The sequence below is a fragment of the Saccharothrix tamanrassetensis genome, assembly GCF_014203665.1.
GTDB lineage: Bacteria > Actinomycetota > Actinomycetes > Mycobacteriales > Pseudonocardiaceae > Actinosynnema > Actinosynnema tamanrassetense.
Map to the genome: position 1 here is coordinate 472,087 of NZ_JACHJN010000007.1, position 43,892 is coordinate 515,978.

Genomic DNA, 43,892 nt, shown 5'->3' on the forward strand with positions numbered 1-43,892 from the left:
GGCCGAACAGCGCGCCCTGCCGCCACTGCTCGGTGAGGAACGCGGTGATGTTGCGCCGGATGCTGGACCACAGCCGGTCGTCGTTGGGCTCGAAGACGACCCACTGGGTGCCGATGAGGATCGACTCCTCCAGGAAGTTGAACAGCCGGCGCACGTTGAGGTAGCGCCAGGCCGGGTCGGAGGACAGCGTGCGGGCCCCCCAGATCCGGATGCCGCGGCCGGAGAACGCGCGCACGCAGTTCACGCCGATCGGGTTGAGCAGGTCCTGCTCGCTCTTGCTCAGCGAGGTCTCCAGGTCGACCGCGCCCCGGATCACCTCGTTGGCGGGTGCCTTGTGCACGCCGCGCTCGACGTCGTTGCGCGCCCACACCCCCGCGATGTGACCGGAGGGCGGCACCATGATGTTGCGCCCGCCCGTCGGGTCGAACACCTTGATCCACGGGTAGTACAGGGCGGCGTAGCGGGAGTCGTAGCCCGCCTCGTCCATCCGCCACGCGCGGACGCGCTGCGCGTTCAGGCCGGGAGGGGTGTCCAGCACGGCGACCCGGTCGCCCATCTGCTCGCAGTGCGAGATCATCGCCAGCTGCACGGTCTTGACGCCTTCGAGGTCGATCATGCCGCGCTGGTAGGCCGCCATCAGGTCGGGCGTGGCGACCATGGTGATCTCGTCGATGTTCTCCAGGCCGCCGAAGCCGGTGCGGGCCTCCGGGTCGCCGAGGTACTCCTGCGCGTCGACCACGGCGGGCAGCGCCGCGCCGTCGGAACCGGCGGCGGGCAGCGACACCGTCTGCTTGTCCGGGCGGGTCAGCGCGCCGCTGGGCTGCTCGGTGATGCCGATCAGCTTGGAGCGCTCGGAGACCTGGGTCACCACGTAGTTCTTGACGTTCTTGCGGGTGGACACGTCGTAGCTCTCGACCACCTTGCCGCTCTGGCGGACCACGAGCTTGAACCGGTCTTCGGCCGGGTTCTCGCCGTCGGCGTCGGCCACCTCGACGGTGAGGTCGCCGTCCGCGCCGGGGAGCGCGGCGATCCGCAGCCCGCCCAGCTGCACGGGGTTCGGCCTGGGCGCCTGGGGTTCCGTGCCCGCCTGCGCACCGCCGACGCGCACCACGTACGCCGCGCCGCCGCCGTTGGCGAAGTAGCCGTAGACCGCGTGCGGCAGGTACGCGCCCTCGGTGAAACCACCGAAGTTCTGCACGTACTGGTTCCAGTTCGCGACCAGGGTCGCCTGGTGGAAGGGTCCGAGCTCGGTGAAGCCCACGAAGGCGGCCACGGCGGTGCCGACGCCCTCGATCGGCCGTGCCCCGGACTGGACCTCCTCCACGTACACGCCCGGTGAGAGGTACTGCGGCATGGTCGCTCCTGTCTGGTGTGCGCTTGTCCGCTTCGGTAGCAACAGCTTCCCGTGCGCGGGCGGCACGTCGGGAGGTCCGACGCCCCTCGGTCGGGGGCAGTCCGATGCCCTTAAGGGCAACCGACACCGGTCCACAGAGGACAGAGAAGGGAGCGGCTCCCACCACGCCGATCGGTGGCGACCGGCGAAACGCACGGGTGCCCGTCGTCACCGCGCCGGCGGGCGGTCACGACGGGCACCGATCAAGTGCGCACCCGGAACCCGTGGGCGTTCGCCGTCACGCCAAGGCCGTGAGCCACGGGCCGAACTCGTTCTCCAACAGCAGCCTGCCGAGCTTGCGGTACTCCTGGTGGATGGCGGCGACGACGTCGGCCATCGCCAGCGGGCGGTCCGCGGCGGCGGCCAGGTAGGCGGCGGTCACCGCGCACGCCCGGATCGACCCGCCCGCCAGCTCGAAGCGCTCGGCGCAGAACTCCAGGTCCAGGTCCCCGCCCCGGGGCAGGGCGGTGCCCAGGCACCGGTCCCACAGCGCACGCCGCTGCTCCGCGTCCGGCACCGGGAAGTCCGCGATCACGTCGATCCGGCGGGTGAACGCCTCGTCCACGTTGGACCGCAGGTTCGTGGTCAGCACGGCGATGCCGTCGAAGGACTCCATGCGCTGCAACAGGTACGCCGACTCCACGTTGGCGTGCCGGTCGTGCGCGTCCTTGACCTCCGACCGCTTGCCGAACACCGCGTCCGCCTCGTCGAACAGCAGCACCCCGTGCACACCGGCCGCCTCGGTGAAGATCCGCTCCAGGTTCTTCTCCGTCTCGCCGACGTACTTGTCGACCACCGTCGACAGGTCGACCACGTACAGGTCCATGCCGATCTCGGCCGCCACGACCTCGGCGGACATCGTCTTGCCGGTACCCGACTCACCGGCGAACAGCGCCACCACCCCGCGGCCACGTCCCCCACCGGGGCGCATCCGCCACTGGCCGAGCACCCGTTCCCGGTGCCGGGCCCGCAGCACGAGCTCGGTGAGCTGCCGCCGGGTCGGCCCGGACAGCACCAGGTCGTCCCAGCCGACGGACGGCGTGATTCGGCGGGCCAGCCGGTCCAGCCCGGCCCCGTTCTGCGCCCGCACGCCGGCCCGCACGTGCTCCGGCCCGACCGGACGGCCGTCCAGCACCGCCAGCCGGGTCGCGACGGACACCGCCCGCTCCACCTCGTCCACGCCGAGCCGGTAGCCGCCGAGCGACGTCAGCAGCGCGGGTGTCGGCGGTGCGCCGGTCGCCTCGGTCAGCGCTCGCGCCCACCGGTCCGACCGGCTGTCGGTGTCCAGCGGCGGCACCGGGACCGAGACGGCGGGTCGGCCGGCCCAGTGCGGATCCCAGTGCTGCCTGCCGTGCAGAATCAGCGGCAGGTCGCCCGCCAGCGCCACCACCTCGCGCAGCAGCCGGACCTGTTCGGGCACCAGCCGCTCGACCGGCCCCAGCACGAGGCCCGCGCCGCGCAGTCGCGCCTCCCGCACGGCCGCGCCGAGCGCGGGCCGGTCCCGGTCGGCCAGCGCCGCCACGTCCAGCACCACCGCGTCCCGGCCGGCGGCGGCCAGCGCGCCCGCCGCGGCCCGTCCGCCGTCGCCGTCGGTGTCGCGCAGGTGGACCAGGCCGACCCCGGAGCGCAGCGCGGCACCCACCCGGCGGGCGAACTCGTCCTCGGCGTCCCCGGTCACGACCCGGGCCAGGTCGGTCACCTCCCGGTCGGGCTCGTCGTCGCCGAGCAGGTGGGCGGCCACCCGGTCGGGCACGCGCAGCACCCGGGACAGCGCGGGCGAATCCGGTTCCCGCACCTCGACCAGGCCGCCCGCGACCAGTCGGGAGCCGGCGGCGAACCGGAAGCGGCCCTCGCCCGCCGGGGGCAGCCCGCACAACTCCAGTGCCAGCCCCACGGTCGCGCGGCGGCGGGTGACGTCGTCGTTGAGGTAGCCGAAGAGGCGCTCGAACCGGGTGTCGACGTCCGGCGCCAGGGCGACCAGCAGGAACTCCAGGTCCAGCCGGTCGAGGTGGAAGTTGTGGGCCAGCTCCAGCAGCCGGGGACCGGGCGCGGGCACGGCGGCGGCGAGCGCGTCGAGGTCGGGGTCGTCGGGCAGCGGGACGCGCGGCGGATGGGAGGCGTCCAACAGCCGCCGCACCGCCTCCGGCGTCAGGTACAGACCCCGGAACGGGTCCTCGGGCTCCGGATCGGTGGCCAGCCGCGCCTCCACCGCCTCCCGCACCCGCTGCTCGACCGCGCCCAGCCTGCGCCACAGGTAGACCAGGTCCGCGTTCCCGGCGTCGACCATCGGTGGTGACTGTCCTGCCAGGGCGGATGGATCCCCGCCGGCGGGACCGGCGTCGGCCTTCGGCGGTGACTGTCCTGAAAGGACGGACGGCGCCGCGGCCACGTCGGCGGCCGGACCGGTTGTCACGGACACGTACGTGGTCGGACCACCGGCTCCGGACGTGCGCGCGGTCGGGGCACCCCGACCGTCGACCATGTCGGCGGTCATCGGATCGGCTCGCCGCGACGGCGCCGGCCCGAGGGCAGCGGGCGGGGCCTGGGCACCGCGAACCCCTCGCCCTCGGCGGTGGTGGGGCCCTCGTAGCGCAACCTGCGGGCGTCCGGCGACGGGCCGGCTTCCACCCCGTCCACGGCCCGCAGCACCAGCCCCTCGGTCACCGGCAGGCCGGCCGGCGTCCACTCGCCCGCCAGCGGCGCGGTGACCTTGAGGGTGATGGCCGGCTTGAGCTCGCCGCCGAGCGCGGACCACACGTCGGGCGCCGAACGGCCCTCCGGCGTCGGTCCGGCGACCTGCATCCCCACCGCCAGGCCCAGTTCCGCCAGCGACCCGGTCAGCCACTCCGGCGCGAGCCGTTCGCCGCGCACCAGGCACGCCAGCGCCTCCGACAGCAGCCGGTGCTCGTCCTGCGGCCGGTTCGTCCAAGCGGTGATCAGGTACGACAGTTCGTACCAGCGCGCCGCGCCACGCCAGCCCAGCAGCACTCCGTCGTCGTCGTGCACCTCGGTCGCCCCGGCGTTGCGCCGGGTCAGGTCCTCCCGTAGGTCGTACAGGAACACGTTGACGGCGGGCGCGTTGCGCCGCGCCGTCCAGTCCTTGGTGGGCGCCTCGAACGCCAGGTCGCCCCGGTCGCCGGGCACGCCGCCGGCCACCAGCAGCCGGCGGATCCCCTCGTCCACCTCGTGGATCACGGATGCCTCCTCGTCGTCGTGGTCACCTGCGCCGCACCATGTCGGGCGGTCCGATGGAGCCGACGACGACGAGGAACGGCGTGGTGGCGGGGCGGAACCCGGGCCCGGTGGCGGTGATGGTGCGCGGCCCGGTCTGGTCCTTGGCCAGGATCAGCAACTGCGCGGTGAAACCGCCGTCCGGGCGCGGGATCGTCGGGACCGCGGTGGCGGTGATGCCGGGCGACCAGGTGAGCCGCACCGGCGCACCGGGCGGGAAGTCCACGCCCCGCACCGAGGTCACGAAGCCGGGTTCACCGATCGGCGGCACGGCGACGATGCGCGGCAGGAGCACCCGCATCGGCGCGTTCGCGGTGTTGTCGCCGGGGTCGGCGTCCGTGCCGGTGGTCCGCAGCACACCGCCCACCGTGGTCTCCAGCGGCGCGTCGGGCGCGAACACGACCTGCACCACCAGTGCCGCGCCGGGTGCCAGGTCGGGCAGCGCGCAGCCGGCCGCCGAGCACCCCGGTGGCAGCGCCGCCACCGGAACCCCTCGGGGTGGCGCGAAGTCCAGCCGCAGACCGGTGGCCAGGGCACCGCCCCCGTTGCGCACCGTGTAGGTGGCGGTGGCGCGTCCGCCCACATAGGACGGATTGGGCTGCACCACGACCGCCAGTCCCGGGCCGGCGTCGGGGGCGGGCGCCGGCGGGGGTGGTGGCGGCGGTGGTGGCGGCGGAGACGAGGAAGAGGACGGCGTGGGAGGCGTCGGCGGGACGGTCGTCCGGTCGCGCACCGGGATCTCGGTCCGCGCCGAGTTGTCCGCCGGCCGCACGTCCAGCACCTCGCCCGCCACCGACCACGTCAGCTGCCGGCGGCCGGGCACCAGCCCCACCAGGTCCACCGAGATCCGCACGCTCGTCCCGTCCTCCAGGGCGCCCAGGTCGCAGCGCAACGCGGAAGCGTCGCAGGAACCCCGGTCCGGGCGCAGCACGTCCACCCGCACCCCCTCGGGCACGGCGACGGTCAGGGCGGTGCCCGGCGAGGTCGCCGGTCCCCGGTTGGTCACGGTCACGGTCGCCGTCGTCGTCGTTCCGGTGTCCGCCTCCGGCACGGCGGGCGGGGCCTGCACCGCCAGGTCCACCGAGGGCTGCCAGGTCGGTTCCTTCTGCCGGCCGGGCAGGTCGCGGGTGATCCGGTCGAGCGCCCCGGAACCGTCGAGCACCGCCAGTTCCTCCGGGGACGCGGCGTCGCCCTGCCGCCGGGTGGTCAGCACCAGCCGCTCGCCGTCCGGTGCGTACGCGGCGTCGCGGGGCTGGAACGGTCCGGTGGGCGGCGCGGTCAGCGGGGTCGAGCACGGGCGCTGCCCCTGCGGCAGCAGGACCCGGCACCCGTTGCCCGGCAGCGAGACCTCCACCAACCCGTCGAACTCCCGGTTGAACACCAGGGTCCGGCCGTCCGGGCGGAACGCGGCGCTGTCGTCGGTCACCTCGCAGTCGAACCCGCACACCGCCGCCGACACGTCGGCCTGCCGGTCCAGGGTGCGGGCACGGGCGGTCCACACGTGGTTGTCGCGGACCTCCACGCCGTCCGGTCCGTTGAAAACCACGCCCCTGGTGAACGCGAGGGTGGTGCCGTCCGGCGACCACGCGGGCTGGGTGTCCTCCTGGCCGGGGACCTCGGTGGGCGGGCGCAGGTTGCCGACCACCGCGCCGGTCGCCACCTCCACGACCACCACCCGGCTCAGCCCGCCCGCGTCGGGGCGCACCCCTCCGGGCGAGCGCCGGGCGAAGGCGACGAACCGGCCGTCCGGCGACCACACCGGGTCGAACTCCCAGTCCGCCGGCTGCCGGTCGGCCACCGGCAGCCGGCGCGGGTCGCCGCCGTCGGCGTCCACCAGCCACAGCCGCTGCGCCCGCCCGCCGTCGACGTCCTCGAACCTGGTCACCACGATCCGCCGCCCGTCCGGTGAGTAGCTCTGCCGCTGGGTCCAGGGGTCGAACCCCTCGCCGGGGTGGAACAGCCGGTTCGGGTCCTCGGCGATGCGCGGGTCCTCCCGCAGCACCGCCAGGCCGAGGTCGCGCGGGTCGGCGCCGTCCGGCCGGACGTCCTGGAGGGTGGCGGTGTTGCGGGTGGCGGCGGTCGTCCGCGACACCAGCAGCCTCGGCGGTCCGGCCACCGACCACGCGGGCGAGGACACCCGGCGGTCCTCGGCCAGCAGCAGGCCGGGCGCGGCCGTCACCGGCAGCCCCGTCCCGGTGTCGACCTGGTAGACCTTCTCCACGTTCGGGTCGGCCGGGCAGGAGCACGTCTGGTCGAAGCTGAGGAACAGCAGCCCGGTCCCGTCCGGTTTCCACACGGGCCAGTGGCCGCGCCACCCGGCCTGGTCGCCGCCCAGCACCGGGGCGCCGACGCCGTCGCCGTCGCCGTCGAGCAGCCGGAGCCGCGGCTCCCCGCGCACGGTCAGGGTGTAGGCGATCCGGCCGTCCCGCGGGTTCCAGGCGGGTTCCCCGGCCGCGCCCTCGGGTTCGTCGGTCACCCGCACCGCCGCGCCGCCCGCCACCGGCTGCCGGTAGACCTCCGGCTCGCCGTCGCGGTCGGCGGAGAACGCGACCTGCGTGCCGTCCGGTGAGAACGTCGGCCACGTCTCGTTCCGGGGGCTGTCGGTGAGCCGCCGCACGCCGGTGCCGTCGACGCCCACGACCCACAGGTCGCGCTGCCCGCCCTCGGCCGCGTCGAACACCACCGACCGCAGGTCGGGCGAGAGCTGCGGGTGCCCGGCGTCGCGGCCGGTGGTCAGCTTGCGCACCGAACCGTTCGGGGCCCGCACGTACACCTGCGGCCGGCGCTCGTCGCGCAGGCTGGTGAACACCACCAGGTTCCCGCGCGCCGACACGTGGTCCTCGAAGTGCGCGGGGCCCTCCGCCTGCGGCTCGCTCACCGCGGGTCGGTCGGGGACCGGGTCGGTCACCACGCCGATGCTGCGGTGGCCGGTGCCGGCGAACGCGATGCGGCCGGTGGCCCTCGGGTCGTCCTGCTGCGCCGCCGCCGGGGTGGTCGTGGTGGCGGCACGCACCACCACGACCGCTCCGCACAACGCGACCACGGCCGCGATCGCGGCGACGGCTCGGTTCTTCGCCCTGGTGGACAACTTCACAACACCTCCGGTGGCCTCGCGGGAATCGTCGCGGTGGCCGACGCGGCGGGACGAGGCCCGCACGGGCAGGATCGGGGCAGGGAGCGGGTGGGTTCGGGCAATCCGTGGGCGGGATCCGGAGCGATCCGGGTTCGGGCGATCCGAGAGTCCGGAGCGGTCCGGGATCAGGCGCGGTCCGGGATCAGGCGCAGTCGGGAATCCGGGGCGGTCGGGGAGCTTGCGGGCCGCGCGATCCGAAAGCCGGCAGCGATCCGGGATCCGGGGTCCGCAGCGGTCCGGGGTCAGATCAGGCCGTGCCGCATCACGTAACCCACGGCGTGGGCGCGGTTGCGCAGGTTCAGCCGGGTGTTCACCTCGTGCAGGACGTTCTTGACCGTCCGCTCCGAAAAGGACATCTTCGTGGCGATCTCGGCGGTGTCGAGCCCCTCCGCGATCAGCCGCAGCATGTCCGCCTCGCGCGGCGTCAGCGTGGACAGCGTGGGCGCGTTGGGGTCCAGCACGCTGCGCTGCAACCGGCCGACGTGGTCCAGCAGCCTGCCCACCAAGTCGCCGGGCAGCACCGCCTCGCCCTTCGCCAGCGCCAGCACCGTCGCCACCAGGCGGTCCTGGTCGGCCTCCGCGCGCCGCACCACCGCCGACACCCCGCAGTCCACGGTGACCTGCAGCGAATCGTGGTCGAACCGGCTCACCACCACACCGGTGCGGGTGGTGGACGAGCGCTTGAGGCTGCGCAGCAGCCGGGCCGCCGAGTCGTCCACCTCGTCCACCACCACGAGCGCCACCAGCGCCGGTGATCCGTCCCCGGCGGCGAGGACCTCCACCTCGGGTCGCGGGCGGAGCTGGTGGGTGACTCCGGTGCGCAGGACCGGGTCCTCGGCGTAGACCGCGACCGGGATTCTCGTCGTCATGCGGTGCCCCCTTCGCAACAGCCGGGCCGCGCCGGCCCTGGTAGGACCATCGTGGTCCGCCGCGGTGCGCCGGGGCAGCCGCCGCGGGTCGTCGGTGCACTGGTTTGCCCGCACAGTGCCCTTTTCTCCCTGCCGGACCGCCGCCCACCGTCCCTACCGTTGCGTGCCGTGACCGCAACGACGGAATTCGGTCTCCCCACGGTGGTCGTGACGCCCGGCCAGGAGACCAGCACGACGATGACGGTGCGCAACGACAGCGACATCGTCGAGGCGTACGAGTTCGAGGTGGTCGGCGAGTGCGCGCCGTGGACCGGCGTCGAGCCGGAGCGGCTGTCGCTGTACCCCGGGACGTCCGGGGAGGTGACCGTGCGGCTGCGGCCGCCGCGCTCCCCGGCGGTGCGCGCCGGCGAGGTGCCGCTCGGTGTGCGGGTGCTGCCCACCGAACGGCCCGAGTCGGTGGCGGTGACCGAGACGACGGTGGTCGTCGAGCCGTTCGCCGAGCAGCGCGCCGAACTGGTCCCGGAACGCCGCCGCGCCTGGCGCAGCGCCCGCTACCACGTGGAGCTGCTCAACGCGGGCAACACCCCGGTGGCCGTGACGCTGAGCGCGCCGGAGGTCGACGACCGGCTGACCTGCACCGTGCCGCAGCAGCCCGTCACGGTGGAACCCGGTGACCGCGCGGAGCTGGAACTGCGGGTGCGGGTCGGCAAGCTGCTGTGGTTCGGCAAGGCCGAGCACTGGCCGCTGCGGCTGGACGCCGCCGCCGTCGCGGGCGGGGACACCACCCGGCACGAGCCGGAGGGCGAGCTGATCCAGCTGCCGGTGCTGCCCCGGTGGCTGCTGGCCCTGCTCGCCGCACTGCTGGCGCTGCTGCTGGCGTGGCTGCTGCTGGTCCGCCCCGCCGTGCGCAGCGCCGCGCGGGAGGCGGCCGACGACCGGGCGCAGGAGATCGCCCAGGCCGAACGCGAGCAGCCGAACGTCGAGCAGCCCGCCGGGCAGGACGGCCGGCAGCCCCGCCAGGGCGGACAGGGCCAGGGGCAGGGGCAGGGCCAAGGGCAGGGACAGGAGCCGGGTCAGGAGCGGCCGGGCTCCGGGATCGGCGGTGGGCGGCAGAGTTCCAGGACCATCGAGGTGCACACGGCCGCCGGGCAGCAGGGCGCCGGCACGTACACCGTGCCCGACGGCAAGGTCTTCCGGATCACCGACATCGTGCTGGGCAACCACCAGGGCGACGAGGGTGTGCTCACCATCGCGTTCGGCGACCAGACGATCACGCCGATCGCGCTGGAGACGTTCCGCAACCAGGACTACCACTGGGTGACGCCGATCGACATCCCGCAGGGCGCGGCCGTCACCGCGACGGTGTCCTGCGGCAGGCCCGGCACGCCCGCGAGCGGGCAGCAGGCAGCGGACTGCTTCCAGGTGGTCAACGTCAGCGGCGAGCTGGGGGACATGCCGGACGACAACTGAGCACGCGCGGCGGACGTGCTCGCGCGGTGGGCGCAACGGCAGCCGGGCACCGACCGGGAAGTACCCGGCCGGTGCCCGCAACCGTGTCCGCGACCGTGCCCGACAGCGGGTCAGCCGGCGGGTCGGTCGGCCGGAACCGCGTTGCGCGCCACCACCTCGGCGAAGAACCGGGCGCTGTCCTTGACCGTCCGCCGCTGCGTGTCGAAGTCGACGTGGATCAGCCCGAACCGCTGCGTGTAGCCGAAGGACCACTCGAAGTTGTCCAGCAGCGACCAGGCGAGGTACCCGCGCACGTCCGCCCCGCGGGCGATCGCCGCGTGCACGGCGCGCAGGTGCTCGGCCAGGTAGCGCGTCCGCCGCGCGTCCCGCACCCGCCCGTCGGGGTCCACCACGTCGTTGAAAGCCGCCCCGTTCTCCGACACCACCAGCGGCACGTCGCCGCAGTACTCCCCCAGCCACACCAGCAGCTCCGTCAGCGACTCCGGGTGCTGCTCCCAGCCGATCGAGGTCAGCGGCCCCTGCGGCGGCAGGACGTCCAAGCCGCGCAGGCCCGGCAGCGAGCAGTTGCTGGGGATGTCGGGATCGGACAGCGGCACCACCCGGGTCGGGGCGTAGTAGTTGACCCCGATCCAGTCCACCGGCGCGGCGAGGGTCGCCAGGTCGCCGTCGCGGATCGCCGGTTCCAGCGCGCCCACGTGCGCCACGTCGGCGAGCACGTCGTCCGGGTAACCCCGGCCCAGCACCGGATCCAGGAAGAACCGGTTGTGCAGCCCGTTGAACCGGCGGGTCGCGTCGCGGTGCGCGTCGTCGTCCGCGTCGGCCAGCGCGGGCGAGAAGTTCAGCACGATCGACAGCCGCTGGTCCGGCCCGCCCAGTTCCCGCAGCGCGCGGGTGGCCGTCCCGTGCGCCAGCAGGTGGTGGTGCGCGGCGACCAGCGCCGAGCCGTCGTCACGCAGGCCGGGTGCGTGCACACCGCTGCCGTAGCCCAGGAACGCGGAGCAGAACGGCTCGTTGAGCGTCGTCCAGTCCACCACCCGGTCGCCCAGCCGCTCGTGGACCGCGCGGACGTAGTCGGTGAAGCGCTCGGCGATGTCCCGTTCGCGCCACCCGCCCACGTCCTGCAACGCCTGCGGCAGGTCCCAGTGGTAGAGCGTGACCAGCGGCCGGATGCCCCGGTCGAGCAGGTCGTCCACCAGCCGGTCGTAGAACGCCAGCCCGCGCGGCTCCACGGTCCGCCCGTCCGGCATCACGCGCGGCCACGCCGTGGAGAACCGGTAGGCGGGCAGCCCCAGTTCGCCCAGCAGCGCCACGTCCTCGCGGTGCCGGCGGTAGTGGTCGCACGCGGGATCGCCGCCGGCGCCACCGAGCACCGCACCCGGCACCGCCGCGAAGGTGTCCCAGATGGACGGTCCACGGCCGTCCGCGCACAGCGAGCCCTCTATCTGGTAGGCCGCCGTGGCGGCACCCCACAGGAAGTCCGACGGGAAGACTTGTTCCACCAGCCACCTCACGGATTGACCCGACCCCCCGGGAGGCCGGTGACCAATTTTCTTGCCAGGAGTGCGAACAGCACGACGACCGGCAGCGTGCCGAGCACGGCGCCGGTCAGCACGAGGGGGTAGTCGGTGTAGTAGCCGCCTGCCAGGTGGGCCAGCGCGACCTGCACCGTGGGCGACTCGACCGGGTCGAGCACCACCAGCGGCCAGAAGAAGTCGTTCCAGGAGGCCAGGAACGTGAGCATCGCCAGCACCAGGGCGTGCGGGCGCAGGGCGGGGAGCACCACGTGCCAGTAGGTCCGCACCAGCGAGCAGCCGTCCACCCGCGCCGCGTCGACCAGCTCGCGGGGCACCGCCTCCCGGCACGCCTGGCGCATCCAGAACACGCCGAACGCGCTGACCAGGCCCGGCACCACCACCGCCTCCAGCCGGCCGTACCAGCCCAGCTCCCCCACCAGCTCGAACAGCGGCACCACGCCGAGTTGGGCGGGCACCATCACCGACCCGAGGACGAGCCCGAACAGCACCCGGCGGCCGCGGAAGCGCAGGTGGGCGAACGCGAAACCGGCCAGGGTGGACAGCAGGACGTTCGACGCGGTCACCGTGACCGCCACGATCGCCGAATTGCCCAGCGCGGCCTGGAAGTCGACCGCCTCGAACACGTCGTGCACGTTGCGCCACAGCTCGCCGCCGGGCAGCAGCGGCGGCACGCGGGCGGACATGGCGGCATTGTCGTGGGAGGCCACGACGACCGACCAGTAGAGCGGGAACAGCGAGCCGAGGAGGACCAGCAGCAGTGCCGCACTGGCGAGCACACCGGGGGCGCGGCGCACGCCTCACCCCCGCCCGACGAGTCGGCGCACCAGCACTGCGTTGACCGACGCCAACACCGCGCACAGCGCGAACAGCACCCACGAGATCGTCGCGGCGTAGCCGGCGTCGAAGCGCTCGAACCCGTTCTCGTACAGGTACATCACCAGGGTCTGGAACTGCCGGTCGTTGCCGCCGGCGCTGCCGGCGGTGCTGCCGCCGCCGAACAGGCGGGGCTCGGCGAACAGCTGCAGGCCGCCGATCGCCGACACGACCACCGTGAACAGCAGGGTGGGCCGGATGCCCGGCAGGGTCACCGAGCGGAACGCCCGCAGCCGCGACGCGCCGTCGAGCGCGGCGGCCTCGTGCAGCTCCCTCGGCACGGACTGCATGGCGGCCAGGTAGAGCAGCGCGTTGTAGCCGGTCCACCGCCAGTTCACCATGATCGCCACGCCGAGGTGCGCCGACCACGCGTGCGCCTGCCAGTCGACCGGGTCCGCACCGAACCACGACAGCACCCACGCCGCGAACCCCTGGTCACGCCCGAACAACTGGGTGAACACCAGGGCGACCGCCACCACGGGCACCACGTTGGGCAGCAGCACGACGGCGTGCCACGCGGTGCGCCCGCGCAGGGGCCGGTCCAGCAGCGCCGCGATGCCCAGCGCCGCCGCCAGCTGCGGCACGGTCGCCACCACGAAGATGCTCGCCGTGTTGGCCAGCGCGTTGTAGAAGTGCGGGTCGGTGAGCAGGTCGGCGTAGTTGGCCAGGCCGGTGAACCGGACCGGGCCGGCGAGCAGGTCCCAGCGGTGCAGCGACATCCAGCCGGTGCGCAGCAGCGGGTACAGGCCGAAGACGGCGAACAGCACGAAGAACGGCGACACGAACAGGTAGGGCGTGATCCTGCGGTCCCACTGAACGGACACAGCGGCTACCGGAGGACGTCACGGGCTTCGCGGACCGCCTGCTCCCACGCCTGCCCGACGTCCTGCGCGCCGTCCTCGACGCGGCCGAGGGCCCGGCCGAACACCGGTCGCACGTCGGCGTCGCGGACACCCCGGTAGTTGGGCCGCACGGTGTCGGACGAGGCGGCGAACAGCCGGCCCACGGGCGCGTCGCCGAAGTAGGGGTCCTTGTGCTGCAACACGACCGGGTCCCGGTAGACCTCGGGCTCGCTGGGCAGGATGCCGTCGTCGACGAACAGCCTCTTCTGCTGCTCGGGCGCGGTGAGCCACTCGGCCAACCGGTACGCCTCGCGCTGGTGCTCGCCCTGCGCGGGCACCGCCAGGTAGGACCCGCCCCAGTTGCCGCCGCCGCCCGGTATCGCGGTGATGTCCCACTTGCCCGCGCCGGCGGGGCCACCCGCCTCCTTGATCTGGGTGAGCATCCACGCCGGGCAGGTGATGGTGGCGAAGCTGCCCTGGTTGATGGCGACGTTCCACGGCTGCGTGAACGTGGCGACCTTCGCCGTGTGCCCCTTGGCGCCGAGTGCGCCCGCGATGTCGAACGCCCGCTTCACGTTGGGGTTGGTGGCGCCGATGAACGAGTCGTCGGCCTTGGCGAAGTAGTTCTCCTCCGCCTGGTTGAGCACCGCCGTGTAGACCGTGTTCACCGAGTCGGTGAACCGCGCGTCGGTGACGCGCCCGGCGAAGCGTTCCGCGACCTCGGCGTAGCCCTCCCACGTCGGCCAGAGGGCGGCGACCTGGTCCCGGTCGGTGGGCAGGCCGGCGCGTTCGAACAGGTCTCGCCGGTAGCACATGGCCAGCCCGCCCATGTCGGTGCCGAGCCCGAGCACGACCTTCCCGTCGGCGGCGACGCCCTGCGCCCACTTCCACGGTGCCCACCGGTCGCGCAGCCCGTCCGCGCCGAACCGGGCCAGGTCGGCGAACCGGTCGGCCGACTGCCGCAGCCGGGGCATGTACTGCTCCTCGATGGCGACCACGTCGGCGGCGCCGTTCCCGGCGGCCAGCGCGGTGATCAGGCCCTTGTGGTGGGAGTCGAAGTCGGCGACCCGGCCGACCACGTCCACCTCCGGGTGCGCGCGCTCGTACTCCTCGAACAGCGGGTCGTAGCCGAACTCGCCGAACGTGGCCACGGTCAGCCGCAACCGGCCGTCACCGCTCGCACCGCCCCCGCACCCGGCGACGACCATCACCAGAGCCGCGACCAGCCACGGTGTTCGATACGCCCGCTGCATCTGGACCCCTCCGCCGCACCCGTCAGGTGGGCCACATCGTGCTACGGCCGGCGGTGCCCGCGGAGGTGCCGACGGGGACACCTGCCCTTGTTCGCCGAATGGCTGCCCGAAAGGGCACTTCAGCCGACGAGCGCGCGGCGGTTCCACTCGTCGAGCAGCGTGTCGATCCACGCGGCCAGCAGCCCGGCGGTGACCGTGTCGCCGCACGCCAGGGCCAGGCACCGCTCGGCGCGGGCGGTGGCCAACTCGCCGACGAGGTCGAGCACCCGCAACTCCTGCCTGCTCACCGGCGTCCCGACGCGATCCGGAACGCCTCGATGTACTTGGGCAGCTCGACCAGCGCCCGCTGCCAGGTGTCGGCGGCGATCTGCCCCGCGAACACCGCGTCCACCGCGACCCGGTCCACGTCGGGCTCGATGTCGTCGCCGGCGACGTCGAGCAGCCGCCGGGACAGCTGCGCCCGGCGCACCAGGGAGCGGACCACGTCCAGCGTGTGCTCCAGTTCCGCCACGACGTCGTCGGCCTGTTCCGGCGACACCACCAGCCAACCCTCCCTGGCCAGCCTGAGCAGCAGGTCCCCGGCGAACTTCTCGCCGGTCGTACCGCGCGGTTCGTGGGCCGCGTTCCCATCGGATCGCATATCCACCGCACCTCCGCACGGGAACGTGGACGTGCCGAGCCCACCACGCCAACGCCGCGAGGCCAAGATTTGTTGAGTCGATTTGCCCGTCCGTACCCATTTCCTGCCTGCTCCACCGGGAATCGTCCGCGCCGGACGTGCCGTCGGCGGGCGGTTTCCAGCCTTCCTGCCTGCGCTACCGGGATTTCGATGCTCCGGAGGGGTGGTCGTCGCGCCGCTTCGGGCCGATCCGCGGGTCACGGCGCGTTGAGTAATCTGCGGGCGGGATTTCGGGGGTGCTGGTGTCGACCACTTCTGCCGACGAGCTGCGGGTGAGCGTGCTGGGACCGGTGCGCGCCTGGTCCGGCGAGGACGAGCTGGCGCTGGGGCACGCCCGGCAGCGCGCGGTGTTCGCGGTGCTGGCGGCCAGGGCGAACCAGGTGGTGTCCCGGCACGAGCTGGTCGACGCGGTGTGGGGCGCCGAGCCGCCCGCGAGCGTCGTCGGCAGCCTGCACACCTACGTGTCCGGGCTGCGCCGCGCGCTCGGGGCGCACCGGGAGGCGCTCGGGTCGCGGTCCACCGGGTACTCGCTGCGGCTGGCGGAGGGCGCGGTGGACACCGAGCTGTTCGACCGGGCGCGCGAGGAGGGCGGCCGGCTGCTGGCGGCGGGGCGCTGGACCGAGGCCCGGGAGGCGCTCGGCGCCGCGCTGGGGCTGTGGCACGGCGCCGCGTACGCCGGGGTGCCCGGTCCGTTCGCCGAGCTGGAGCGGCAGCGGCTGGCCGAGCTGCGGCTGGGGGTGGCGGAGCTGCACGCCCGCGCGCGGCTGGAGCTGGGCGAGCACGCCGAGGTGGTCGCGGACCTGACCGGGCTGATCGCCGAGCACCCGTGGCACGAGTCGCTGCGCGAGCTGGTGATGCTGGCGCTGCACCGCTCCGGGCGGCAGGCCGAGGCGCTGGAGGCGTTCCGCGAGGCGCGCCGGGCGCTGGTGTCGGGGCAGGGCGTCGAGCCGGGTCCGGCGCTGCGCGAGCTGCACCGGGAGATCCTGGCCGGCACGCCGGCGGAACCGGAGCCGCCGCGCGGGCTGTTCTGCGTGCCGCCGCGCGTGGCACGGGCGATCCGCGAGCCGGGCGGCGTGTTCGTCGGGCGCGACGAGGAGACCGCGCAGCTGCGCGAACTGGTGACCGACGTGCTCGCCGGGCGCGGCACCGCCGTGTGGATCGAGGGCGAGGTGGGCATCGGGAAGTCCGCGCTGCTCACCGCGGCGCTGGCGGACGCGGGCGGGCGGGGCTGCCAGGTGGCCTGGGCCGCCGCCGACGAGCTGGGCAGGCGCAACCCGCTCCAGGTGGTCGTGAACTGCCTCGACGTGCGCCCGGACTCGCCGGACCGGCGGCGCGCGGAGCTGGCGGCGCGGCTGTGCGGCGACCCCGGCGCGATCCCGGCCGCGGTGGACCTGCTGCTGGCCCTGGTGGACGAGGTGTGCGCGACCGCGCCGCTGGTGCTGGTGGTCGACGACCTGCACTGGGCGGACGACGCCAGCGTGCTGCTGTGGCACCGGCTGGCCGCGGCGACCCGGCAGCTGCCGCTGCTGCTGGTGGCCGCCAGCCGCGCCGACCCCGGCCGGCGGGAACTGGTCCAGGTGCGCCGCGCCGTCGAGGCGCGCAACGGGTACGTCATGGCGCTGAGCCCGCTCGCGCCGGCCGACGCGGAAGCGCTGCTCGCCCACACCGTCGGCGCGCCTCCCGGCGACGTGCTGCGCGAGCTGGCCGGCCGCGCGGTGGGCAACCCGCTCTACCTCACCGAGGTCGCCCGCGCCCTGGTGCGCGGGTCCTCCGTGCGCGTGGCGGGCGGCGTCGCCGACGTCGACCCGGCCGCCGCCGACGAGGTGCCGGGCACGCTGCTGGCCGCCGTGGAGCGCACGCTGGAGGTGCTGTCCGACGACGCGCGGGAGGTGTTGCAGCTCGCGGCGCTGCTGGGCGTGGAGTTCCGGGTGGCGGAGCTGACCGCGGTGACCGGGCGGTCGCCGCTGGAGCTGGTGGGCGTGCTGGACGAGGCGGTGGCCGCGACCGTCGTCGTGGAGGCGGGCGACGGCCTGGCGTTCCGGCACCCGTACCTGCGGCACGCGCTGCACGAGCGGGTGCCCGGGTCGGTGCGGGCGGCACTGCACCGGCACGCCGCCGAAGCGCTGGCCGGGGTGGGCGTGCCGGTCGAGCGGATCGCCGAGCACCTGGTGGCCGAGGAGATCCCGGTGGACGGCTGGGTGGTGCGCTGGCTGGCCGACCACCACGTGGCGGTGGCCAACCGCGCGCCCGCGATCGCCGCCGAGATGCTGCGCCGCGCCGTGGACACCGACCTGCCGACCCCGGTGCAGCGGGCCAGCCTGCTCACCGCCCTGGTGAGGGTGCTGTACCGGATGGGGCGGTTCCCGGAGGCGGACGCGGAGCGGGCGCTGGCGCTGGCCACCGACGCGGCGGAGGCGGCCGAGATGCGGTACGTGCGCGCGGTCATGCGGTACCGGCGCGGCGACACGGCGACCGCGATCGCCTGGCTGCGCGAGTCGCTGGACGTGCCGGACCTGCCGGAGGTCTGGCGGCTCCGCCAGGTGGCGCTGCTGGCCGACATCCGGCGCGGCGACCTGCTGGACCTCGACGCGACCGAGCGCGCGGCGTGGCGGGCGCAGGCGGACGCCGTGGCCATGGGCGAGCCGTACCCCACCGCGCACGCGTCGCAGACGCTGTGGCTGGTGAACTCGATCCGGCGGGACCACGAACAGGCGCTGCGCCACGTGGACGACGCGCTGGCCGCCGTCGGCGACCGCCCCGACCTGGCCGAGCTGCGGTTCGACCTGCTGGACAACCGGGTGTTCAGCCTGCAGAACCTCGACCGCCTCACCGAGGCGGAGAACACGGTCTGCACGGCGCGCTCGGTCGCCGTCCGCCACCACCTGCCCACCGGCCTGCAGGTGACGGCGGCCGTGCACCACCACTGGACCGGCCGCTGGGACGAGGCGCTGGCCGAGGTGGACTCGGTGACCGAGGACGGACCGGTCATCACGTTCTTCGGCCTCCGGGAACCCCGGCCCGCCACGCTGCTCATGCACGGCGTGGCGGCGCTCATCGCCGGGCACCGCGACGACCGGGTCGCCGCCGCGGCGCACCTGGAGGCCGCCGACGCGCACACCCCCGAGACCGGTTCGGAACGGGAGAGCTGCGACTTCTACCTGGTCGCCTCGGCGCTGGCGGCCGAGCAGCGCGGCGCTGCGGCGGAGGCGGTCGCCCGCCTGGCCCCGGTGCTGAGCCCGGACTACGCCCGGATGATGCTGCGCCACCAGTGGCTGCCCTACGCGATCCGCCTCGCGCTCACCGCGGGCGACCGGGCCACCGCGCTCGAAGCGCTCGCCGTGTGCGAGGAGGAGGCCGCCAAGGAGGTGCTGCCCGCGCGGGCGGCAGCCGCCGCCGCGCACTGCCGCAGCCTGGTGACCGGCGACCCCGCCCCGGTGCTGACCGCCGCCGCCCACTACCGCGAGGTGGGGCGCGTGGTGGAGTGCGCGGCGGCGCTGGAGGACGCCGGCGTGCTGCTGGCCGCCGCCGACCGCGCGGAGGAGGCGTCGGCCGCGTTCGCCGAGGCGGTGGGGCTGTTCGGGTCGCTGGCGGCCCGCTGGGACGTCCAGCGCGCGGAGAACCGCCGCCGGGCGGCGGGTGTCCCGCGCACCGGGCCGGCCGTCCGCGGACCGGCGAAGACCGGGTGGCAGGCGTTGTCGCCGCTGGAGGTCCGCATCGCGCGGCTGGTCGCGGCGGGCCTGTCGAACCCGGACATCGCGGACGAGGTCGGCCTGCCGAGGCGGACGGTGCAGTCGCACGTGTCACGGCTGGCGACCAGGCTGCGCACCGACTCGCGCGCCGGCATCACCGACCACGTCCGGGCGAACAGCTGATCCCCGGCCGGACCGCGTTGCCCGATCGGGCACGACGGTGCCCTCGCCCTGGTCCGCCGGCTCCTCCGACGCGCTGTCCGGCACCGGTGGACACGTGGTGTCGGCATCGCGCGCCGGGACGGAGAACGGCCCTGCACGAACAGCGGCGGCCGGAGAGGGACGAACGGGTCGACCGGTCGACGCACGCCGACCCGGCGACCGGCCCCACACCGCCGTCGGTGCTGCTCGCGACCGAAAAGTACAGTCGTCCCATGACCAGGATCATGATCTACGACGGCCCCGCCGCGGAGGATGCCGCGATCACCCGCACCGGCGGCCTGCCGCTGCTCCCGGCGGACGTCGAGTGGCCCCGCTGCGCGGCGTGCAAGGGGAACATGCAGTTCCTGGCCCGCATCCAGCAGGACGGCACGTTCGTCGACGAGCACGGGGAGCCGACCGGGGACCGGCGGGTGGTGCAGGTCTTCATGTGCGAGAACGACCCGGGTATGTGCGAGACGTGGGAAGCGCACTCGGGCGCCAACGCGGTGATCGTCCTGCCGCCGGACCCGGCGCCGGTCCGGCAGGCTCCGCCCGAGGGCGTGACGACGCTGGCCGAAGTGTCGTCCGTCCGCCTGTTCGAGACGGACGTCGAGCCCACGGAGGAGTTCTCGCACCCCTACGAAGCCGCCCGCGAGGCGTGGGCCGAGGACCCGGGCAAGCGGGGGCGGGACGTCCTCGGGCAACTCGGCGGCAGCCCGTCCTGGCTCCAGTCCCACCGGGCGCTCGGCTGCCGCGAGTGCGCGGCGCCGCTGCGTTTCGTGGCCCAACTCGAAGAGGGGCACGATTCCGGGACGACCGCCAACTACGGTGGCGGCTCCGCCTACGTCCACATCTGCCCCACTCACGACCAGGGCGCGTTCCTCTGGCAGCAGTGACCGACGTCCGCGCACACCGGTGACGGCGGGAGGGGCACTCGGGGTGCTCCTCCCGCCGCCTCGTCACCCGCGGCACCGGCGGTGCCCGGCCACTGCCCCTGCTCCCTGTCCCGGGACGTCCGATGCGCCTTCGGATGCGTCCGTCGCCGCCCGGTGCCGGCTCCGGGGCGGCGGGGTCGGGCCGGGGCTCACGTGTACCAGGTGGGCTCCGGGATCTCGCCCAGCAGCACGTACCGGCCGACCTCGGCCCGCTTGTGGGCGATCGGGTCGTGCAGGCTGTGGGTGCGGATGTTGCGCCAGAAGATGTCCAGCCCGACCTGGTTGGCCGTCGCCCGCGCCCCGGTGACCTCGAAGATCCGGGTGCCGATCTCCAGACCGGTGTCGATCGCGCGCTGCTTGGCCGCCGCGACGACGACCGCGGCCTCACCGCGTTCCCGCTCGGTGACCTCGTCGGCGTGGGCGTTGATCGCCTCGATCAGCACGGCGGCCCGATCGGCCAGCGCCTCGGCCGCCCACAGCTTGGCCTGGAGGTCGCCGTAGGTCTCCAGGACGTGGAACTCCTCCACCGCGGCGGCCTTCACGTCCACCGCGTAGGGCCACGGCCGGGTCTTGTCCTTGGTGTAGGCGGCGGCGGTGGTCAGGGCTCCCTTGGCGATGCCGAGGTAGAAGTTGGTGAACACCAACTGGATCAGCGGCACGTTGAGCGTGTTGTACGTCCTGGGCCGGAACTCCTTGCCGACGTACCCGGCGGCGGCGGACCAAGGGACCCGCACGCCCTCGACCCGGACGCTGCCGCTCTCGGTGAGCCGCTGGCCGAGGTTGTCCCAGTCGTCCTCGAACACGATCGCGTCCTGGTCCGACGGGACGATCGCGAAGATGTGCTTGTCGGTGCCCTCCAGCACGCCTTCCAGCACGGTCACGTCGGAGACCTTGCCGCCGGTGGAGAAGGACTTGCGGCCGGTGAACACCAGCTCGTCGCCCTCCTCGGTGATGACCAGGTCGTTGTCGCGCGGGTTCACCGCACCGCCGAAGAACCACCGGTCACGGGTGGCCTGCTCCTCCACCGCGGCGATCTGCGCCGGGGTGCCGACCAGCCTCGCGGCCCAGAACCACAGGTAGTGGTAGCCGATGAGCTGGCCGATCGAGCCGTCGCCCGCGGCGATCTCGCGGGTCACCCGGTAGGCGGTGGTCCAGTCCTGCCCGCCACCGCCGTGCTCGACCGGGCCGAGCAGGGTGACCAGCCCGGAGTCCTTGAGCAACCGGACTTCGGCGTGCGGGGTGGCGCCCGCGCGGTCGCGGGCCACCGCGTCGGTGGCCAGCAGCGTGGCCACCTGCTGCGCGCGGGCGATCCACTCGTCGGTGTCGGCGGGGGTGGTGTCCCAGGTGTGCTGTGCGGAGGTCGTCACGGTCGGACTCCGATCGGCTCAGGTTCGGCTGTCGGTTCGGCTTCGGGGGCGGCTGTCGGCTCGGAGGCTGTGGTCGGTCCGGGGGTCGTGGTCGGTCCGGGGGTCGTGGTCGGTCCGGGGGTGGCGGTCGGGGCCGGCGCGGCGGTCGGCTCGGGGGTGGCGGCGGAGGTGTCGAGGGACGCTTCGAGGTCGCGCACGATCGGCAGCACGTGGCGGCCGAAGTAGGCGACTTCCTCGTGGTAGTGCAGGAAACCGAGCAGCAGCAGGTCGACCCCGCGCCGCTTGTACTCGACGATCCGGTGCGCCACCTGCTCGGGCGTGCCGATCAGGCGGGAGCGGAACCCGTCGTTGTACTGGACCAGGTCGTCGAACGTCGAGTCGGCCCACATGCCCTTGTTGTCACCGGTGGAGCTGCCCGCCTGCCGGACGGCGTCGCGGAACCCGTGCACCGCTCGGACGTCGGCCTTGGCGACGATCTCCCGCAGCGTCTCGCGCGCCTCGGCCTCGGTGTCGCGGGCGATGAGGAAACCGTTGAGCCCGAAGCGAACCCGGCGGCCGTGCGCCGCCGCTGCGGCCGTGACCTCGTCGATCTGCTCGGTGATCCCGTCGAAGTCCTTGCCGTTGCTGAAGTACCAGTCCGACACCCGTCCCGCCATCGCCCGCGCGGCGGTGGAGTTGCCGCCCTGGAACACCTCCGGGTGGGCGCGGCCGGGCACCTCCGGCGGTTTGGGTTTGAGGTCGTAGCCGTGCAGCCGGTAGAAGTCGCCCGCGAACTCCGCGGGCTCCTCGGTCCAGCTCGCCCGCAGCACGCGGATGAACTCCTCGGCCCGGCGGTACCGCTCGTCGTGCTCCAGCCACGGTTCACCCAGCGCGGTGAACTCACCCTTGAACCACCCGCTGACCACGTTGACCGCCGCGCGCCCGCCGGAGAGGTGGTCCGCGGTGGCGATGAACTTGGCCAGCACCGCCGGGTGCCACAGTCCGGGGTGCACGGCGGCGATCACCTTCAGCCGCTGCGTGGCCAGCAGCAGGGCGAGGCTGAAGCTGGTGGACTCGTGCTGGTAGGCGGCGCCGTAGCTGGCCATGTAGCGCACCTGGCTGAGCGCGTACTCGAAACCGTTCCGCTCCGCGAGCACGGCCAGCTCGCGGTTGTAGTCGTAGGACCAGTCGGTCCGTTGCTCGATGTCGCTGACGACGAGACCACCGCTGACGTTGGGCACCCAGTAGGCGAACTTCAACGGCTCCCGCTCCCGGTTTTCGGGCACGGCAGGACTCCAGAGTAGTGGTGACGAGCGCGTCTGTCCGAAAAGGACATAGCGTGGACTGTCGCGGCCTATCGGCGGCAACAGTGCTGGGCGGCGACGCGGACGAAGTCCACGTGCCGACGCCTGGTCAACATGGTCGGTCGCGGCACCGTTCCACTCCAACAGCACCGCGCCACCCGGTCAACACGTCGTACCTGGAGTCTCACAGGGTGAACACGCACTGCAACATACGGTTACATTTCCGCGTCGGCAGCGCCCGACGGAGACGAGCCGTCCTCGCGTCCGAAGGCGGACCGCTCGATGACGCGAGTGTTGAACAGCCGGTGGCCCGCACGTCGGACCGGAGACGTGCGGGCCACCGCATCGGCGACTTGGTCACCACGACCGTGCCGGCCGTGCCGCGCGGCACGGCCGGCACATCGGTGTGGCTAACCGCGTTCGAGGCTCGCCGAGAGATCCGGCACCACCTGCGACGGAGTCGCGGGCAGCGGCTGCGCCGCACCGGCCACCGGCGCAGGGCCGTCGATCGGCAGGGTGACGTACGTGTTCGCCAAATCCACCGTGAGCCTCGGCGCCTGTGCCGGCGGGGACACGAAACCCGCGTCGGTCCCGCCGATGATCAGCGCGAGCTGGTGGCCCTTCGGCACGACCTTGTCCGTGCTCGCCAGCCGGAACGTGATCGTGTACGGCCGGCCCGGCACCAGTTGCGTCTCCCGGCTCAGCGACTGGTGGTTGGCCAGGTCCGCCCAGCCGCGGCTGAAGATGTGCAGCCCGACGTTCACGGTGTCGGCGGTGGCGATCCGGTAGCAGGCGTCGTCGCCGGTGGTGCTCGCTCCCCAGCAGTCCTCGGCGGTGCCGGTCCGGATGCCCTCACCGGGTCCGCCGTAGTTGCGGATGGTCGACTGGCCGTAGTCCACCAGCACCGCCGAGATCCGTGCGGTCGCCGTGCTCGGTGTCACGGTCGCGGTCACCGTGCCGGTGCCGGACAGGTGCAGGTCCTGCGCCAGCACCCCGGTCGTGTAGAGCACGCGGGATGCCGAGGGCTGCGTCGGCTGCGCGGCCCAGGTCGTCTCGCTCTGCCGCGGGTTGTCGGTGAACGTCGCCTTGCCCGCCACCGCCCGACCCGAGGTCAGCGTGCCGAGCCCGGCCGTGCCGCCGGCGACCGGCCGCAGCACGACATTGCGACTTCCCGCCGCGGGCCAGGCGGTCTGGTCGACCCAGACGTCCGGCTGACGCTCGACGCTCACCCGGGGCGTGCGCTCCACGCCGTTGTCGATGCCCAGCAGGTAGTGGTCGAACCACTGGTGCAGCGCCCGCACCCATTCGGCGCGCCGGAAGTCGAACGGGTCGACGTGCCCGGTCTGCGACAGCCACAGCTTGCGGTCCACGCCGGTCGACGCGAGCGCGCTCCACCACTGCCCGAAGTTGATCGACTTGACGTTGAGGTCGTTGATCCCGTGCGTCGCGAACACGCTCGCCTTCACGTTCTTCGCCGCGGCGACGTAGTCGCGTTCCGCCCAGGCGGCCGAGTAGTCGCCGTTGGCGGGGAAGCCCTGCGACAGCTTCCGGTTGGCGGCCGAGCAGTTCTGCCCCTGGTTGCCCGCCGCGACGGTCTGCGCCAGGCCCGCCGGTGAGCCGCCGCCCGCCACCGCGCCGTCCGAGCGGTAGTAGTCGTACCAGCTGGAGATCGCCGCGATCGGCACGATGGTCTTCAGCCCGGCGACACCGGTCGCGGCCACGCCGTTGGCGATCGTGCCGTCGTAGGACTTGCCGATCATGCCCACGTTCCCGGTGGTCCAGCCCGCGGTCACGGCGCTGCCGCCGGTGGCCGCCGAGTACCCGGTGGCACGCCCGTTGAGCCAGTCCACGACGGCCTTGGCCGAACCGATGTCCGACTGCCCTCCGACGTCCACGCAGCCGCGCGACCGGTTCGTCCCGGCGAGGTCGACCAGCACCACGGCGTACCCGCGCGGCACGAAGTAGTTGTCGTAGTGGAGCGGGAAGCCGACCGGACGCCCGGAACCGTCGTAGGTCTTGCGCTCCTTCTCCCCGCCCCGCCCGCAGCAGGAGTAGTAGGGGCTGGCGTCCATGATCACCGGTACCCGGATGCCCTGTTCGGCGGCCTCCCTGGGACGCACGAGGTCGGCGGCGACCCGGTCGCTCCTGCCGTCCCCGTCGCCGTCGCGCCCGGTGTCCACCCACACCGTTTCCCTGATGGCGGAACCGAAGTCGTACACCGGCTCGCTCCCGGCCGGTCGCGCCGCCGCGTCGGCCGTGCCCGGCATCACCGCGGCCGCCAGGACCAGGACCGTCGCGAACACCTTCACCACACTTGAGCGCATAGCCTCGCCTTCCCGACGTGAAGCCCCTCCTCGATCGAGCTTGGGGGAAACGCGCGGGCGGCAGTAGGGCGGAACGTACGGAGACAGCCGGGCTAAGGCACCGCTCCGCGATCGGTCGGCGCGGCGCGCATCCTGGACGCCACCCGGCGGGTGGGTCTTCGCCGACGCGTCCGTCCACGGCCTCGCGGATCAGGTCGGCGTGCCCGGTGTGCCGTACCGACCGCCTCGCGGCTTCATGATCGGTGCTGCTCCTCCCCGGCCTCGGGCTCCCCGGGATCGGCGGCGGCTTTGACGGCATCGACGATGTGCTGGTAGCCCGTGCAGCGGCAGAGGTGGCCGGACAGCGCGGTGCGGATCTGCGCCTCGGTCGGACGCGGGTTGTCCCGCAGCAGTTCGGTGGCGGTGGCGAGCATCCCCGGTGTGCAGAAGCCGCACTGGAGGGCGTGGTGGCTGCGGAAGGCTTCCTGGAGGGGGCCGAGGACCCCGTTGTCGGCCAAGCCCTCGACCGTGGTGACCGTCGCCCCGTCGACCTGGACGGCGAGCAGGCAGCACGACCGGGCGGTGGCTCCGTCGAGCAGGACGGTGCACGAACCGCACGCGCCCTGCTCACAGCCGACGTGGACACCGGTCAGCCCGAGGTCGTGGCGCAGGAAGTCGGCGAGGGTGCGGCGGGGTTCGCAGTCCGCGCGGACCTCCCGGCCGTTCACGGTGCAGGTGACGGTGAGCTTCACGAGGTGACCGCCTGTCGGAGGGCTCTGCGGGTGAGGACGACCGCCATCTCGCGGCGGTAGGCGGCCGGGGCGCGGAGGTCGTCGGACGGGTCGGTGGCGTCGGCGACGGCATCGGCGGCCGAGGCGATGACGTCGGCCGAGGGCGTTCGGCCCAGCAGCACCGACTCGGCGACGGTGGCCCGGATCGGGGTGGGTGCGGCTCCGGCCACCGCGATGCGGGCGTAGGTGACGGTCCCTTCCGACACCGCCACGCAGGCGACGACCGCGACCACGGCGAGGTCGTTCGCGCGGCGGCTGAGTTCCGCCACGCCGTGACCGCTGCCGACGGGCGGCACGGGCACCCGGGTCTCGACGAGCAGTTCGTCGGCGGCGAGCGCGGTCCGGTGCGGTCCGAGGAAGAACTCCCCGGCGGGAATCTCACGCCGACCGCGCGCACCCTGGACGGTGAAGGACGCGTCGAGGGCGACGCAGACAGCAGGCAGCTCCGCAGCGGGGTCGGCGTGCGCGATGCTGCCGCCGGTCGTGCCCCGGTTGCGGACCGCGACGTACCCGACGTGCGACATCGCCGCCGCCAACAGGGGAACATCCCGCCGCACCAGCGGAGAGGTCTCCACCTGGCGGTGCCGGGTGAGCGCACCCAGGACCAGATCCGCACCCGAGCGGTGGAGATGGGCCAGGTCGAGCCGGTTGACGTCCATCACCGTGTGCGGGCGCACCAGCCGCATGTTCAGCAACGGCACCAGGCTCTGCCCACCGGCCAGCACCAGGGCGCCCTCGGACAGGGCGGCGACGGCCTCACCGACGCCGGCGGCGCGCACGTAGGCGAACGGCGCGGCCTTCACCGGCCGGCCCCCTTCCTGATCGCGGCGAGCAGCGACGGCGGCGTGATCGGCAGCGACGTGACGGTGACACCGAAGTCGGACAGCGCGTCCGCTACGGCGTGCGCGATCGCGGCACCACCTCCGACGACCCCGGCCTCCCCCGCGCCCTTGAAGCCGCCCGGCACGTGGTCGGCCGGCGTGACCATGTGCTCCACGCCGATCGGCGGCACCTCGGTGGCCATCGGCATCAGGTAGTCGGAGAACGACCGCGTCAGCGCGTGTCCGGACCCGTCGTGGACGATCTGCTCGAACAGGGCACCGCCGATCGCCTGGGCCGCCCCGCCGTGCAGTTGGCCGTCCACGATCGACGGGTTGATCACCGTGCCGCAGTCGTGCGCGATCAAGTAGCCCGACAGGGTCACCACCCCGGTCTCGACGTCGACGGAGGCGAGGACCGCGGTGCACCCGTAGGCCGTCGCGACGTTGCTCGGGTCGTAGACCTCGCGCTCCTCCAAGGTCGGCAGCTCGTCTTCCGGCAGCAGGCCGTTGATCCGCCGGTAAGCCGCGTCCCCGACCCGGGCCAGGGTCACCGCCGCCTCGGGCACGCCCACGACCGACACCACCCCGTCGTCGATGACCAGGTCGTCGGGCGAGACCTCCAGCAGGTGCCCGGCCACGCGCAGCACCTTGGCCCGGAGCCGGGTGGCCGCGTTCAGCACGGCCGCACCGCCCACCGCCGCCGCACGGCTGGCCGCGGTGCCGTAGCCGGTGTACGGGCAGGCTTCGGTGTCGCCCGAGACCACCGTGACGTGCTCCAGCGGAACCCCCAGGCAGTGCGCGGCGACCTGGGCCAGCGCGGTGTGCAGGCCCTGCCCCATCGCGGACAGCCCGGTGCGGACGGTCACGTGCCCGGTCGAGTCGATCCGCACGACCTCCTCGTCGAACCCCGCGTTCTGCAGCCCGGACTGGTTGGCGATGCGCGACGGCGCGAAACCGGTGACCTCGTTGTGGAACGAGTAGCCGATCCCCACCGCCTCGCCCCTGGCCCGTGCCGCCGACACGAACGACGGCCAGCCGGCCCGCTGCACCGCCCGCAGGCACATGTCCAGGCACTCCTCGTAGCGCCCGCTGTCGAAGACGAAGACCGGGCTGACGTACGGGAAGGCGGAAGGAGGGATGAAGTTTTTGCGCCGCACCGCGTGCGCGTCCAGGCCGAGGTGCCGGGCGAGCATCTCGACCAGGTGTTCGTGCACGAAGTTCGCCTTCGGCAGCCCGAAGCCCCGGTACGAACCGTAGGGCGGCTTGTTGGTCAGCACGCCCACGACGTTCATCTCGTAGGCCGGGATGTCGTACGGGCCGGTCATGCTCGCGGCTGCGGTCCAGCACGGACTCATGCCGATCGTGCTCAGCGTCGCGCCGAGCACCCCGTGCAGCGTGCCCCGCAAGCCGGTGATGGTGCCGTCGAGCCTCGCCGCCAGCTCGACGTCGATGTGCTGCTCACGCGATTGCACGGTGGCGACGAAGCTCTCCCGGCGGTCCTCCACCAGTTTCACCGGCCTGCCCGACACACGGGACAGGATCGCGGCCACGACCTCCTCGCCGTAGAAGTCGAACTTGTTGCCGAACCCGCCGCCGACGTCCGGCGTGCGCACGCGGATCATGTCCACCGACAGGCCCAACACCTCGCCGAGCAACTCACGGGCCAGGTTCGGCGCCTGCGTCGACAACCACAGGTCCAGCCGCGAGGTGAACGGATCCCACGTCGCCACCACGCCCCGCGTCTCCAGCGGCGCGCCCATCTGCCGGGCGAACCGGAACGACTGCCGCAGCACGACATCCGCCTCCGCGAACGCCGTCGCGACGTCCCCCTTCGCCACCACCATGCGTCCCGCGACGTTGTCCGGCAGTTCCCGGTGGAGCCGGGGCGCGTCCGGAGCCAACGCCTGGTCCAGCGTGGTGACCGCCGGCAGCGGCTCGTACTCGACCTTGATCAGCTCCAACGCGTCCTCCGCGGTCGCACGGTCCGTCGCCGCGACCGCCGCGACCGCCTGCCCCTCGTACAGGACCCTGTCGACGGCCAGCGGATAGGCCGGAGGTATTCGGGCATCGGGATCAGGCCGCCAGATCACCGGCTGCGGCGCCCTGACCACGGCCCGCACGTCCGCACCGGTCACGACCGCGAACACACCGGGATGGGCAGCCGCAGCGGCGGTGTCGATGCGCACGATCCGGGCATGTGGAGCCGTACTCCGCAACACGGCGGCTTCGAGCACACCGGGTGGCCGCACGTCGTCCACGAACTGGGCCCGGCCCGTGAGCAGCCGCACGTCCTCGGTCCGGGTCATCCGCGCACCGATCAGCTTCTCCCCCACGTCACCCTCCCCGTCGTGGCCTGTCGACCACTGTCCCACCGAACCCCGATCAGGAGAACCACGCAGCGAGGTGCGAACCGGACGCGCCGCCATCACCGACAGGGAGATGACCGGCACACCGAGGGCAACACGGTTGCCCGATCGTCCCTTCTCCACTGCCCACGGCAGACCTCAGCCCGCCGATCGCGTCCACTGGAACGACCACGAACCACTCGGAGGACGCGATGACACCCACCCGAACCCACATGGCACCCACCCGGAACCGCAGGACCGCCACGCGTTCGCTGGCCGTGGCCGCGGCACTGTCCGGCGGGGCGATCGCTCTGACGGCGTGCACGGCCACGCCGGTGCACCTGAACGGATCACCCACCCCGGCAAGCACCGCCACGACCACGACCACGGCCGTGCCGACGCACACCACCTCGGTCCGCGCCGGCACCACCCCGCCGTCGAGCGAACCGGCAAGGGCCGCCGTCGGCTGGTGCGACGGCCACGACCTGGAGATGAGGGCCACTGAAGAGGTCTCGCCCGTCAGGGGCGACCGCCTGTTCGCCATCCACTTCGCCGCGCGCAGCGGCACGAGCTGCACCATCGGGGGCACGCTGAGCGACGTCACGTTCGCGGCACACGACGGGGCGCCACTCGCCATCGAGATAGGCGGAGGCGAGAAGCCCGACTACACCGAGATCAACCTCGACGACCACCGCGAGGCGGTCGTGTACATCCGCACCGCCGCAGACGACGGCTCCGGCCTCCCGGTGGCGACGATCGGCTTCACCCTTCCCGGGAAAGGGACCAGGGGCGACATCGTGGCCGTTCCCTGGCCCGCTCCGATCGACGGCCCCGTCCAGCTGACGAACCTGATGGCGCCGGTCAGTTGACCGTCCCTCGCCTGGCAGGTCGGGATGAGCTGACTCGCAGCGCCCACCCGACAGATTCGATTGATTTTATTCCACACTGAAGCAATAAAGATCATAGACAAGAAGGTCAGGATCGGCTTCGCGACGTCGCTACCGGCGCAACCCTCTACGGCCGCCGAAGCAGGGTGTTGCGCAAAGCCGCCGAGATGTCGCAGTCGTCCCCGTGGTCGAGTGCCGCATAGATCTGCCCTTGGACGGCCTCCGCCAGCAACACGCAGCCGTTCTCACCGTCCACGGGCGACTCGTCGCCGGTTCCCGCGATGTGCTGCGCGAATCCGGAAGTGAGGGCGGAAATCATCGCACTGAGCTTCTTCGGCGTCATGCCGGGGCGGAACTTCACGCCGAGCTGGCGCAGCCCTTCTTCGTACACCGGAATCCAGCGGTCGGAATACGCATCGAGGAGTTCGCGGTACGCCTTCGTCGCGACGGCTCGCCACTTGGCGTCCATCGTCAAGGACAACTGGAAGAGCCAGTACTTCGCCAGGCGGGTCCGCATCCTCAGGTCGTGCGCCGAGATCTTGCCGATGAGGTCCGCGAGTTCGAGTTCACCGCTGCGCACCTTGGACAGTTCCGCCAACGCCTTGCGCGGCCCGTAGTCGAGGAAGACGCCCCAGCGGGGTGCCGTGCAGGTGTACTTGATGAGGCACATGAAGAAGTTGGCCGTGCCACCCAGTCCGGGCCACCTGTCCTTGAAGCCCCCGTCGCCCACGCGCAGGCCTTCCTGGTCGTCTGCCGACAACTCGCCAGCGACCCGGACCGCGCGTTCCACGACGATCCTGCGGGTGAGCCTCGCCCCGGCGAGCTCGTCCCGGCTGAGCCGGCTGCGACCGGAGAGCTGGTCGTCTATCTCCCTGAGCGCGCCCTCCAGGAAGAGCATCGTGGTGACGTAGGTCGACCGGCGCGGATTGCGCGGATCGGCGAGGCTGGGCCTGGAAATGTGCTCGCGGAAGACGTCCGGCCAGTCGACTTCGTCATTGAAGTTCACGAGCCCTCCCCTGGGTCCGAGGTGGGCTCATCTCAGCACAGGGCCAGTTCGCGTGCAACGTCCTGGCCAGGATGACGCTCCGGCCTCCTGAAGCGGACGATGCGCCCGGCCGGTTTCCGGACCCTAATCACAGGAGCGGAATCCGAATCGAAAGGGAATTCGATGCGCGTTGTCATCGAGAGTTCACTGCTGTCCGCTCGTGCCCTGGAGGTCCTTTTGATCGTCGTGCTCGCGGCGGTGTGCGGCACACCGGGAGGTCGCAGGCGCCGGCGTGCTCCCGGCGTGCGAACTCCCGCCCGCCGTGGGGTTCGGCGTACGCGCGGAGGCGTGCGGCGTCCTGACGGGGTGGCACAGCTCGTCCCACTCGAACAGAGTGACGAGCACGGACGCATCTGCGGGCCGAACGAGTAGCCGCAGCACGACCCCGCTTCACCCCGCGCGAGCTGCCCGGAGGTGACGTGGCCGCCTTCGTGCCGGCAGGCTCCGACGGCTCCGCGACTGCCTCCGGGTACTGCGCCGGGGCGGGGTCGGCGGGTGCGGTCGCGGTGGTGTCACCGGAGCGGGTGGTGGCCTTCCACCGGCGCGTGAACAGCGCACCGGGGTCCGGGTTCGCGTGGTGGAGTGGGGTGCCAGGCCCGTTCCGGCGGGCGGTGTCGGTGAGGGATCGCGGTGGAGCGGTCGCGGTGGAGGGGTCGGAGTCCGGTGTCGATTCGGGACGGGTGTTCGTGATGACAGCGGTTCGCGGTTCCCTGGTGTGGTTTCGCGGTGATCCGTTCGCCACCTCCAGCCAGGACGCGGTGGTCCACGTGGAGGACGGCCTGCTGATCTGCCAGGACGGGAGGATCACCCACGCCGGCCCCTACGACGAGGTGAGCCGGGAGTTGCCGCCCGGTGCCACCGTCGTCCACCACCGCGACAAGCTCATCCTCCCCGGGCTCATCGACGCCCACGTCCACTACGTGCAGCTGCGGATCACGGCTGCTTACGGCGAGCAGCTGCCGAAGTGGCTGAGCAACTCCGTGTACCCGGAGGAGCAGCGGTTCAGCAGTCTCCGCTACGCCCGGCACGCCGCCGCTCTGTTCTGCAACGAGTTGCTGCGCAACGGGACCACGACGGCGCTGGTCAACTGCGCGACCTACCCGCAGTCGGTGGACGCGTTGTTCGAGGAGAGCGTCCGACGCGGGATGCGGATGGCGGCGGGCAAGGTGCTGATGGACCGCGAGGCCCCCGCAGGGCTGCTCGACTCGTCGCCCAAGCGCGGGTACGAGGAATCCCTGCGGCTGATCGAGAAGTGGCACGGGGTGGGCCGCAGCATCTACGCCGTCACCCCGAGGTTCGCCATCGCGTGCACGCCCAAGATGCTGAAACTGGCCGGGCGGCTGTGGCGCGAGCACCCCGGGACGCTGTTGCAGGCGCACCTGGCCGAGAACCTCGAAGAGGTGGCCCGGGTGCGCGAGCTCTTCCCCCGCCGTCGTGACTACGTCGACGTCTACGAGCACTACGGGCTGCTCGGCCGCGGCGCGGTCTTCGCCCACGCGGTGCACCTGTCCGACCTGGAGTGGGAACGGCTGCGAGCCACCCGGAGCGGGATCGCGCACTGCCCGACGTCGAACCTGTTCCTGGGCAGCGGGGCGTTCCGGATGCCGATGGCCAAACGACGACACCGCGCGGCGCTGGTGGGCTTGGGCACCGACGTGGGCGGCGGCACCAGCCTGTCCCTGCTGCGGACGATGGACGAGACGTACAAGGTCGGTCAGGTCCACAGCTACCCGATGGACGGGATCAAGCTGTTCTACCTGGCCACCCTCGGCGCGTCCACCGCACTGGGGCTGGACGGCACCATCGGCTCGCTACAACCGGGTCACGAGGCCGACTTCGTCGTGCTCGACCCGACCGCCACTCCGCTCCTGGCCCACCGCACGAGCGAAAGCCCGACGCTCACCGACACGCTGTTCGCCTTGGCCCTGCTGGGCGACGACCGCGCGGTGTCGGCCACCTACGTCGCCGGCCGGCTCGCCCACCAGCGGAACCCGGACGCCGACCGACCGGATGGCGCCGCGATCGGCGGCAAGGGCTCCCGGTGAGTCCCGGAAACGTTGCCGAGTCCACATTATTACGGACACGGGACGTCGATTCCGCTGCTGTGTAACGGAAATCCACGCTCCGGAGAAAGAGTGGGCATGGTCGTCCCGATCGGGGTGGCCGCTCGCCCACCCCTGGAGAGCCCGAGTGCAGGTCAACGGCACGCCCGTCGTCCACCTGGAGGCGGAAGCCGCCTACGGTGCCGTCGCCTACCAGTCCGGGCGGGACACGCACCTGCACTACCACGGCAGCGCCCACAGCACGCACCGCGTCGAGTCGGGCGGGAAAGGGGACCAGTGCCCCTACCCCGGTCTGGCGGCGTTCGGCCCTGGTGAGGCGCGGTGGTTCTTCGGGCGGGAACGCGCCGCGGCGGACCTGATCTCCCTGCTCGACCGGCGCCTGGCCTCCGGCGGCGCGCAGGTCGTCGTGGCCCCGTCCGGCGCGGGCAAGTCCTCGCTGCTGCGCGCCGGTCTGCTGCCCCGGCTGCGGCACCGGGCGCTGCCGGGTTCCCGGACGTGGCCGAAGGCGCTGTTCACCCCCACCGCCCGGCCGCTGCACTCACTGGCGACCCAGCTCGCACCGCTGGTCGGCGCCGAACCGGCGGCCCTGGCCACAGCGTTGCGCACGGATCCCGGCCCTTGGCTCGCCCGGCTCCGGGGGCGGGACGCGGACTCGCGCGTCCTGCTGGTGGTCGACCAGTTCGAGGAGCTGTTCACGCTGTGCGGCGACGAATCGGAGCGCCGCGCGTTCGTGCAGCTGCTCAGCGGACTGGCCGAAGCTCGGGACGGCGCCGACGTGCTGGTCGTGATCGGGGTGCGCGCGGACTTCTACGCGACCTTCGCCGCCTACCCGGCGTTGCGCTCGGCGCTCCAGGACAGCCCGCTGGTGCTGGGCCCGATGTCCGGTTCCGAACTGCGCGAAGCCATCGAGTACCCGGCCCGCGACCTCGGCCTCCAGGTCGAGCCGGGGCTGGTGGAGCTGCTGTTGCGCGATCTCGGCGTGACCGACGGCGAGGTCGGCTACGAAGCCGGCCGATTACCGTTGCTGGCACACGCCTTGCGCGGTGTCTGGCACCAGCGCCACGGCTCCACGCTGACCGTGGACGGCTATCGCGTCACGGGAGGCATCGAACGCGCCATCGCACGCACCGCCGACCAGGTGCACGCCGGGCTGGACGAGGCGGCGCAGCAGGCGGCGCGCGAACTGTTCCTCCGCCTGGTCGGCGTCGGCGACGGCACCGACGACACCCGGAGGCGCGTGCGACGCGACGAACTCCTGCACACCAGCGCCGAACCGGACGCCGTGCTGCGCGCCCTGGAGGCGTTCACCGCGCAACGGCTGCTCACCCGGCAACGCGACGTCGTGGAGATCACCCACGAAGCCCTGATCCGGGCTTGGCCGCTGCTGAGGAAGTGGCTGGACAAGGACCGCGACGGCCTGCTGGTGCACCAGAGGCTCGCCGACGCCGCCGTCGGCTGGCACCGCAACGGACGCTCACCCGACGCGCTCTACCGCGGTGTGGTGCTGGCCGACGCCCACGCCGCGGCCGCCAAGCAGCACATCGTGCTCACCCCGCTGGAACAGGACTTCCTCGCCGCCGGTCGACGCGCCCGGCAGCGCGGCGTGCGGCGTCGGCGCAAACTCGTCGCGGGCATGGCGGTCGTGTCGGTGCTGGCCCTGCTCTCCGCAGTGGTGGCGTTCAGGTCCGCGGACCAAGCGGCGCAGCAGCAGCGCTACGCACAGGACCAGCGGCTGATCGCGGAGTCCCGGCGGCTCGCCACCCAGGCGCAGGAGTTCGCGGACTACAACCCGCAGGCGTCGATCGTGCTGGCCTTGGCGTCGTGGCGGACCCGGCAGACCCCCGAGGCGCGCGGGGCCCTGCTGGGCACCCAGATGGGCTCGTTCGACGGTGTCACCGTGCTGGACGAGGGCCGGGAGCTCACCGCGGTGGCCGTCAGCAAGGACGGCGACCTCGTCGCGCTCGGTGGCCAGGCCGGTCGCCTCTGGCTGTTGTCCGCCCCCAGCCGCCAAGTGATCTGGACGGACGAGTTCCCGGACCGGTACGTCACCGCGGTGGAATTCGGGATCGACCACACCCTCGCGGTGACCACCGTGAAGCGACTGCCGGACGGCAAGCCCGGCGACGGCGGCACGGTCGCGCTCTGGCCCGACGCCAAGGTGAAGGCGGAGCGCGAGGAGTTCGACCCGGAGCAGGGGCCGCTGTTCGACATCGCCTTCTCCGACAACGGCGCCCTCCTGGCGACTGCGGGGCAGCAGCCCGGCGTGAGGCAGTGGTCCACCGCGACGGCCAACCCCTACGGCGAGGCGCTACAGGACCGCGACGCCGCCGCCTACACCGTGGCGTACCGGCCGTGCGACGAGTGCAAGGAGCTCATCGCGGGCGGCGACGGCGTGATCCGCAGGTGGGACAGGTTCACGGGCCGTTCGCTGGAGAGCATCACCTGGAGGAACACCGCGGCCGTGCACGCGGTCGGTTTCAGCCGCGGTGGGAAGCTGCTCGCGTCGGGGGCGGCCGACCAGGTGCTGCGGCTGTGGGACGGCGGGGGAACCGCTCTGCTGGACGAGGTGACCGGCCACAACCTGTTGATCAGCGACCTGGCCTTCGCGGCGGGCGAGCCGTGCGACACGGGCGGCAACCGACCGGGGTGCGCGCTGCTGACGAACAGCCTGGACCTGACCACTCGCGTGTGGATGGTCAGGCACGACAACACCCCGGCCGGGCCGGGCGTCGTGACCGCCACCGAGGTGGCGAAGTTCGAGACGCAGAACAGCACGTCCTACCACGCGGCGTTCGTCGGCGACTCGTACCAGGTGGTGGCGAGTGGCACGGACGGCAGCGCGAGGTGGTGGTCCACCGCCCGACGTGTGGTGTCCTCCGCGGCTGCGGTCAACGACATCGACTTCACCGGCGACGGGGAGTCGCAGATCGCGGTCGACGCCCAAGGCGCTGTGCTGTCCGACTACTCCACGCCGTCCGAGAACGGGCGCTTCTGGCGGCAGCGCAGCCAGGTGTTCACCAGCGCGGCGTTCAGCCCGTCCGGCGACCACGTCGCGGTGGCGGGCGGTGCGAACGACGTCGGCGTCGCGGCCGCCGGCGACCGGAGCCTGGCCACCGAGGCGCGCCGGTTCGTCGCGACGGACCGGTCGGACGAGATCCTGCGGGTCGCCTTCGGGCCGGACGGCACGCTGTTCACCGGCAGCCGTGAGGGCTTGGTCAAGCGCTGGCAGATCACCGTCGCCGCGGAGAGGACGACCGCGGAGGAGTCGGCTTCGTTGACGGAACCCGGCGCGGAGGTCGCCCACGAGAAGGGGCTGTGCGGGATGGCCATCAGCCACAACCGGCGATACCTGGCCACCGGTTCCGACGGTGTGGGGCGGCTGTGGGACACGTCCGACAACCAGCCCGTCGGGAAACCGTTGGCAGGCCACCAAGGCAGCGTGTGCGGCCTCGCGTTCAACCGCGACGACACCGTGCTCGCCACAGCGGGCTTCGACAACACCGTTCGCCTGTGGGATGTCCCCACGGGCCTGCCGATCGGCGAGCCGTTGCTCGGGCACACCGGTCCCGTGATGAGCGTTGCGTTCAGCGACGACGGCAAGTTGGCCAGCGGCAGCCACGACCGCACGGTCCGGGTCTGGGACGCCTCGCGTCCGGAGAGCCCGCGACACTGGGCGACCCTGACCGGACACCGCGACAAGATCAACGCGGTGCGCTTCCGGCCGGCCTCCGACGAGCTGCACACCGGCAGCGACGACCACACGCTGCGGATGTGGCAGTTCGACGTGGACCAGGTGCGCCAACGCGCCTGCGGCCTGGTCGCCCACGTGCTCGCCTCCGACGAGGCGTCCAAGAACCTGCCCGAACTCGGCACCGTCCAGAGGCAGGACGTGTGCGCCTGAGCCTCATCACACGGGTCATCCGCGCCACCTCGCCACAGCGAATCGGACGGTGCTGCTCCTTGTCCGCCCTTGTCTGCGCTTGTCCGGCACCGACGTCGGACACCGGTCGGCCTGCGATCCTGCGGCGTACAGGAGCGATGAGCGATGGCCTCAGACCGAACCGGAAGCGCCACGTCCGGAGGAAGGCTGCCGAATGAACCCGGGACTCCCATTTCTGCCGCAGAACGAGCCGTCCGGACACGAGGACGAGGGCGAGCCGACACAGACGCCGAACCTGGAGGTGAAACTCGCGGGGGAACCCGCGCTGACCGTGGCCGAGTACGTGAGCCTGCGCACGGAGATCCTGAAGCTCATCGAACTCCAAGCCCAGCTGCTGTCTCTCGCGTTGTTGTCCTTGGGTGCGTTGCTCGGGGTCGCGGTTCAGCAGCGGAACTCGAACATCGCGTTCGTCTATCCTGTGCTGGCGCTCATCCTGAGCTTCAGCTGGCTCAACCACGCGCATGCGATCCACCGGTGCGCGCGGTACTTGGTCGAGGCGGTCGAACCCGCCAGTGGTGGCGCCTTGGGCTGGGAGCGTTTCGTCCGGCAGCACCCTCTCCCGTTCGGCATGCTCGGCTATTGGGGCGTACGGTCGGTATTCATGGGAAGCTCCTTGGTGGCAACGCTGGTGGGTTGGAGTCTGCCCCACCCCACGCTGCTGACAGTCATCGCCGGCGTGGCGTCGTCGTTGCTCACACTGGCCGCCTTCGTGCTCTTCCTGGTGTGGCGGGAGTCCTCGCCGAAGCAGCTGAAGGTCGAAGGCCATCCCGGGTCCACCGCGTGATCGGCTATTACGCACACCACCTCGGCGCCGGGCATGTGCACCGCGCGGGTGCGATCGCCGCCGCCCTGCGGACACCGGTCATCGGCTTCTCCACCATGTCCGCGCCCTCGGGCTGGCCTGGCCGCTGGATCCGGCTGCCGGACGACTCCGGTGACTTCACCCCCTCCGACGGCGACGACGTCACCGCAGGCGGGACGCTGCACTGGGTACCCAGCGGTCATGCCGGGCTGCGGAACCGGATGGGCCTGATCGGCGCCGAGCTGGCCAAGGGCGAGATCAGCGTGATGGTCGTCGATGTGTCGGTCGAGATCTCGGTTCTCGCCCGACTGCACGGAATCCCGGTGGTGGTCATGGCGCAGCCGGGCGACCGCAGTGACCGGCCACATCAACTGTGCTACGACTTGGCGGAGAGGCTGCTCGCCGCTTGGCCCTCGGTCGGACCTCAGGACTGGCCGAGCCGGTGGCTCGACAAGACCGTCCACCTGGGTGCCGTCTCACGCTTCGACGGCAGACCGCCCACCGATCCCCCGGGTACTCGGCGCGTGCTCGCGTTGTGGGGTCAGGGCGGCCTGGACATCGGCCTCGACGACCTGCGGGCCGCGGCGGCGGCTACTCCCGACTGGTGCTGGGACGTCGTCGGGCAAGAGACCGACAGCACGGCCGAGCAGGACAACCTGGCCTGGCACGGCTGGGTGGACGACGTGTGGGCCCGCTTGGGCGATGCCGATGTCGTCGTCACACACGCCGGGCAGAATGCCCTCGCCGAGGTGGCCGCAGCCCGGCGACCCGCCGTTGTGCTACCCCAGCTCCGCCCTCACGATGAGCAACTGGCCACGGGTGAGATGTTGCGCCGTGCCGATATCGGAACCGTCCTGGCCGGCTGGCCCCGGCCGGACGAGTGGCCAGGCGTGCTCGAGCGGGCACGAGCACGCGGCGGCACAGAATGGAGTCGGTGGTCGACAGGCGGCGGCGCGCAACGCGCTGCCGCCGTCCTCGATGGCATCGCGGAGCGCGGGCGATCGTAGGTCGCCGACGGAGGATGCCGCGACACAAGCGGGCTGGGCAGCAGGCCTGGCCGTAGGCCGGACCAGCGGCCATACCCGAGCTGCGCCCGACCCGCGCCGAAGAATCCTTCCGTCGACCACGCTCAGGTCATGTCTCGCGAGCCGGTTCGTCGTCCGCCGCGCCACTTGGTGGAATACGGCAGCACGAACCAGTACAGACCGGGAAACAGGAGCATGGGCGAGCGGGAGCAGCGGCAGGTGAACCACCCACCCGGTTGGCTGCTCCTGTCCCACGACGACGATCGTGACGATGATGACGGCAACGTAAAGGCAATGGAGAACCGGCGGTGGACTTGCCGAAACCATCTGTCTCGGTGATGACGGCCACGCCAGGTCCGGACTCGACGATGACGCTTCTCGATGGCACCGGGCAGGGCCAGCGGATCGACGAGCTGCGCGCTCTCGGCAAGGACTGTTCTGAACTCCGGGAATAGGAGTGCTTCTGGCCATACCCCGCCGACAGCGGCCACGCCAACTCGGCGACCTGGTGGCGCGTCAAGTTCCGGGCGTAGGTGGGTGCGCGCTGATCATCGGCAGGTGAGGCGCAATCACCCGATCAGGTACGGCTTACCACAGCGGTCGGTCCACATGGGAACCGGTGGTATCGCGAGCGGGCGGAGCCACCCCCTGGTTCTATGTCTGGACCAACCACGGTGTCCGCATCCAGCAGAGGTGGTCGATGGCTCTCCCTTCAGCGCGAACCCCGGCGGTTGCCGGGTCGGCCGTCGCAGCCGGTCGGAGCAGAACATCGGCTGCCCGTCGGCCCTCCGGCCGTGCCGCGCCGCACCAGGGCGGGACCAGGCCGGGCCGGCACCCGGGAGCGTCGCCGTGAGCTTCTGGGAGTTCGTGAACGACCGGTGGAGCCGGCTGCTGGTGGAGTCCCTGCTGCACGTCAGCGCCGTGGTGCAGTGCACGGTGGTGGCCGTGGTCATCGGCGTGGGGATCGGTGTCGCGGTGTACCGCAGCCCGCTCGGTTCGGCCGCCGCCATCGCGTTGACCAGCGCGGTCCTCACGATCCCCTCGTTCGCGCTGCTCGGGCTGCTCATCCCGGTGCTGGGGCTGGGCGCGAAGCCGACGGTGGTCGCGCTCGTGCTCTACGGGCTGCTGCCGATCGTGCGGAACACGATCGTGGGCCTGGCCGGGGTGGACGGTGCCGTGCGGGACGCGGCGCGGGGCATCGGGATGAGCCGGTTCGGGGTGCTCACCAGGGTCGAACTGCGGCTGGCCTGGCCGGCGATCCTCACCGGGACGCGGATCGCCACCCAGATGCTGATGGGCATCGCGGCGATCGCCGCCTACGTGCGCGGTCCCGGCCTCGGCGTGGAGATCTTCGCCGGGTTGACCAGGGCGGGCAGCGCGAACGCGACCAACCAGGCGATCGCGGGGACCGTCGGCATCGTCGTCCTCGCGCTGCTCCTGGACGGGGTCTTCGCGGTGATCGGCCGTTACACCACCTCCAGGGGGATCCGTGGCGAGTGAGATCGAGCTCATCGACGTGACCAAGCGCTACCCCGGCGTCGCCGCGCCGGCGGTGGACTCGGTCAGCATGACCATCCGGGCGGGCGAGATCGTGGTGCTGGTCGGCCCGTCCGGCTGCGGCAAGACCACCACCATGCGGATGATCAACCGGCTGATCGAGCCGACGTCGGGCCGGATCACCATCGACGGCGAGGACACCCTGTCGCTGAACCCGGACCGGTTGCGCCGCGGCATCGGCTACGCCATCCAGCAGGCGGGGCTGTTCCCGCACCTGACGGTCGGGCAGAACGTCGCGACCGTGCCGGGGCTGCTGGGCTGGGGCAGGTCGCGGGTGTCCGAGCGGGTGGACGAGATGCTGGACCTGGTGGGGCTGGACCCGGCCGAGTTCCGCGACCGCTACCCCCGGCAGCTGTCCGGCGGCCAGCAGCAGCGGGTGGGCGTCGCCCGGGCGCTCGCGGCGGACCCGCCGGTGCTGCTGATGGACGAGCCGTTCGGCGCGGTGGACCCGATCACCCGGGGCAACCTCCAGGACGAGCTGATGCGGTTGCAGGCGGAGCTGCGCAAGACGATCGTGTTCGTCACGCACGACTTCGACGAGGCGGTCAAGATCGGCGACCGGATCGCGGTGCTCGGTCCGCAGTCGCGGATCCTCCAGTACGACACCCCGGAGGCCATCCTGGCCAACCCGGCCGACGACACGGTCGCCGGGTTCGTCGGCGCGGGCGCGTCGCTCAAGCAGTTGCGGCTGCGCCGGGTGCGCGAGGTCGAGCTGAGCCGGGCGGTGACCGCGCGGGTGACCGACGAGCCCGCCGAGGTCGGCCGCAGGCTGGTCGAGGCGGGACGCGAGTACGCGCTGCTGCTGGACGCCCGCAACCGACCGGTGAGCTGGGCGCACGTCCGCCACCCCGGGCAGCCGCGGCCGGTCGGCGACTCGGTGTCGCTGCAGTCGACGCTGCAGGACGCCCTGGAGGCGATGCTGACCGAAGGCGGTGCGGCGGTGGTCACCGGAGCGCGTGGCGAGTACGTCGGCCTGGTGGAGATGGACGCCGTGATCGGCACCGTGCAGAAACTGCGCGGGGACCACGCGGAGCCGGCGTCGTGACGGCCGCGGTGGCGCAGCGGCAGCGGGCCGACCGGTTGCGGCTGCTGGTCCAGCCGATCGCCGTGGTGGTGCTGGTCGGCGGTGTGCTCGCCTGGGCGTTCGGTCAGGACCTGGACTCGATCGAGCGGCAGAGCCTCAACGCGTCGAGCCTGGTGTCGGCCACCTGGGACCACCTGGTGATCAGCTTCGTGGTGACCGCGCTGGTGCTGGTGGTGGCCGTCCCGCTGGGCGTCGTGCTGACCCGCCGGTGGGCGCGCCGGGCGGCGCCGGTGTTCCTCGGCATCGCCACGATCGGCCAGGCGTCCCCGGCGGTCGGCATCCTGGTGCTGTTCTTCCTGGTGTCGGGGTTGGAAGGGCTGTGGGCGGCGGTGCTGCCGATCGCCTTCTACACACTGCTCCCGGTGCTGCGCAACACGATGGTCGGCTTGCAGGGCGTCGACCCGGCGCTGGTCGACGCCGGGCGCGGGATCGGCATGTCCGCGGGGACCGTGCTGCGCCGGATCGAGCTGCCCCTCGCCGTGCCGCTGATCCTGGCCGGGTTGCGGACCGCGTTGGTGCACGCGGTCGGGGTGGCCACCCTCGCGGTGTTCGTCAACGGCGGCGGGCTGGGCCTGCTGATCGACACCGGCTACAAGCTCGCCCGGGTTCCGGTGTTGATCACCGGGGCCGTGCTGGCGGTCGGCCTCGCCCTGCTGGTGGACTGGCTCGGCGCGGTCGTGGAGACCTACCTCGGACCGAAGGGACTGCGATGAGCGGGGGACGCACGACCCGGCTGAGGCTGCGGCTGGCGGCGCTGGCGGCCACCACCGGGCTGCTGGCCTCCGGCTGCGGTCTGGAGTCCTCGTTCGCGCTGCCGTTCGAGGTCGGCCCGGGCTCGATCCGGCCGGTGCCGGAGCTGACCGGGGTGGCCGTCGCGGTGGGGTCCAAGGACTTCACCGAGAACCAGATCCTGGGCTACCTCGCCGAGGTCGCGCTGACCGCGGCGGGCGCCGAGGTGCGCGACATGACCAACATCCAGGGCTCCAACAGTTCCCGGCAGGCGCTGATCACCGGCGACGTCGACGTGTCGTGGGACTACACCGGCACGGGGTGGATCAGCTACCTGGGCAACACCGAGCCGATCCCGGACGAGCGGGCGCAGTTCGAAGCCGTGCGCGACGCCGATCTCACCCGCAACGGTCTGCTCTGGCTGGAGTACGCGGCGGTCAACAACACCTACGCGTTCGCGGTCACCGAGGCGTTCGCCAAGGCGCACAACCTGCGGACCACGTCCGACATGGCCGAGTTGATCCGACGCGAACCAAACCAGGGCGTGTTCTGCCTGGAGACCGAGTTCGCCAGCCGCAACGACGGATTCCCCGGCGTGGCCAAGGCCTACGGCTTCGACGCGGGTTCGGTGGAGGTCAAGACGTTCGGCATCGGCACCATCTACACCGCCACCTCGCAGGGGTCGTGCAACTTCGGCGAGGTGTTCACCACCGACGGCCGGATCATCGGGCTGAACCTCGTGGTGCTGGAGGACGACCGGAAGTTCTTCCCGCAGTACAACGCCGCGATCGTGCTCCGCAAGGAGTTCGCCGACACCCATCCCCAGGTCGCGGAGGTGATGGCGCCCATCGTCGCGAAGCTGGACAACGACACGATCCGCAGGCTCAACGCCGAGGTGGACGTCGACGGCCGCGACCCGGCCGTGGTCGCGCGCGACTGGCTGATCGCCGAAGGCTTCGTCTCACTGCCCGCTTCCTGACCGGTCCGCCACGAACCGCACGTGCCCGTCGCCACCGGGCGCGACCCGTACCCGACTGACGCACGACGGCGCCCGACCCGGCCCGGCGGCACATCCACGACAACCCGCCGACCAAGCTCGGCTACGTCACCGCGTTGGACGGCCACGTCGCCGACCTGACCGAGAAGACGTCGCCCGAGGGCCGCAAGTGGCGGTTCGTCTACGACGACAAGGGGACTCGTCGCCGTCACCGACCCGAAGGGGGCCGCGACACCGGCGAACCCGACCAGAGACTGATCCGCGGGCCCATGACGGTCGAGGGGAACGTTGCGAATGCCCCTCGACCGTCACGCGTTTAGCGCCACCGCGACTAGCCCGGCTCGAAGATCCACCTGGTGTCCGACCGGGCTGGCCTGCCGTCGGCTGTCGGCGTCTCTGCTGCGAATCTGCACGACAGCCAAGCGTTCAAGCCCATGCTTATGGGCATTCCCGCGATCCGGTCACGGAGAGGTCTGCGCCGATTCCGTCCGGCCAAGCCGCAGGCCGACAAGGCCTACGACATCGACCACCTCCGCCGATGGTTACGCTGGCGCGGCATCGTCCCTCGCATCGCCCGTAAAGGCATCGAGTCCTCCGAGCGATGTTCCACCACCTGTCGCACCCACACCTAAACCGGTTGTTGGTGGCAGGTCTTAGAGCTGGTCTCACGTGGTGGTTTTGGTGAGCTGTTTGAAGCAGATGAGGGTGGCGGCGAGGGTGGCGAAGGCGCAGTAGTTGTCGGCGTGGCGT

At 72.5% G+C, this 43,892-nt stretch carries 30 protein-coding genes and 1 pseudogene (1 of these 31 running past the window's edge); 13 read left to right on the forward strand and 18 right to left on the reverse strand.

What is annotated here, in order from left to right; all coding sequences use genetic code 11:
- From FHS29_RS24015 to FHS29_RS24035, 5 genes are all read right to left on the reverse strand, one after another.
- A protein-coding gene (locus tag FHS29_RS24015) for a phage tail sheath family protein (protein ID WP_184694062.1) crosses the window boundary here: on the reverse strand, window positions 1–1,354 show its 5' portion. 173 nt of this gene lie to the left of the window's left edge; only the first 1,354 of its 1,527 coding nucleotides appear in the window; it begins with the start codon at window positions 1,352–1,354; its stop codon lies off the left edge, out of view.
- 277 nt (window positions 1,355–1,631) lie between these two features.
- The gene (locus FHS29_RS24020; protein ID WP_184694064.1) at window positions 1,632–3,680 is read right to left on the reverse strand and encodes an ATP-binding protein; all 2,049 of its coding nucleotides are present in this window, start codon (window positions 3,678–3,680) and stop codon (window positions 1,632–1,634) included.
- A 203-nt stretch (window positions 3,681–3,883) separates the two neighbouring features.
- The gene (locus FHS29_RS24025; RefSeq protein ID WP_184694066.1) at window positions 3,884–4,588 is read right to left on the reverse strand and encodes a Pvc16 family protein; all 705 of its coding nucleotides are present in this window, start codon (window positions 4,586–4,588) and stop codon (window positions 3,884–3,886) included.
- 22 nt (window positions 4,589–4,610) lie between these two features.
- Window positions 4,611–7,712: a DUF11 domain-containing protein gene (locus FHS29_RS24030; RefSeq protein WP_184694068.1), complete on the reverse strand. Its 3,102-nt coding sequence runs from the start codon at window positions 7,710–7,712 to the stop codon at window positions 4,611–4,613.
- A gap of 287 nt (window positions 7,713–7,999) precedes the next feature.
- Window positions 8,000–8,626: a helix-turn-helix transcriptional regulator gene (locus tag FHS29_RS24035; RefSeq protein ID WP_184694069.1), complete on the reverse strand. Its 627-nt coding sequence runs from the start codon at window positions 8,624–8,626 to the stop codon at window positions 8,000–8,002.
- Between the two features lie 168 nt (window positions 8,627–8,794).
- On the opposite strand from FHS29_RS24035, the gene FHS29_RS24040 reads away from it, so the two are divergent.
- Entirely contained in the window at window positions 8,795–10,096 is a 1,302-nt protein-coding gene (locus tag FHS29_RS24040) for a COG1470 family protein (RefSeq protein ID WP_184694071.1), read from the forward strand.
- A 110-nt stretch (window positions 10,097–10,206) separates the two neighbouring features.
- On the opposite strand, the gene FHS29_RS24045 is transcribed toward FHS29_RS24040, so the two are convergent.
- The 6 genes from FHS29_RS24045 to FHS29_RS24070 all read right to left on the reverse strand — a co-directional run bounded on the left by FHS29_RS24045 (window position 10,207) and on the right by FHS29_RS24070 (window position 15,239).
- Complete coding sequence (locus FHS29_RS24045) at window positions 10,207–11,595, reverse strand: GH1 family beta-glucosidase (RefSeq protein ID WP_184694073.1); 1,389 nt, start codon at window positions 11,593–11,595, stop codon at window positions 10,207–10,209.
- A gap of 8 nt (window positions 11,596–11,603) precedes the next feature.
- Complete coding sequence (locus tag FHS29_RS24050; RefSeq protein WP_184694075.1) at window positions 11,604–12,425, reverse strand: carbohydrate ABC transporter permease; 822 nt, start codon at window positions 12,423–12,425, stop codon at window positions 11,604–11,606.
- A 3-nt stretch (window positions 12,426–12,428) separates the two neighbouring features.
- A complete protein-coding gene (locus FHS29_RS24055; RefSeq protein WP_184694077.1) occupies window positions 12,429–13,328 on the reverse strand; it encodes a carbohydrate ABC transporter permease in 900 nt (299 codons plus the stop codon).
- A gap of 5 nt (window positions 13,329–13,333) precedes the next feature.
- Window positions 13,334–14,599 carry an extracellular solute-binding protein gene (locus FHS29_RS24060; protein WP_184694079.1) on the reverse strand — a complete coding sequence of 422 codons (1,266 nt, stop codon included), beginning with the start codon at window positions 14,597–14,599 and terminating at the stop codon, window positions 13,334–13,336.
- A 119-nt stretch (window positions 14,600–14,718) separates the two neighbouring features.
- Entirely contained in the window at window positions 14,719–14,886 is a 168-nt protein-coding gene (locus FHS29_RS24065; protein WP_184694081.1) for a hypothetical protein, read from the reverse strand.
- Window positions 14,883–15,239: a hypothetical protein gene (locus FHS29_RS24070; RefSeq protein WP_184694083.1), complete on the reverse strand. Its 357-nt coding sequence runs from the start codon at window positions 15,237–15,239 to the stop codon at window positions 14,883–14,885. Before FHS29_RS24070 ends, FHS29_RS24065 begins: the two co-directional genes overlap by 4 nt.
- Before the next feature lie 281 nt (window positions 15,240–15,520).
- Here FHS29_RS24070 and FHS29_RS24075 point away from each other — a divergent pair, with 281 nt between their 5' ends.
- Complete coding sequence (locus FHS29_RS24075) at window positions 15,521–19,150, forward strand: BTAD domain-containing putative transcriptional regulator (RefSeq protein WP_446689069.1); 3,630 nt, start codon at window positions 15,521–15,523, stop codon at window positions 19,148–19,150.
- 251 nt (window positions 19,151–19,401) lie between these two features.
- A complete protein-coding gene (locus FHS29_RS24080) occupies window positions 19,402–20,064 on the forward strand; it encodes a hypothetical protein (protein ID WP_184694084.1) in 663 nt (220 codons plus the stop codon).
- Between the two features lie 188 nt (window positions 20,065–20,252).
- Here FHS29_RS24080 and FHS29_RS24085 read toward each other — a convergent pair whose 3' ends face one another.
- The 6 genes from FHS29_RS24085 to FHS29_RS24115 all read right to left on the reverse strand — a co-directional run bounded on the left by FHS29_RS24085 (window position 20,253) and on the right by FHS29_RS24115 (window position 29,001).
- Entirely contained in the window at window positions 20,253–21,470 is a 1,218-nt protein-coding gene (locus FHS29_RS24085) for an acyl-CoA dehydrogenase family protein (protein ID WP_184694086.1), read from the reverse strand.
- The gene (gene sfnG, locus FHS29_RS24095; RefSeq protein ID WP_312865075.1) at window positions 21,467–22,735 is read right to left on the reverse strand and encodes a dimethylsulfone monooxygenase SfnG; all 1,269 of its coding nucleotides are present in this window, start codon (window positions 22,733–22,735) and stop codon (window positions 21,467–21,469) included. Before sfnG ends, FHS29_RS24085 begins: the two co-directional genes overlap by 4 nt.
- A gap of 428 nt (window positions 22,736–23,163) precedes the next feature.
- Complete coding sequence (locus FHS29_RS24100; protein WP_184694088.1) at window positions 23,164–25,077, reverse strand: Xaa-Pro dipeptidyl-peptidase; 1,914 nt, start codon at window positions 25,075–25,077, stop codon at window positions 23,164–23,166.
- Window positions 25,078–25,310: 233 nt separating this feature from the next.
- Complete coding sequence (locus tag FHS29_RS24105) at window positions 25,311–25,808, reverse strand: (2Fe-2S)-binding protein (protein WP_184694090.1); 498 nt, start codon at window positions 25,806–25,808, stop codon at window positions 25,311–25,313.
- Entirely contained in the window at window positions 25,805–26,650 is an 846-nt protein-coding gene (locus FHS29_RS38240) for an FAD binding domain-containing protein (RefSeq protein WP_184694092.1), read from the reverse strand. The genes FHS29_RS24105 and FHS29_RS38240 overlap by 4 nt, the downstream gene beginning before the upstream one ends.
- Window positions 26,647–29,001 (reverse strand): xanthine dehydrogenase family protein molybdopterin-binding subunit, encoded by a 2,355-nt coding sequence (locus FHS29_RS24115; protein ID WP_312865076.1) that lies wholly within the window; start codon window positions 28,999–29,001, stop codon window positions 26,647–26,649. Before FHS29_RS24115 ends, FHS29_RS38240 begins: the two co-directional genes overlap by 4 nt.
- A gap of 245 nt (window positions 29,002–29,246) precedes the next feature.
- Between FHS29_RS24115 and FHS29_RS24120 the strand changes: the two genes are divergently transcribed.
- Window positions 29,247–29,882, forward strand: a complete 636-nt coding sequence (locus FHS29_RS24120) for a hypothetical protein (protein WP_184694094.1) — start codon at window positions 29,247–29,249, stop codon at window positions 29,880–29,882.
- 145 nt (window positions 29,883–30,027) lie between these two features.
- On the opposite strand, the gene FHS29_RS24125 is transcribed toward FHS29_RS24120, so the two are convergent.
- The gene (locus FHS29_RS24125) at window positions 30,028–30,906 is read right to left on the reverse strand and encodes a hypothetical protein (RefSeq protein ID WP_184694096.1); all 879 of its coding nucleotides are present in this window, start codon (window positions 30,904–30,906) and stop codon (window positions 30,028–30,030) included.
- A 728-nt stretch (window positions 30,907–31,634) separates the two neighbouring features.
- On the opposite strand from FHS29_RS24125, the gene guaD reads away from it, so the two are divergent.
- From guaD to FHS29_RS37035, 9 genes and pseudogenes are all read left to right on the forward strand, one after another.
- Complete coding sequence (guaD, locus tag FHS29_RS24130; RefSeq protein WP_184694098.1) at window positions 31,635–32,990, forward strand: guanine deaminase; 1,356 nt, start codon at window positions 31,635–31,637, stop codon at window positions 32,988–32,990.
- A gap of 145 nt (window positions 32,991–33,135) precedes the next feature.
- The gene (locus FHS29_RS38245; RefSeq protein WP_184694100.1) at window positions 33,136–36,909 is read left to right on the forward strand and encodes an nSTAND1 domain-containing NTPase; all 3,774 of its coding nucleotides are present in this window, start codon (window positions 33,136–33,138) and stop codon (window positions 36,907–36,909) included.
- Between the two features lie 193 nt (window positions 36,910–37,102).
- A complete protein-coding gene (locus tag FHS29_RS24140; RefSeq protein WP_184694102.1) occupies window positions 37,103–37,732 on the forward strand; it encodes a hypothetical protein in 630 nt (209 codons plus the stop codon).
- A complete protein-coding gene (locus FHS29_RS38250; RefSeq protein WP_221456499.1) occupies window positions 37,672–38,757 on the forward strand; it encodes a glycosyltransferase in 1,086 nt (361 codons plus the stop codon). Before FHS29_RS24140 ends, FHS29_RS38250 begins: the two co-directional genes overlap by 61 nt.
- A gap of 867 nt (window positions 38,758–39,624) precedes the next feature.
- Entirely contained in the window at window positions 39,625–40,275 is a 651-nt protein-coding gene (locus FHS29_RS24150; RefSeq protein ID WP_184694104.1) for an ABC transporter permease, read from the forward strand.
- Window positions 40,265–41,377, forward strand: coding sequence for an ABC transporter ATP-binding protein (locus FHS29_RS24155; protein ID WP_184694106.1), 1,113 nt, complete (start codon window positions 40,265–40,267; stop codon window positions 41,375–41,377). Before FHS29_RS24150 ends, FHS29_RS24155 begins: the two co-directional genes overlap by 11 nt.
- On the forward strand, window positions 41,374–42,129 hold the full coding sequence (locus tag FHS29_RS24160; RefSeq protein WP_184694108.1) for an ABC transporter permease: 756 nt from the start codon (window positions 41,374–41,376) through the stop codon (window positions 42,127–42,129). The genes FHS29_RS24155 and FHS29_RS24160 overlap by 4 nt, the downstream gene beginning before the upstream one ends.
- Window positions 42,126–43,124, forward strand: a complete 999-nt coding sequence (locus FHS29_RS24165; RefSeq protein WP_184694110.1) for a glycine betaine ABC transporter substrate-binding protein — start codon at window positions 42,126–42,128, stop codon at window positions 43,122–43,124. The genes FHS29_RS24160 and FHS29_RS24165 overlap by 4 nt, the downstream gene beginning before the upstream one ends.
- A 356-nt stretch (window positions 43,125–43,480) precedes the next feature.
- A pseudogene (locus FHS29_RS37035) lies at window positions 43,481–43,738 on the forward strand (transposase); the annotation flags it as partial.
- Window positions 43,739–43,892 lie beyond the last annotated feature (154 nt).

Coding starts and splice junctions, on each gene's coding strand:
- FHS29_RS24020 (WP_184694064.1), bottom strand. CDS start 3,680: ATGGTCGACGCCGGGAACGCGGACCTGGTCTACCTGTGGCGCAGGCTG.
- FHS29_RS24035 (WP_184694069.1), bottom strand. CDS start 8,626: ATGACGACGAGAATCCCGGTCGCGGTCTACGCCGAGGACCCGGTCCTG.
- FHS29_RS24060 (WP_184694079.1), bottom strand. CDS start 14,599: ATGCAGCGGGCGTATCGAACACCGTGGCTGGTCGCGGCTCTGGTGATG.
- FHS29_RS24070 (WP_184694083.1), bottom strand. CDS start 15,239: ATGCGATCCGATGGGAACGCGGCCCACGAACCGCGCGGTACGACCGGC.
- FHS29_RS24080 (WP_184694084.1), top strand. CDS start 19,402: ATGACCAGGATCATGATCTACGACGGCCCCGCCGCGGAGGATGCCGCG.
- FHS29_RS24100 (WP_184694088.1), bottom strand. CDS start 25,077: ATGCGCTCAAGTGTGGTGAAGGTGTTCGCGACGGTCCTGGTCCTGGCG.
- FHS29_RS24120 (WP_184694094.1), top strand. CDS start 29,247: ATGGCACCCACCCGGAACCGCAGGACCGCCACGCGTTCGCTGGCCGTG.
- guaD (WP_184694098.1), top strand. CDS start 31,635: ATGACAGCGGTTCGCGGTTCCCTGGTGTGGTTTCGCGGTGATCCGTTC.
- FHS29_RS24140 (WP_184694102.1), top strand. CDS start 37,103: ATGAACCCGGGACTCCCATTTCTGCCGCAGAACGAGCCGTCCGGACAC.
- FHS29_RS24165 (WP_184694110.1), top strand. CDS start 42,126: ATGAGCGGGGGACGCACGACCCGGCTGAGGCTGCGGCTGGCGGCGCTG.